Genomic DNA, 52,485 nt, shown 5'->3' on the forward strand with positions numbered 1-52,485 from the left:
TGCCTGCCGCACGGCTGATGACCCCCGCATCCCCCGCGCGACCTCCCGGCGGTGGGGCCCTGCCCGCACACCCACCGCCTCGCTCACCCTCCCGCCCGGCAGAGTGCGGCCCTCCACCACGCCTACTGGCCTGGGGTCAACGCGACGAAGGTGCCGCCATGGCCGGCCGCAAGGTGCAGCAGCCGATCCCACTCCAACTCGTCGACCACCAGGCCTCGACGGACAGGGGCGCCCCGGGCTCAGTCGGTGTCGATGCCACGTGGGGCGAAGATGTCCGCCGCGTCCGGCACGGCCAGGACGCCGTCCTCCACGAAGGTGACCTCCCGCAGGTTGGGCAGCAGGGCGAGGGCGTCGAGCGAGCGGACGTCGAACAGGTCGTCCTCGCCGTCCCAGGCGGGGGCGCCCCTTGCTCTGAGCGCAGGGCATGGCGCGCGGCTCGTCAGTGACGTAGCCGGGCGGCTGCGGCCAGAAACGGGGTGCTCACGACGGTGGCTGCGGCGCCGAGTGTGGTGTCGGTGGCCAGGATCCACCGAACGGTCTTCATTGCCAGGGTGAGGACTTCACTCCCGCGACGGCGCATGCCGGCCTCGAAATGGTGCACGGCATCGGTGAGGGTGGCGGTGCCGTCGGCGACGGCGCTGATGTGTGTGAGCAGGTCGGCGGCGTCGCGGATGGCCGCGCCCGCTCCCATGCCGGCGGTAGGGGGCGTGGCGTGGACAGCGTCGCCCAGCGCGGTGATACGGCCCGCAGGCCAGGGCGCGAGATCCTCCGCGCGGGTGGAAGCGGCGTTGAAGCGGAATCCGGCCACGCTGTGCGGGTCGGCTTGGGCGATGACCTCGAGTGTGTGCTCGGCCCAGCCCCGCTCGCGGAATCGGCCGAGCAGCGCGGCCTGCAGTTCGCCGCCGAGCAGGTCGCGCAGGGAATCGGTGCTGGTGGATTCGGGGAACATGGCGCCCCAGATGTAGGTGGGTCCGGTGGTGACCGACATCCGCAACTCGGGGGCGTCGAGCGCGGTGTTGCCGACCGGGTCGAGGAAGCCGACGTAGAGCGCTGCTCCGCGCGGGCCGATCGCCAGCCCGGATCGTGGCCCAAGCCGCTGCTGCTCGCCGGGGCTGAGGTCTCGCCGGAGGGTGCGGCCGGAGTACCCGATGATGCCCGCCGGGCTGTTGGTCGGACCTCCCGCCAGGTGGCGGGCGACCACCGAGTGGGTGCCGTCCGCGCCCACGACCAGATCCGCTGAGACCGGCGCCCTGTCGGTGAACAGCACTCGGGGCACGCCGTGGTCGTCGTGACCGACGCCGGACACGTCACATCCCAAGTGCAGGCTATCTCCGACGGCTTCGGCCAGCAGTATCCGCAGGGTGATCCGATCGACGTCGACACTTGCACTGCCGCTGAGGTCCGGCCCGTGGCCCAGCAGCCGGCCTCGACGATCCCAGAACGCGTCGCGCTCGCGCAGTCGCAGCGCCGATCCCGATGCCAACAGCCGCTGCATGATCTTCGGTTCCACCAGGTCATTTAGCGCCGACTGCGCCCGCTCATCCAGGGTGATGTGGTAGCCGCCCGTCGCCGCCACATCGATGTCCCGCTCGAATACCGCCACCTCAAAGCCCCGGCTACGCAGCCCCGCCGCCAATGCGAGCCCGCCGATTCCGCCACCAACCACTACTACCCGCATACCAGACACCGTCCTTTCCGTCGCTGCTCACTGAACAGAACTCACCCTGACATCGGTAGTGGACACGGAGTGGCCACTACCGATGTCAGGGTGGGACGATGGCGAACACTTCACACCGGGCGTTGCGGCTGTTGTCTCTCCTCGGATCAGGACGGCGGTGGTCGCTGCGCGAGCTCGCCACCCGGCTCGGGAGCAGCGAACGCACTGTCCGCCGCGACATCGAAACCTTGCGCGCGCTCGACTACCCGATCGCCACCATCCACGGCCCCGATGGCGGCTACCGGCTCGGAGCCGGGGGAACCCTGCCGCCGTTGCTGTTCGACCACGAGCAGGCTCTCGCGGTCGCGGTGGCCCTGCAGACCGCACCAAGCGCGATGTTCGGCCTGAGGGACGACGCGGCGCGGGCACTGGCGGCTCTGCACCAGGTCATGCCCCCTGCGCTGCGGACATCCATGGAATCCCTGCGCCTGACTCGGCTGCAGAACTATTGGGAGTTCTCCGCGCCCCCCATCGACGCGGCCGCCCTCACCGCCGTCGGAACCGCGGTACGCCAACGCCACCTACTCGTCACCGAGACGCTGCGTCCCGACGGCACACGCCCCGAACCCAGTGACCCCGACTACCTGCCCGCCCACCGCATTGAGCCACACCACCTGGTCTTCTGGGCCGCCCGGTGGTATCTGGTCGTCTACGACCTCACCGACAACGAATGGCGAGTGCGCCGCGTCGATCGACTGCACCCCCGCCACACCACACAGCGCTTCGCAGCCCGTACGCTCCCCCACCCCGACCTCGCCCACTTCGTGATGAGCACCCACGACCGCGGCGACACCCCCGCCGTCTGGCAATGCACCGGCACCGCCCGGCTCAACCTGCCCGCTCACATCGTGGCCCGCTGGGCACCAGGCGGCTCCGTCGTGGAACACCTCGACACCGATTACTGCCGGCTCACTCTCGGCGCCTGGTCCTGGGCCGGCATCGCCGGCATCCTCGCCACCTTCGACACCGAACTCACCGACCTCCACCCACCCGAACTCGTCGACGCATGCCGCCGTCTCGCACTCCGATGGGCCACGATTGCCGACACCGAGAACCTGGGACTGTAAAGAAACGGGTCTGTCCCAAAGTCGGTAGTGACGGTGGGTGCCTGTCAGTCGAGCAGGATGCGGTGACGAAGGAGGTCGAATTCTGCCGTCCGCGCATCTGTCTCATGATCCTTTTGTTACGGGTGGTGACGCCCTCAGTGCGTCCGTAGTGGTAGGGCTTCACGGCTGGCCGGTCGATTCGAGGCCGTTGGTGAGGCTGAGCAGGTGGGTCAGGGCAACCGCGCGGGCGGCTGTGATCAAGTCGGTGAGTTTCGTGTCATTGCCCTCGGCGGGTTTCAGCAGAGTGGGTTCCGTACGAGATCGGCGAATGCGGTCATCTCCGGGCAGGCTGCGGCGATCTTCTCCAAGGGCCGTTTCCTTCGGGCGCAGGTCGTCGGGTCGGTGAGCAAGCGGCGGCTGACGTGACGCACTGTGGTGACGGGGCGGTCGCCTTCGGCACGACCCTGGTCCGGTGCCACGGACGGATTCACCATCGACGAGGAGCCGGCTCAAGCAGGCAACCAGCTGCCGCCCCCCAAGTCGTGGGAAAGGCACCATGGCCTCCTGCCTCGCCCGGACCCAGTACCTTGGCAGCTTCGCCGTCCTGCCCCTGTGCCCCGACACCGGCAACCGGCGGGCCCCGTCAGTTCGCGCCTTCGAAGGCGCCGGCGCGGGCCGCCGCCGCGGAGGCCGCGGCGGCGCGGCGCGGCAGCGTCGGGTCCGGGGCGGTCCGGAGCAGCAGCAGTTCGTGGTAGAGCGGGGCGGTCGCGGCGACCAGCAGCGCCCGGCTGTCGGCCGGGCCGGGCAGCTCGCCCCGGTCGGCCGCGCGGGTGACGACCACCGCACAGCGCGCGTAGCGGTCCTCCCAGAACCGCGACAGTGCCGCTGCCGCTTCCGCCGACCGGAACCCGGCGGCGATCAGGGCCGTGGTCACGTTCGGCCCGCCACCCGCCAGCGCCTCGTACACCTCCTGGTTGAGGGCGGTCAGGTCGTTCTCCAGCGACCCGGTGTCCGGTGGGCTCCACGTGCCGTCGGATGCGGCGTCGAGTACGTCGGCAAGCAGGCGACCGACGTCGCCCCAGCGCCGGTAGACGGTCGTGCGGTGGACGCCGGCGCGTTCCGCGACCGCGTCGACCGTGAGCCCGTCGTATCCGGCCTCCAGGAGCAGCGCGCCCACCGCCTCCAGCACCTGGGCGCGGACGCGGGCGCTCCGGCCGCCGGTCCGGCGCCGTGTCGTGGCCGGTTTGGCCGGTTCCTGTTGGCCGGAACCTTCGCTTGCCTGCGCAGGGGAATCCATGTCAGCATTTTAACGCAACATCCGTCGCCTTAAAGGAGAACTCCCGTGCTCATCCACCACGCCACCACCCACCACACCGCCGCCTCGACGACCCCCGAACCCCTGGAGCCGCCCCATGACTGCACAGCTCACCGCATCTGACCTCACCAAGTCCTACAACGGCCGCCTGGTCCTCGACTCCGTCGACTGCTCCGTCCACGTCGGCGAACGCCTCGGCATCGTCGGCGAGAACGGCTCCGGCAAGTCCACCCTGCTCCGGCTGCTGTCCGGGTCCGAGCGCCCCGACCGCGGCGAGGTCGTCCTGCACGCCGAAGGCGGCGTCGGCTACCTCGCACAAGAAGAGGACCTCGCCCCGCACCTGACCGTCCAGCAGGTGGTCGACCGCGCCCTCGCCGAGCTGCGTGCCCTGGAGCGGGACCTGCGCCGGATGGAGGCCCGTATGGCCGACGGCGACGCCACCGCCAAGACCCTCAGCGCGTACGCCGACACCCTCACCGCCTTCGAACTGCGCGGCGGGTACGACGCCGACGCCCGCGTGGAGCGCTCCCTGCACGGCCTCGGCCTGCCGGCCCTGCCTCGCGAGTGCGCCGTCGGCAGCCTGTCCGGCGGCGAGGTCGTACGTCTGCGCCTCGCCGTGCTGCTGGCCGCCGCCCCGGAGGTGCTGCTCCTCGACGAGCCCACCAACCACCTCGACGGCGCCGCCCTGACCTGGCTGGAGGACCACCTGCGCGCCCGACGCGGCATAGCGGTCGCCGTCTCCCACGACCGGGCCTTCCTGGAACGCGTCGCCACCTCCCTCCTGGAGGTCGATGGCGACCTGCACAGGACCGTGCGGTACGGCAACGGCTACGTCGGCTACCTCGCCGAGCGCGCCGCCGACCGGCGGCGCCGCGCCGAGGCCCACACCGCCTGGCGGGCCGAGGCGGCCCGGCTGCGCGCGGCCGCCGCCGTCACCGCCCGCCGGGTGGCGCCCGGCCGTGCCATGAAAGACGGCAACAAGATGGCATACGACCGCGCCGCCGGCCGGGTCCAGCAGTCCCTCGCGAGCCGGGTCCGCAACGCCGAGGAACGCCTCGCCCGGCTGCTGGCCCGGCCGGTGCCGGCCCCCGCGGACCCGCTGCGGTTCACCGCGGTACCGCGCAACGCTGCCACGGCTGCCGCCGACCCCGGAACGCCCGCCGGTTCCGGGGACGCGCGAGGGGTGCTGCTGGCCGCGGCGGGCGTCGCGGTCGAGGGGCGGCTCGCGCTGGTGGACGTGAACGTGCCGGTCGGCGGCCGACTGCTGGTCACGGGCCCGAACGGGGCGGGCAAGAGCACCCTGCTGCACGTACTGGCCGGCACCCTGGCCCCCGACCGCGGGCAGGTCGTACGGCACGGCCGGATCGGACTGCTGGCCCAGCACACCGATGCCGGCACGGGCCGCGGAACGCTGCTCGCGGCCTACGCCGAGGGCCGCCCCGGGACCCCCGAGGAGCACGCCGAACAACTCCTCTCACTGGGCCTGTTCGCCCGCGACCGGCTGTCCGCTCCCGTCGGCTCCCTGTCCGTCGGACAGCGGCAGCGGCTGGCCCTGGCCCGCCTGGTCACCGAACCGGTCGACGTCCTGCTGCTGGACGAGCCCACGAACCACCTCTCTCCCGCGCTGGCGGAGGAGCTGGAGGAGGCCTTGGCCCGGTTCGCCGGCGCGGTGGTCGTGGTCAGCCACGACCGACGGCTGTGCGCCCGCTGGTCGGGCGACCGGCTTGCCCTGCACGCCCCGGCACCGGAACCAGCCGCAGCCGCCACCTGCCCGTGACAACGGGCCCGCCCCTCCCCGCCCTGCCGATAGGACGCCCCCACTTGACCACCTCCGTAAGCCCGCTGGGCACCCTCGACCTCCCCACCCCGGACTCCGGCCCGTACGCGCTCGCCGTCGGACCGGACGGCCGGCTGTGGTGCACCCTCGTCCGCACCGGGCGCATCGCCCGCCTCACCCCGTCGACCGGCCGCGTCGAGGAGTTCGTACTGGACTCCGCCGACTGCGGCCCCACCCTGATCACCGCCGGACCGGACGGCGCGCTGTGGTTCACCCGGTACCGCGACCACCGGATCGGCCGGATCGCGGTGGACGGCGAGAGCCGCTCGTACGAGCTGCCCGGCGGCGCGGGCGGCCCGTACGGGATCGCGGCCGGCCCCGACGGCGCCTTGTGGTTCACCTGCACGGACTCCGACCGCATCGGCCGGATCGGCATAGACGGCCGGATCGTGGAGTTCCCGCTGCCGTGCGAGGGGGGATTCCCGTCCTTCCTCACTGCGGGACGCGACGGGGCCCTGTGGTTCACCCTCAACCAGGCGAACGCCATCGGCCGGATCACCGTCTCCGGCGAGGTGCGGCTCCATCCCCTGCCCACGCCCGGCGCCGCCCCGGTCGGGCTCGCGGTCGGCCCGGACGGGAGCCTGTGGTTCGCCGAGATCGGCGCCGGCCGGATCGGGCGGCTCACGACCGGCGAGACGGCAGGCGTGGAGTTCGCCGAGTTCGCGCTGCCGGAGGCCGACTGCCGCCCCCACGCCGTCGCGGTCGCCCCGGACGGGACCTGCTGGTTCACCGAGTGGGGCACCGGCCGGATCGGCTCCGTCACCCCGGACGGCAAGCTCACCGAGCACCCGCTGGCGGCCTCCGACCGTGAACCCCACGGTCTGGCCTTCGCCCCGGACGGCACGCTGTACGTCGCCGAGGAGCACGGCGGCATCTCCCGCTGGGAGGTGCGCCGCCCTGGAAGCGTGCCAGAAGAACCCGGTTGAGCCGGCCGGTTCAGCCAGGCACACTCGCCCGATGAGCCACAGCACGCAGCCGGGCCGCTGGGACCGGCCCCGGTGATGCTTCGCTCGAGGGTGTTCGAGTGCACGGCGTCAATGCGAGCCCACCGGACGGCCGGGCTCCCGCGCTGACTGTCTCCACCCCTGCAGGCAGTCCGGCGAGGAGATGCTCATGTGACGCAACGGGCAGACACCGCGCCGGGTGCCTGCCTGCCGACCTGGTCCAGGGCCCGCTCGAAGACGGGCACCTTCTTCTGGCTCGGGTGGTTGATGAGCTCGTCGAGTAGGACGTCGATGCCGACCAACAGCTCGTTGCGGTCTGCGTAGGTGTTCGCCAGGAAGCCGGCGGCGAGGACCGCCTGGGTGTCGGTGGGCTTGATCCGGGTGGGCTTGTCCCTCGATGGGCCGCAGGATCGCGGGGTTGTGCGCGAGTGCCTTGATCAGCGTCTGCTGAGCTTTGGGCTGGTCCATGAAGTGCTGGTAGGCGGCGAGCTGTTCTTGGAGGAACCCACGCTCGGTCGGGTCCTTAGCTGCGGCGACGGCCGTACTCATGTGGGTGACAGCCTGGGCGTACTGGCCAAGCGAGGCTTGCCCGAAGGCTCGGCGGGCGGGAGCGGCAACCGCAGAGATGGTGCGCGTGGGGTAGGTGGCCTCGGCCAGGGCGCCGCGTGCGGCAGCGACCCATCCCGGATCCCGGCCCAGGACCTGCGCGATCACGCCCTCGATCTTCTCGAGCGGCTGGCCGGTCAGCGTCGCAGCGACTTTGCGGGAGAACTCGATCCGGGCGCGCGTGGCGGGGCTGAAGCGGGAGCGGTACTTGGGCGCCGTGATCAGCTGTGACAGGTGGGCCCCCATCAACAGGACCACGCAGTGGTCGTTGACCGACCGGACCACGCGCCTCTTGACACGGCGGACGAAGAAGACGAGACCGTCGACCAGAAGCCCGCGGATGAGGGGGCGAAGGTGATCTCCCTGAACACCCGGCGCCTGCCCTCCGATGCCCGCTCCGCGCTGCCGGACATGTCCAAGTACGACCGGCTGCTGATGCCGCTGCGAAACACCACCACGAGGAAGGGCACGAGCGCATGACCGCCACCCAGAGCGAAGAGGCGACCGATCAGGTTCCGGCCCGGCGGATGCCCCTGCCGGGCGATCCCGAGGACGCGCTGATCGACGAGGTATGCCGGGATCTGCGGCTTCCGGCCTTCCGGGAGCGGCTCGTGGAACTGTCCACCGCGGCCCGCCGCGAGCAGGCCACCTACAAGCAGTTCCTCCTGGACCTGCTCCAGGTCGAGATCGCCGACCGGGACGTGCGCCGCCGGCAGAGGCTCGTCCGCGCCGCCCGCTTCCCACGCCCGAAGCGGTTGGAGGACTTCGACTACGAGAAGAATCCCAACGTCAGCCCCGAGGTCGTCGCCGATCTCAAGTCGCCGTCCTGGGTCCAGCAGGGCCGCCGCTCGTCCTGATCGGGGACTCGGGCACCGGGAAGTCCCGCCTGCTGATCGGGGTCGGTACGGAAATCGCCGAGGCCGGTCTGTCCGTCCGCTACACCAGCACTTCCGCGCTGGTGAACGAGCTCGCTGAGGCGGAGGCAGGCCACCGCCTGTCGTCGGTGATCGCCCGCTACAGCACGGTCGACCTGCTCTGCCTGGACGAGTTCGGGTATCTCAACCTGGGCAAGAAGGGCGCCAAGCCCCTGTTCCAGATCTTCACCGAGCGTGAGGGATGCAAGGCGACCGCGGTAGCCACGAACTCCCCGTTCGCCGAATGGGACAAGACCTTCGGCGACCCCCGCCTCTGCGCGGCCATCGCCGACCGGATCACCTTCCGCTGCACCCTCATCCAGACCGGCACCGAGTCCTACCGCTTCCACGTCACCGAAGCCGAACGACGCGACTGAACGGGCCGTTCGCCCGATCAGTCCCGGCTGGAAAGAGGGGCCCGCAGTTCCGCGCGAAGCCGGATCGAAGCGTCGATGGGCAGCCCAAGGCCGGCGAGCCGCAGATCCTTCGAGTGGGTCTTGATGAGGTCGAGGTCCCGCAGCTGGCGCTGGAGCTCAGCGATGGTTGCCTCGTCGAGGTCGGGTAGGTCCTCTTCCTGCTCGGCGAGGTACTCAAGGTGCTCGTCCACTGCGTCCACGGCCCGTCGGCTGGTCCAGACCGCGAAGTCACGGCACTCGAACAGGTAGGCATGCGCGGCATAAAGCGTCGCGGCCGCCGCGTTGTCATCCGCATCCTCGGGCCCGTCCTGCCCATCGTTGTGGCAGTACTCGCTGAGCATGTACTCGGCCACACCCCGTTTCACGGCCGTGAAGGCGGTCGAGTCCCCGAGGGAGCCCGCCCACACGGAGTTCAGCAGGGGCCGCAGGCCCATCGTGAACGGTGCCCGATCCTCCTCGGGCAGTGCTTCATGCCAGCTCAGGAGCCGTTCAGCGGTGCCGGCTGCGAAGATTCCCCGCTCACTCGACGACATGGCCGTCAGGCGTTCCTCCACCGACGCCGACAACTCTTGCCACGTGTTCAAACCGAGCCACCCCCGAGTCGCGATACCGGCGAGCTCACGCTCGCCTCGGGGATCATCCTCCGCCAGATCCAATGCCGCATCGACCTCATCGACGGATGCCTCACCGGAACCGGAACCGGAACCGGACTCACACTCGCGACACCGCGACTACAAGGTCAGTAACTGCGTCGAGGTCGCCGGCAATCTCGTCGCTTCGTGCGGGGTGGTTCCCGTCCGTGATTCGAAGCGCCAGAGAGGCCCGGTGCCGGGGGGGGTACTTGGCTAGGGTGAACGCGCGTACGGGAGTTGACTGACCGACAGCTTCCCGGCATGTCATCGAAGGAGCGTCACCAACTATGAAGAAGATCAAGGCCGCCATCCTCGCGTTCGCCGCCGTGGCCGGACTCGCCGTCGCCGCCGCGCCGGCCCAGGCCGCCCCGTGCAGTACCGGGGGCGCCCAGTACATCTGCGAGTACGGCGTCACCAACCACGCGCTTCCGGGGGACCAGCGGGAACAGTTCCTGGTCGGCACCGATTACGCAGTGTGGACCCGCTGGACCACCAATGGGAAGTGGTCCGGCTGGTACTCCCTCGGGGGAACCGTCTGGAGCAAGATCAGCATCAGGGAGCAGACCGACATCGGCCCCCACGCCATCTGGATCTACGCAAAGGGCTCCAACACCCAGACCTGGGGTCTGCTCCGCACCGCTCCCGGCGCAAACTGGAGTGCATGGGACTGCCTCAGCTGCGCCGACCGCTGAGTCCTTTACCCGTCGCGGGGTCTCGACTGCGTTCGACCATTGCGAATGGCCCCGGGCGGGATGCGTTCCGCCCGGGGCCGTCCGTCGTGGCTGCCGGGCACAGCAGGGCCGGCCGGATGCGTTGTGTGACGTCCTGGGACTGTCCGCTGACGCTTCTCCGTCGGACCAGCCAGGCCGACATTGCCTTCGACGGCCCCGACGACCTCATCCGCCAGATCCAGTGGCGGCCCGGCCACCCAACCGCGCGCCGAGACCCCCGACTGGACCGATCCCCGGACGCCGCACACCCACGGCGCCGACATCGGCAGCGACGCCTACAAGACGGCCCTCGCCATCGGACGGATCGTCAGCCAGGATCCGTACGTCGTCCCCGGGGCAGCCGCTGGAGCCCGTGGCGGGCTGTCTGGACGACCGGCACGAGGCGACCGTGCGAAGGCTCTTCGCGGAGGCAGCAGGAGAGCGGGGCACGCGACCACCCGCGAGAAAGTGGTGCGACGCCCTGCACGGCGACACCGTGACTCCACCCGCCGCGAGGCAACCCGCGCCGCGCCCCGCGGATGACCGCCCGGTCCCGGACGGGTTCCGGGACCGGAAGCCGATCAACTTGCGGGTGTCGAGCCGGTAGCGCGTGAAGTTCTAGCTGGAGGCCCCGTCGGCCCGCAACGCCGCACCGGGGTGGCCCGCGGGTCGCCGCTACTCACTCTTCGCGACAGGCGCTCCGCCTTCGTGTCGGCTCCCGGCTTCGAGGAAGGCCAGCACCGCCTCGAAGCCGTCGCTCCGCAGCATGCTCTGGATCAGCTCCTTCTCCGTGCCGAGCACCGAGACTCCTTCAACGTCCATGTCGGTGAGTCGCAGGTACATGCCCTCGGCGTCCGACTTGAGCCGGTAGGTAACGGCCGGCGTGCGGGAGGGATTCCCGGGCGATCGGGCGGCCGTCGCGCTCACGCGGTGCGCCGTGGGCTTGTCCGCGGAGGCTGTTGTGGGGGCGACCGGTCCGATCTCGAGGAAGACCGCGGCGACCTTGGCCGTCCAGTACGGGGCGAAGGCGCAGAGGTAGCGCTCGCGGTCCGCCGCGCTGAGGGCGCGAGCCTCCCTGCGTCCCATCGCGAAGGCAGCGGCGTACTTGGCCCTCAGCGCGGGCGACAGCACCGCGGCGCGCGCGTTCGCATCCGCGTTCAGGACGTCGGCGACGAGAGCGGACACGAAAGCCACGGGATCGGTTGTCACCCTCTAGAACCTAGTGGTGCAACGGGTCTTTCGTTGACGGTTGGGCAGTTATGACGTTGTGGTGGACATGGGGTGGGAGTCAGTGCGGCGGATACCCGTGTGTGGTCGGTGGGACTGTCGGAGTATGCCGAGGGCGCGCGCCGCGGTGCCCCCGATGCTCTGCAGGTCGCCGACCGGTTCCATCTCTGTGGCAGGGCCTCGGCAGGGCCGTGGAGACTTGCGTCGCCGCCCCCCGCGACTGCTTGCGCAACCCGTCGCCCAGCGGCACGCTGCCAGGTGAAACCCGTCCACACCCCGGTCGGCCGCAGGACGACTCGGCGCCCGTAGGTCGGCGGGCCGACCGGAAGACAGCACACGTCCTGGTCCACGAGCTCCTTGCCCAAGGCCACGCCAGTTGCGGCGGCACTCGCGCCGTTGGAGCACATGATCATGAGTCCGCTCGGGACCGCGAGCAGGAGCATGCCCGCCTCTCCGTGCATGACGTACAGCACGCAGGAAAGGATGAGCGTTACGAGACCGGGCCCCAAAGCGATCAATTGCCGGGTGTGATGCTTTACCGTGTCGCCGATGCTGGGGGACGGACCCGGAGTGCGCGGCGAGCGGGTCGTCACGAGCGAGGCGCCGTCGAAGGACGGGTCCGGCTCCGGCAGCGCGGCCAGGGCCGTGCCCACCCGCATCGCGAACAGGCTGCCGCAGCCTCGCTGACGCCACGAATTCGGTGCGTGGCGGGCGTGCCGCCGGCCGGGACGCGCAGTTCGACAGTTACGGCCCGGCGGTCCGGTATGACGTCGTGCACGGCCTGCAAGAGGATGCGTACCTCTTCGTCCCCGCGGCGCAGCGTCAGTGCGTCGTCCTCGTAGCGGAGAACGGCGCCACCGCTGCCGCGCAGGACAGGGGTGGACGGTGTGGTCGACATGGACGTGATCGTAAGGGTGATCACTGACCGGAGACGGCCCTCGCACGATAGGCCAGTCAGTGAGCCTCCAACGGAGCCATTGGCCCCCGCATATGGGCAAGAGCCGATTCCCTCGGCTCCGACCTGGAGAAACGGTGCACGAACCGCTCATGCAAGGACTTCAGTTCACCAGCCCACGACCGGGCATCAGCAAGCTCCCACCCACGAACCGACCAATGAACCGAACTGCCCAACCGTCACGGCAAAGACCGTTGCGGTACTGACCTCGCGTACGGTCACGCCGTGGTCGCGGGCGAGGGCGGCGAGCGAGCGGCCCTCCAGGCAGGCTGTGCGGACGGCGTCGATCTTCGCGGCCACCGCGGCGGGGCGGCACCCACCTTTGAGGCCCTTGACCTCGACGGCGCACCCTCTCACCTCCCTGGTTTCTCACCCCAGTCCGCTGTCGGGTTCCGCCTCCCGCCGTGCTCCGGTACCTCACCGCGCCCGACCATGAACTGTGACAGCAAACCGGGCACCGCCTCGTCGGCGAAGCGCAGCCCCTCGGGCAGCAGCACGTCCTTCACGTGGTAGGCGCCACGTCCGCCCGCCGTCGTCGCCGTGACCCGGCACAGTCCCGACCGGCGGTGCCACGCCCACTGGCTGATCCGCCAGCCGATCACGCCGTCACGGCGCAGCGCAATGGTGCGGCGCTTGAGCGAACCGTGCCGGGTCACCAGGTGGCGTCCCGTGATGCCGTGCCCGAGGCTGTGGTGCGCATCCACGGCGAAGCAGCAGCCCACCGCGCACACCACCAGCGCCGTCACCCAGCCGACGTGGACCAGCACCGGCGTCAGCAGCACACCGAGCACGGCCAGTATTCCGCCCAGCAAGGTGCCCACGAGGAACGCCAGGCGCAGCCGGCGGTGCAGCGCGTGCCGCGTGTGTGGCACCAGGCGGACCGCCTCGGTCGGATCCCGCTCCTCGCGCAGCACCGCTGCCGCCACCCGGTGCGCCTCCTCCAGCGGGGCCGGAGGCAGGAGCACGCTGCTGTTGCCGGCGCTGATCTCCTCCTCGACCGTTCCCGAGCCGGTGGCGACCGCGTACGTGAGCGCACCGCCGCCCCAGCGCAGCGACAGCGGCTCCGCGATCTCCACGCCGCGCAGTCTGGCCTCCTCCAGCGTGACCGACCGAGTGACGATCAGGCCCCGGACGGTCCGCAGCGTGCCGCCGGGCTCCCGGCTCAGCCGGAAGCCCCACCACATCTCCACGAACATGCCGAGCGAGCCCACGGTTCCGGCCAGCGCCACCGCGACCACTGCCAGCACGGCGACGGGCCACAGGTCCTCCACCGTGCTCAGCCACGTGATCAGCTTCGGGATCACGACGTTGTCGGGGTCGGCTCCGAGGATGTCCAGCCCCTCGTACACGGCGCCCACGAAAGAGAGCCCCAGGAGCGGCACCGACACCGACAGCGGCGCGTACCGCAGCCAGCTCCAGTCGATCGCGGCCACCGTCTCCCGCTGGGCCGCCCCAGCCGCCACCGGGTGGCCGGGGCGGCGCAGCAGTTCCTCGCGCAGCGCCTCGGAACCCTCGGCCGTCAGCGCGTCCAAGGTGAGGACCGCGCTCGTGGAGGAGCTGATCCGGTGTCCCGTACCGACCTTGACGGCTGCTATCCCCAGGATCCGGTGCATCGGCTCCGCCGTCACATCGACGCTGCGTACCCTCTGCCGCGGGATCGAGCGGTGGCTGCGCACCACCACGCCCGTCCTCAGCTCGATGCGCTCCGGCGTCAGCCGGTAGAACGTCTTGATCCAGCGCAGCACCTCGTAGCCGAGCACCCCCAGCACGGGTGCGGGTACGGAAACGTGCAGCCACCAAGGGGCGTCGCGCCACCACATGACCACGGCCGCCGCCAGGATCACCAGCAGACACCAGATGCCGACCGCGGCGATGACACGCGGGTCGAGCCGCCGCCAGGCGACGTTGCCGTCCTCGCCCGCCCGGTCGGCCTCCGCCGTCTCCACCTCGGCCGTGTCCGAGGGCAGCCGGTCCGTGTCGATCCCGTCGGTGCTCATGTCGCGTCCCCCGGCGTGGCCTGAGTGACCCTGGTCAGCTCCTCGGCCAGGTCGCGGGCGAACTCGTGGTCCAGGCCGTCGATCTTGACGGGGCCGGCCGCCGAGGCGGTGGTGATGGTGACCGTCGCCAGCCTGAACATCTGCTGGAGCGGGCCGCGTACGGTATCGACGGTCTGGACACGGGACAGCGGGGCGATCCGCCACTCCTGCCGCACCCACCCCGCGCGCGTGAACACCGCGTCGTCGGTACGTTCCCACCGGTGCACCCGGTATCGCCAGTAGGGCATCACCAGGATCGTCAGCAGGCCCGGTGCCCCGACCGCGGCGGCGGACAGCAGCAGCCACGGACGGGCCGGTGCGATCAGCACGGCGAGGAGCACCAGCACGAAGACCGGCGGAAGCACCACGGCGACGGCCTGCGCCGCCCACCAGCCGATGGCACGGCGCTCCACACGACGACTCGGTGGTCTCAGCACGAGCTGGTCGTCGGTGGTTCCGCCGGGCGACAAGGACTGCTCATCGGTGGAGGGTGCGGCCATCTTCAGCTCCGAAGAAGTCGAGTGGTCAGTCGATAAGGTTCGGGAAGGCGGGGGGCGCCCTCGGCGGCAGACATCGACTCCACCCCATCCACCCCATCCAGCTCACCGCGCTCGCCGGCCGCCTTCGGCCGAGTAGAGCGCCCGCCTTCTGACAACAGCAGCACGAAGCCCCACCGCCCGGAATCCTATGGTCGGCGAGGCTTTGTGGTCTTCCAACGCCTGTTACCGGCCCAGGAAGGTTTTCCGCCACTCCAAGGGCGACATGGTCAGCGTTGCCTCCGCGAGAGCCTGCGCCGAGGCCGTCTTGAGGCTGTTCAACGATGTGTCGATCCAGTCCTGCACCAGGCTGTATCCCTGTGCTCGGTACTCCACCGCCTGCACCAGGCACGGCCTGCATCACCTCCACCCGGGCCTGATCGCGCCGCGGGCCACCCGCGCTCAACGTTCCGGCGGAACATCGTCGGGTCGGCGAGCGCGGACAGGGGCCGAGCCGCACCTGTGCACCTGGCGGCATCACGGCGGGCTCGCCGCCGCGCCCGGGGACCCCTTCGGGTGGCCGCAGGAAGAGTCCGGTCGAGTTGGGCCGCCCGAACCGGCCGCCGGGAGCCGGGCCCGCAGGTCGATCCCCGATCCCCTAGGGTGCTTCGAACAGGCAGAAGTACCCGCGGACCGCGGAGGACCGGCGGCTCACCGACCTGTCTGATGCCATTTCACAGCTGGTACGGGTCGGTAAGGCCCGTTACCGGGACGCTGGAACGCCGGGAGATGTGTCTGGTGAGCTCGCGTACGCCCACGTACGTGCTGTTGAACCTCCACACGGCTTCGCGGCCGGTCACCCGCGCGGTGAACGCCAACTCGTAGGCAACGGCGCTGCCCGCCGGAAGCGAGTTGATGGCGAACTGCGTCTTCTCGCCCTCCATCGACCGGATTTCCGACCACGCCACGCTGACCACGCGCCTGCCGGCGGTATCTACGAACCCCTCCGAGAACAGGTAGAGCCCACCACGCACACGCTGGAACCAGACGTAACCCCACGAGGTGACGATCAACAGGCCGACCGTCACAACGCCGCGGCCCCAGGCGTTCTCCGGCCCGTTGAACAGGAAGTTCACGACGACGACGAGGATCACCAGACACACGGCCGCCCCGCCGAGACCGGGGCGGCGGCGCACCCGCCGCTCGAACTCGCCGAGGTTCTCACGGGCAGCGTGGGCCAGCACGCGGGACGCCGGCGTTTCAGTTGGCTTGCCGGTCCCGACCATCGGGTCATGATAGCGAGCCAACCACTCTCGACCGCCGGGCCCGTGTCCAGCGCCGCGACGAACCGAAAACCTCCGAACGCGTACTGCTCGATGCCGGTCGTCAGCACTGGGGCAAGGGACGGCTCGTCTCCGTCGACGGCCTGCGCCTCGTTGTCCCGGTCCGCACCATTCAACGCCGGCCGCCCCCAGCCCCAAGTACTTCGCGAAGAAGAGGGGCATCTCCCGGCTGAACTCCATCAGCGACCAGGTCATCGAGATCGGGCAGATGGTCGTGCCCGGCACCCCGCGCGACTCCCTGCAATCGAACGAACCTGTCCCCCTCCGCGGCCGCTCCCCAAGGTCTGTGCCAGAACCACAGCCCGTGAACAAGGCCAAACCCCGGTCGTCCACCCAGCTGACGGGGGGTAACCCCACCTTCAAGCGGGTGGTTGGCGGTATCCCGGGTCGGGACCTTGAACGAAAACACTGGGTCCAGATCAGGTCGTCACCCACCAGCGACAGGAGTTTTTCGTGTACGAGCACGGGCACGGGCACGCAGCCAATGGGTCACGTACGTCCACGACGGGTAGCCGCAGCCGCGGGGAACGCAGGCTGCGGGTCGCTGTCGTCGGGGCGGTCGCCACGGTCGTGATGAGCGCCGGTCTCGCCCTGCCGGCGTCGGCTGCCGGCACCGCGGACCTCTCGGCGGCACGAGGCGGCCACGCGGCCACCCGGGCGGCCCTGGACTCGGTCGTCCGGGACGGGGCGCCCGGGGGCATCGTCCTCGCCGAGCAGGGGCACGACACCTGGGCGGGACATGCGGGCACTGCGGATCTCGCAACCGGCCGCAAGCCGCGGGCCGATGACCGCTTCCGGATCGGCTCGATCACCAAGACGTTCGTAGCCACGGTGATACTGCAGCTGGAGGAGGAAGGGAAGCTGAGCCTGGACGACACGGTGGACCACTGGCTGCCGGGCCTGGTGCAGGGTAATGGGCACGACGGCAGCAAGATCAGGCTACGGCAGATCCTCAACCACACCAGCGGCATCTACAGCTACACCGACGACCATGACTTCAAGCGCAAGGAGTTCGGCACCGACTTCCTCAAGCACCGCTACGACACGTGGACTCCCCGCCAGATCGTCCGGTTGGCCATGACACACCGGCCGACCTTTGCCCCCGGCGACGGCTGGAGCTACTCCGACACCAACTACGTCATCGCCTCCATGGTGATCCAAAAGGCAACCGGCCGCTCCTACGCCCACGAGATCGAGCAGCGCATCCTGAGCCCCCTGCACCTGGACTCCACGAGTCTGCCGGGCACCCGCGCCCGCGTACCCGGACCCAGCGGACGCGCCTACTCGAAGCTGACCGGGGAGCTCGCCGGGCCGGGAGAGCCGAACAGCACCACCTACGACGTCACCGAACTCAACCCCTCCTTCGCGGGCGCCGCCGGAGAAATGATTTCCAGCAACCAAGACCTCAACCGGTTCTACCGGGCCCTGTTCTCCGGTCGGCTCCTGAAGGAGCCTCAGCTGAAGGAGATGATGACGACCGTCTCGATCAAGAACATGCCGACCTTCTCCTACGGCCTGGGACTGATGAGGATGACGTTGTCGTGCGGTACCGAGGTATGGGGGCACAACGGCGGCATTCAGGGCTCCATCTCGCAGACCATGGCGACGGCAGACGGAGATCACGTGCTGTCGCTGAACTTCAACGGCGACTGGAACGTCCACGAACAGCGGGTCGTCGAAGCCGAATTCTGCGGCGCCTGAGCTTGACTCGGGGATCTCGGAGCGTCGAGGTCAGATGCCAAGGCGTCGGGACGCGCTCCGGCCATCACGCTCGCGGGCAGCCGCCGACACCTTTGGGCGATGGTTCTCGGATCATGTCGGAGCCAGATGATGAGGGCTGCGAGGGTGACGGTGCCGAGGTGGATGTGGGCGCGTTTCTCGTAGCGGGTGGCGACGGCGCGGAAGCCCTTGAGCCGGTTGATGGCGCGTTCGACGGTGTTGCGCTTCTTGTATCGCTCGCTGCCGAAGCTGGTGGGCCGGCCGCCGCGTGAACCGCGGTTCTTGCGGCACCCGCCTCCACCCGCGCTCATCCGGCGGACACACGACCAGGCGCGCCGGATTCGTCGTGCCCCCGGCGTCCGGGCGGGTACTCAGCAGCGCCGCGGATCCGGCTCCACCGGGCTTGGCGGGCGTACCGTGGAAGTGCGGGCGGCACGTCCCCCGATGCCGCGGTCGAGAGTGCCGCCCCGCCCGGACTCCCCGCGCCCGCCCGCACTGCCGGCCGGGACACGCGAGGGTGAACGTGAACCACTTCATCCAACCGCAGCCGAACGACAAGGCCCTGATACACCGTGGTGTACCAAGGCCGAAGTCGGACCGGTCGTACTGCCCAGAGCGCTCTGGGCACCGGACCTGACCCGCACACCCATGTCGGCACGGACTGCCCACGAGCCTATCCACGCCCGGGGCCGGGCCCGCGCCCGGCCCGGGTCAGTTCCGTCCCGGGAGCCGGCCCAGCCAGCCATCGGCACGCTTCTCGCGCGCCCAGGCCACTGCCGCTTCCTCGCGTTCGCGGGCCTCCCCGGCCTCGCGGTCGGCCACGGACGTAATACTCGACTGAGCCGAAGCTCAGTAGTTGTCACCGGGAGAGCCGGGTGACGTGGCGCGCGGGATCGAATGAAGCAGCGTGGTTGTCACCAACGAGGCGCGCGGCTTGTCACACATGCTCATTCAGCAGCCCTTCTGTCACGAGTACCGCGACTGGCTACGGTCATGAGAAGCACTGCCCGTCGGCTACGACGCCCGTGATCATTCCACTGTCAGTAAGAAGATAACTGTGCCCGGGCAGAGGAAGATCCCGCACAGGAAGACCGCCGTGAAGAGCGTGATGGCGACACGTGCGCTCAACACGCTCCAGAACTCCGCCCGCCGACCGTCGGGAGTGTCGATGCGCCAGTCCGACGGGATGTCCACGCTTCCTTCGGCGATGGCCGGCGCGGCCCTGTGCACGTCCCCTGGGTGGAAGTAATGGAAGGTCGGCTCCGCCCCCCACGTGCCCCGGCTTTCCCCGCCGACCCTGCGGACGCGGACATCCTCACGATAGGCGACACCCGGTAGCCAGTTCTTACGCACCGGCCACAGCTTCGCGACCTCGTCACTGCTAAGACGGGGCTCTTCCTCATGCGCTGACTTTGGTGTTCCCGGATCCGGCGTGTGCGGCATGCCTCCCCCTCGATGCAGCAGGCCTCCCGTACACATCCGCTGCCCCGCATGCCGATAGGGCGCCTGCGGCACAACGCGATACGGGATAGGTGCAGCCGACCCTTCCGGACCATCAGGCACGCGCGCGACCCCCGACACCCCGCCGGAAGGACGCGGACCTGCCGCCGGTCGCGAAGAGTCGACTGCGGTTGTTCTCAACAGCTTTGAGACTGTTCGCCTCTCAGGGACAACGGACTGTGTGCCACATGGAAAAGTCCCGACACCTGACGCTGACGCCACCACCGCGGCGGCACCCACCCCCGGCGCAGATCAGATGGGGGTGGAACGCGTCAGGTGTCAGGACCCGGGCCGCCCCGACAGCCCCGGGGAGGGAACACGAAGTCGCGGCCGAGACCAGCATCGACCAGATCGCCCGTGACCTCGCGATCTGGATGGCCGCCCGCGACTTCCCCGGACGACCCACCCAGCACTCCAGCCACTCCTAAAACACGGCCGTAGGCGCGCCGCACTGCCGCTGGAGCAGAGCGCTCGTCCCTCCAGGCCGCGGGCCTGACGTCTACCACCGAACTTCCCGGCCCTGCTTGCCATCGCCCGCGGCGCCAAGCTCCACGAGAACCTCAAGGTGATCGGGCGGCGTCCGCAGTCAACGCCCGGCATTACCTGGCAGGTAATCGTTTTCCCCGGCGCCCCCGACGAAGCTTGATCCATCGCAGCGATCAAACAATCAAACGATCAGGAACGAGGAACAGCATGAGCATACGGCGGCACACGCGCACCGGACTGCTCGCGGGGGCCACTCTCCTCGCCGGCCTCACCATCGGCGCGCCGACCATCGCCAATGCGACCGCCGAGGGCGGCGCGTGCGCTGAGGTCCGCGAAAAGGTTGACCGCCTCGAAGGACGGATCACCCCGAACGCCTGCGCCTTCATGAAGCGGCAGATCGCCTTCGGCGAGGCCCCTGGCCTCCAGACCTACCTGGACATCTTCGACGAGGAAGCCAGCCTCTGGGAGGCCGGCGCCAAGCCCCAGCGCGGCCACGAACTGATCGGCGCCTCGATCACCAACTCACTCCGCCTCGCCCCGGACTTGCGCTACCGCGGCACGGACGTGGTCGCCGACGGCTCGGTGATGATGTTCGGCCAGCAGAACACGATCACCCTGAAGGGCAAGAAGGTCAGCTACCCGCAGATCGCCCGCAACGTCCTCGGCGACGACGGCAAGACCATCCAGGCCCGCCGCTACTACGACCGCTACGAGCTGTTCGAAGTCCTACCCGAATCGCAGCGGCCTCGCCCCCTCTTCGCCGGCATCGCCGACCCCGCCGGCCCCGGCCCGCGCGGAGCGGCCCCCGACCGGTTCCACGTCCAGGAAATCCCCGCCCGCCTCGCCGCCTGGAACAGCGGGGACGCTGCCGCGCTGGCCGCCCGCACCGGCAACGCCAAGTTGGCCGGGCCCGGCCTTGACCGGTCGCTGACCACCCAGGAGGGCAAGACCGCCTACCTGCAGCGGCTGTTCGAGAACGCCGACGTCGAGTTCAAGGCCGGCCAGGTCGCATTCGGCCGCACCACCACATACGTCGAGTGGCACGGCACGATGACCGACCCCGGCGACCCCAGGGGCACCGGCATCCCTTTCGGGATCGTCGAGCGGATCGGCCCCAAGGGCGAATGGGAGCTCTACTTCGATACCCTGCCGGTGATCGCGGACCAGAACACGATCAGCGGCCTGTTCAAGGCACTCGCCAGCTGACTCGGTCCTCAACGACCGGCGTCGAATGGCGCGTCGACCTTGATCACTCGGCTCTGTGACATGTCCGGGAAGGCGCGTCGACCTACCCGTTTGCGGAGCCAACGGCCTCGACCGCACGGACCTTCGCCCCGGGGGCGGAGGGGCCGCTCCATTGGTCGATGGCTTTGTCGGCGAGTCACGGGTTCTGGCAAAGGCCTTCCGGCCGAATGACCGGCGCACCACCTGCTGGTTCGTCAGCCATTCGTACGGCGTACGACGGGCGAGGCCGCAGGAGCGTCCGGGTCCGTGAACACCCCGATGTAACTGTTCACGAGGCGAGGTACGGATTCCAGGGATTCGGGTCTGTCGGCACCTGTCCGGGCATCCAGGAGCACCGTCTCATCGTCGACCTTCGCGTAGACCAACCCGTGCCATACGGCCGTGACGTCGATGGATCGGCGGGTTTGCGTGGGAAGGGCCCAGAGTTGCCGACCGCTCTTGGCGTCCAGGCCAACGGTGACCCCGTGGTCGTCGCTGCACACGACGGTGGTCGTGACCGGGTCATTCACGCAACGGACCGGTACGTTCCGCATGCTGTGCTCGGTCGCTCGACTGCCAGTCGCCAGGTTCAACAGGGGCAAGTCCTCACCCGTACCGAGTCTCTTGGTCTGGACGGCAACGAAGTTAGGGCCGGCCGGGCCCACCGCGAAGAAGTCCTCGCTGTGCACTCCACTCCACGCGGGCTGCCCGTCCGCCGCGCGGACCCCGTAGAGCTTCGAGTCGCCCATCTCCCCCTCGCGCAGGGCGACGTTGCCATCCCCCACCGCGACGGCTGTGACGCGGGCCTTGGACCACAACAGGGATTTGGTGACGAGGTCGACGGCGGCGACGAAGCTGTTGTCCCCCGGTCCATGTCCGTAGCTGATCACGGCCGTAGTACCGGAAACGCCGACGATAGAGAGGATTGGGAGCCCACCGGGCCTGGTCAGGAACGTGACAGCCTCATTCGTGACCCTGAAACTCCATGCCGCCTCGGAGGTATTCGCATCGACGGCAAGGATTTCCAACTCGTGGTGACCACGTTCCGTCCCTTTGCCCTCGACGGCGATGGGGAACGCGGTGAGGACGACGGTGCGGTCGGCGACCTTTGTCACAGTGGGCGTTCAGGCGCTGTTCCCGTTGCCCACGGACCAGTTGGACCGATGCGAGCCGTACGCCGGGTCACCGCGTCGAATCCCACGAGACCCTCGCCGGTGCTCATCCATGTCGTCGTCCCTTCCAGAGTGAAGGGAAGCGGATCCTTCCGGTTCCTCGCGCCCGACCACGGCAGGTCGTGACCCTCCGTCGCGAATTTCAGCGGCGGATCGTACCCCTGCGGCGCGGCAGGCGCGGCAGGCGCGGCAGGCGCGGGCATGCTCTCCTCGCTGCCACCGGGAGGGCTGTCCCCCTTGGCACTGCACCCTGAGCCGACGCCAATGCCAGCACCAGACCGCATGCGCTCAGAGTCCATCTGACCTTGCGAGTTCTCGAACGCATGGCGCCCCCCGGAACCGGCCCGACCGAGTGGGCGGCACCACGCAGCCCACCTGCCTACCCACGACATTGTCATGCCCGATTGATCCGTGTGTACCCGGTCGACGCAATCATGGCTGGGACCATCCGCTCATCGTCGCTGTGGCGGCTTTGCACCGCCCTCACCGCGGACCCGGACCCATGGGCGCGCTCGCCCGTTCCGGTCACCCTCGACCGAGGGGATCAGGAGTAGGGGCTCCACCGGCCGAAGCGGGCCATTCATTGGATCGCGGCCTTCTCGTCCAGGCCGAGCGCGGCCGCGGCCTGGGCGGTGGTCAGGTCGGCGCGGGTGCCACGGGCAGCCCGATACCCGACCCGCTCGGCGACGACCTCCAACCGGCGGGCCGCACGCACCGCAGCAGCCGGGGACGTCCTCGTCAGCTTCTCGATCTCCTCCTCCGGCCGCTCCAGCAACAGGGTCACAGAGTCCGGCAGCGGGATGGCGCCGGACTCGACCCGGGCGGTGTGGCCGTCACAGTCCCGCTCACAGGCATCCGCCTGCTCATCGCCGGTCTCCTCCAGCCCTTCGCCCGCGATCGACGTCCGGTCGAGACGGTACTCCGGACCCGTCCAGCCACAGGAACAGACCGCGCGCAGTGCGGCCGCTCGGGGGCCACGACACCCTCCCCGTCATCCGACCGTCGGGCGAGGTCCGGTCGGACCCGACCCGTCTCCGACCATGCAGCAGCCCACTCCGGTGCTGGACCGAATCCGCGGACGGGCGACCGGGCCCGGGGCTCCGTCCTCCCCGCACACCAGCGGCCGTCCGCGGCTCGCTCGCGTGTACGAGTTCGACGCCTGGCGGGGTACGTGACGGCGCCGCCCGGACGGCGCCGCCCGGGCGTCTCTTCGAGCGTGCGGCCGATGACGTTCCCACCGGATGACCGCTTCCACACTGCGAACACCGCTCACTCTCCCTACTGTCGGTAGATGGAGCACGACAGGGCATGACCGTCCGAACCCGGAGGAGCCCCCATGCCGGAGCTGTTCATCGGTGGTACATGGACCGCCGCTGCCGACGGGCAGGTACGCGAGATCCGCTGCCCCGCCGACGGCACCCTCGTCGCGACCGTCGACGAGGCAGGGCCCAAGGACGCCGCGGCGGCGATCGCCGCGGCCCGGGACGCCTTCGACCGCGGGCCCTGGCCCGCCACCCCCGCGGCCGAGCGGGGCCGGCTGCTGCTACGCGTCGCCGACCTGCTGGAACGTGACAAGGACGCACTCGCCCGAGCCGAATCCCTGGACACCGGGAAACGGCTCGTCGAGAGCGAGTACGACATGGACGACATCGCCAACTGCTTCCGCTACTTCGGGAACCTGGCCGCCTCGGGCGGCAGCGACCGCATCGTCGACGCCGGCAACCCCGAGGCGGACAGCCGGGTGGTGCACGAGCCGGTCGGCGTGTGTGCGCTGATCACCCCATGGAACTACCCGCTGCTGCAGACCGCCTGGAAGGTCGCCCCGGCGCTTGCCGCGGGCAACACCTTCGTACTCAAGCCCAGCGAGCTGACCCCGCACACCGCCATCATTCTGATGCGGCTGCTGGCCGAGGCCGGGCTGCCCAACGGGGTCGCGAACCTCGTCCTGGGCGCGGGGCCCACGGCGGGCGCACCGCTGAGCGAGGACCCGAGAGTCGACCTGGTGTCGTTCACCGGCGGGCTCGTCACCGGCCGGCGCATCATGGCCGCCGCTGCCCCCACGGTGAAGAAGGTCGCCCTGGAGCTCGGCGGCAAGAATCCGAACGTCGTCTTCGCCGACGCCGACTTCGACGCCGCGGTCGACTACGCCCTGATGGCGGTCTTCCTGCACTCCGGCCAGGTCTGCTCGGCCGGAGCGCGGCTGCTGGTCCAGAACGAGCTGCACGACGCCTTCGTCGAGGAGGTGGTCAAGCGGGCCCGGGCGATCCCGCTCGGTGGCCCGTTCGACGAGAACGCCCGCACCGGACCGCTCATCTCCGCCGCGCACCGCGCCAAGATCGAGGCCTACGTGGCCGCGGGACTGTCCGAGGGCGCGGTGCTGCGCTGCGGCGGCAAGCGGCCCGACGACCCGTCCCTGCAGGACGGCTACTACTACCTGCCGACGGTGCTGGACGAGTGCACCCCGGGCATGTCGGTGGTACGCGACGAATCGTTCGGTCCGGTGCTCACCGTGGAGCGGTTCCGTGACGAGAGCGAGGCGGTCGCCCTCGCCAACGACACCGTCTACGGCCTGGCCGGAGCGGTCTGGACGCAGGATGTGGCCCGGGGGCACCGGGTGGCGTCGAAGCTGCGCGCCGGCACGGTATGGGTCAACGACTTCCACCCCTACGTGCCCCAGGCCGAGTGGGGCGGGATGAAGCAGTCCGGCTTCGGCCGCGAGCTGGGCCCGGCCGGACTGGCCGAGTACCAGGAGATCAAACACATCTGGCGCAATCTCTCGCCGAGTCCGCAGAGGTGGTTCGAATGAGTACGGAGGCCGGCCCGGGGCCGGAGCCCGCGGGCCCCGCCCGGACCCAGACCGAACACGACGACGACGCGCTGGGCGAGCTCGGCTACCGGCCGGAACTCAAGCGCACCCTGGGCAACTTCCACACCTTCGCCGCCGGGATCAGCTACATCTCGATCCTGACCGGAACCTTCCAGCTGTTCTACTTCGGTGTGGCTTTCGGCGGTCCCGCCTACTGGTGGTCCTGGCCGATGGTCTTCGTCGGCCAGCTGATGGTGGCCCTGTGCTTCTGCGAGCTGGCCGCCCGCTACCCGGTGGCCGGTTCGGTCTACAACTGGGCCAAGAGCATGGGCGGGCCGCACATCGGCTGGCTCGGCGGCTGGATGATGATGACGGCCACCATGGTGACGCTCTCGGCCGTGGCGCTGGCCTACCAGGTCACGCTGCCGCAGATCGACGAATCGTTCCAGTTCGTGGGTGACGGCAGCGGCACGAACGACGCGGCGGCCAACGCCGTACTCCTCGGCACGGTGCTCATCCTGTTCTCCACTGCGGTCAACGCCTTCGGCGTCCAGCTCATGGCGCGGATCAACTCCGCGGGTGTGTTCATCGAGCTGATCGCCGCCGTCGCCCTGATCATCTGCCTGGCGGCACACGTCACCCGCGGCCCCAGCACCGTCCTGACCGACACGTACGGACTCGGCAGCGGCCAGCCCCTCGGCTATTTCGGTGCCTTCCTCACCGCGTCACTGGCCTCCGCGTATGTGATGTACGGCTTCGACACGGCGTCGTCACTGGGCGAGGAGTCGCACAATCCGAGCCGCAACGCGCCCCGCGCCATCCTGCGGGCGCTCATCGCGTCCTTCATCATCGGCGGCCTGATCCTGCTCTTCGCCCTGATGGCCGTGCCGGATCTGCACGCGAAGGAGCTCAGTACGAGCGGTCTGCAGTACGTGGTGCTGGTGACGCTCGGCGCGACCGTCGGCGAGATCTTCCTGTGGTGCGTCGTCGTCGCGATCACCGTCTGCGTCCTCGCCGTTCATGCCGCCGGCATCCGGCTGATGTTCGCCATGGCACGGGACAACAACCTGCCGGCAGGCTCGGTGCTCGCCCGGGTCAGCCCGCGCTTCCAGACGCCCGTGGTGCCCGCCGTCGTGATCGGTGCGATCGGCGTCATCATCCTGGTGATCAACATCAACCAGCCGCAGATCTTCTCGGTGATCACCAGCATCGCGATCATCATGATCTACCTGGCGTATCTGCTGGTCACCGCGCCCATGCTGATCCGACGGCTGCGCGGCACCTGGAAGCCTGCCGAAGGCGGCTTCTCGCTCGGCAAACTCGGGCTGCCGATCAATATCGTCGCCGTACTGTGGGGCGCCGCCATGTCCCTCAACCTCGCCTGGCCGCGCGCCGAGGTCTACAACGCGACGGAACCGCAGCACTGGTATCTGCGCTGGGGCGCGTTCCTCTTCATCGGCGTCGTCGCGTTCGGCGGCTTCGCCTACTACTGGTTCGTGCAGCGGCACAAGACCGGCGTGCTCGCCGAGCACCGGTTCCAGGCCGCGGACTCGCCGCCGCAGCCCCCGGCCGCCGCCCCCTGATCCTCTGATCCTCTGATCCTGGAGAACCGATGCCCGCTCAGAGCCCTGTGGCCGAGTTCGACTACGTCGTGGTCGGCGGCGGTACGGCTGGCGCCGTCGTCGCCGCGCGGCTGTCCGAGGACCGGGACGTCAGCGTCTGCGTACTGGAGGCGGGCCCCTCCGACGTCGGAGACGACAGCATCCTCCGGCTCGACCGCTGGATGGCTCTGCTGGAGTCCGGCTACGACTGGGACTATCCGGTGGAACCGCAGGAGAACGGCAACAGCTTCATGCGGCACGCCCGCGCCAAGGTGCTCGGCGGCTGCTCCTCGCACAACTCCTGCATCGCGTTCTGGGCACCGGCGGAGGACCTCGACGAGTGGGGGGCGGCGGGCTGTTCCGGCTGGAGCGCCGCGGACTGCTTTCCCCTCTACCAGCGGCTGGAGACCAACGACGCGCCCGGCGACCACCACGGCCGCTCGGGCCCGGTCACCCTCCGCACCATCCCGCCGCACGACCCGTGCGGTGTTGCTCTGCTCGAGGCCTGCGCGGCGACGGGCATCCCCACCACGCCGTTCAACACCGGCACCACGGTGATGCGCGGCGCGCACTGGTTCCAGATCAACGCCCTTGAGGACGGCACCCGTTCGTCCGCGTCGGTCTCCTATCTGCACCCGATCCTCGGCAAGCGGCCAAATCTGGAAGTACGTACCGGACTGCAGGCCAAGCGGCTGCTGTTCGACGACGGCGGCCGGCGCTGCACGGGCGTCGAGTATCTGGAGCCCGACACCATTCACACCGGGGCGGTACGCGCGCGGCGCGAGGTGATCGTGGCCTGCGGGGCCATCGACTCGCCGAAACTGCTGATGCTGTCGGGCATCGGACCGGCCGGGCATCTGCGCGAGTGCGGGGTGGAGGTCCGGGTGGACTCCCCCGGTGTCGGATCCCATCTCCAGGACCATCCCGAGGGCGTGATCATGTGGGAGGCGAAGCAGCCCATGGTCACCTCCTCCACCCAGTGGTGGGAGATCGGCATCTTCGCGGACACCGAACCGGGCCTGGACCGGCCGGACCTGATGTTCCACTACGGCTCGGTGCCGTTCGACATGAACACCTACCGGCGCGGCTACCCCACCACGGACAATGCCTTCTGTCTCACGCCGAACGTCACCCGGGCCCGCTCGATGGGTACGGTCCGGCTGCGCACCCGCGACTTCCGCGACAAGCCGAAGGTCGACCCGCGCTACTTCACGCACGAGCACGACATCCGGGTGATGACGTACGGGCTCCGGCTCGCGCGCGAGATCGCCGCCCAGGCTCCGCTGGCCGACTGGGCCGGTGCGGAGCTGGCGCCCGGCCCGGATGCCAGGAGCGACGAAGAGCTGTTCGCGTACATCCGCGAGACGCACAACACCGTCTACCACCCGGCGGGCACGGTGCGGATGGGCGCGGCGGACGACGCGGACTCGCCGCTCGATCCGCAACTGCGGGTCAAGGGTGTGAGCGGGCTGCGGGTGGCCGACGCGTCCATCATGCCGTTCCTGCCCGCGGTCAATCCGTGCATCACCACGATGATGATCGGCGAGAAGTGCTCCGACATGATCAAGGAATCCTGAACGGCCCTACACCGCAACGCGGTTGCAACGTCCCGGCACCTGGCCTCGCGGCGAGCGCCGCCCCAGGGGCGGGGCGGGGCCCTCACCGGGAGGCCATGGAGATGACCCGATACGCAGCGCCGGGCAGCGCCGGGCAGCGCCGGGCAGCGCCGGGCAGCGCCGGGCAGCGCCGGGCAGCGCCGGCGCGAACGTCTCGTACGAGTCCCGTTACGACCACTGGATCGGGCGGCGCGTATGTCCCGCCGGCCCGCGGCCAGTGCTTCGAGAACCCGAGCCCGGTCAACGGCCGCCCCTTCACCGAGATCGCCCGCGGCACCACCGAGGACGTCGAGCGGGCCCAGGACGCGGCACACGCCGCGCCACCAGCTGGGGCCGCACCGCGGCCGGCGACCGCGCGAACATCCTGCTCAAGATCGCTGACCGGATGGAGGCGAACCTCGAACCGCTCGCGGTCGCGGAGAGCTGGGAGACGGCAAGCCGGTACGCGGTAATGTTCGCCAGCACCAGGGCGTCGCCCGGGTCAGACTTCTTGCGGCTGACTCCGTGCCGGTCGCGGTAGCGGGAGGCAGCCATCGGGTTGACCGCGTAGATCTTCCGGGGACCCTGCCGCAGCGTCGCGACCAGCAGGCCGCGACTGGTCTCGATCTCCACCGGGATCGGCGTCTCCGCGGCATCGCCGTGCTCAGCCAGAAGATCCACCAGCAGCCGGTAGCCGTCCAGATCCTCGTTGATCCGGCACTTGGCCAGCACCTTGCCGGTGTCATCGACGATCGCGACGTCGTGATGTCCCTCCGCCCAGTCGATCCCGCAGAACACGTCCATGGATCCCGCCCCTTCGCCGGTGCCGTTCTCGAAGACGAGCACGCGGGACCGCACGGCGCACTAATTCCAGGGCTCCAAAGCCCGCCACCTCATCAGCCGTGCGCGGCACCGCCGGACCGCACGGGCGCACGCCGTGTCCAGAGCTCGAAGCTCGTGAGGATAAACGCGTCACCGTACGGCAGCTCATCCAACGAGGATCCCGAACCCGACGGGCCCGCGAGGACAGAACGTGCGAGGACCGGCCGGCGCCCAGCGCCACCAGTCTTTACAAAGACCTCGCACGGTCGGAGGTGTCGTAGGGGTCACCACGGCACCGACCGGACCGCACACGTCCTGCCCTCGGCCGGGCAACGCCGCCCCGGGCCCATCAGAGATCCAAAACCTCTAATTACTAACGAATTAGAGGTGTCAGGCTCCGATTTTCTGCTGGTCAAGCGGTCTGAGCTGCGGAAATGATCCGGCCAAGAAGGGGCATCACCACAGGGGAACCCATGGGGGTGAACACAGGCACCGGCGCAGGGCCGATGCGGGCTTGCCCAGCCGGTCGGCGAACCGTCCGACGAACCCCGGTGGTTGTCGCCCGACAACAGAGCGGAGTACCTCACAGCCGCGCGTTCGCCAGGGAGTCGGCCTGAGTGCCACAGAGCTCACCGGCTCGGACGCGGTCCTGACGCCTGACACTGACACCGCCGCGCGCGATGCGCCCGCCCCGGGCCGCAAGCCGGCGGGGACAAGCGCGTCAGGCGTCAGGACCCGGGGCCGCCTCGGAAGCACGGGGGTGAACCCCGGGGCGGTGTGCGTCCCAGCCCATCACGAGTACCTCACAGCCCGCCAACGACTGGACACGTCACCGGTTCCGCGCCGGCGAGCGGGTAGTTCACCGCCTCACACACGCACGCCGCGCGGGGCGACAAGGGCTACAGCTCGAAGGCGATCCGGACCTGGCTGCGACGCCGGGGCATCGCCCGCACCATACGAGGTACCCGTATCGCGTCCATCACGGCGGTGAACTGGGTGCAGTCGTTGGTGTTCCCGCCGGTCAGGACGAAGGCCAGGGGAAGGCCCGAGCCGTCGCAGGCCAGGTGCATCTTGCAGGTCAGTCCGCCGCGGGAGCGGCCGAGGGCCGGGCTGTGGAGCCCCCTTTTCGGGCTCCGGCCGCGTGCTGGTGGGCACGGACGATGCTGGAATCCACCGACACCAGCCACTCGATATCGCCTGCGGCATCCGCTTGCGCCTGGGCTGCCCGGAGCATCCGCTCAAAGGTCCCGTCTGCTGCCCACCTGCGGAAACGGGTGTGGAGGCCGGCCCCCGACCCGTACCTCTCAGGCACGTCCCGCCATGCGACCCCGGTCCGGAACTTCCACACGATCCCGTTGAGAACCGTCCGGTCATCCAGCCGCGGCCGCCCGAAACCAGGCCGGGGCAGCAGCGGTTGCACGAGTTCCCACTCGGACAAGTGCCGGCTCCCGCGTCTGCGGGGAGCCCTACCTCGTGAGCATCGCTCCGGCGGAAACAGCGGAACCCGCGTGGGGTGAGCGGCACGCTGCCATCGGCAGGTCCTACTCATCGCGTAGGGACGTCAGGTGGTTCTGCCGAAGTATTGTGTATTTCGAAGTACAGAACGTGGTAGCGTCCACGCATGGCCAGACCACGAACCTTTGACGAGACGACGGTTCTCGAAGCGGCGGCGGCTCAGTTCCGTGTCCACGGCTACGCCGATACGTCGACCGAGCAGCTCTGTGAGGCCGCTGATGTGCGGCGCAGCAGCCTGTACAACGCGTTCACGTCCAAGGATGAACTTTTCGTGCGGGCGCTGGAGCACTATGCGACCACCATGCGAGGGCTTCAGGCGGCGATCCTGACCGACACTTCCCTCAGTGGTGGCGACCGGCTCCGGAAGCTGGTCGATGCGATCGTCGACGAAGAGCGCGTCGCTCGCGACGAGGGCCATGCCGCCGGCTGCATGGGCGTGCACACCCTGATGAATCCCGACTTGCGGGCGCGCGACGAACGCATCGCACGGATCCTCGAGCGAGACCTGCGTGAGCGACTCGGCCTACTCGAAGACGCCATCCGGGCCGGCCGCATGGACGGAAGCATTCCTGACGGCCCTGGCGCCGGCGAAGGCGCGCTCCTGGTGAACACTCTCATCGCCGGGCTCCGCGTGACCGCGCAGACCGGAGTCACTCCCGAGATGCTGCGCCGGATCGCACTTGACGGGCTTCGTTCCCTGCTGGTCTGAGCGAAGAGGGCGGCAAGCCCCGGTCTCGGCATGCCCAAATTTTGGATTTCAGAATACAGAAAGAGTTCCTGCTGTGAACAAACGACCTCTCTACTGGCTCATGCTCACCCTGCTTCTCGTAGCCATGAGCGAGTTGCAGACGATGGGCATGCTGCCCGATATGGCCCGTAGCCTCGGTGCCTCGACCGCCGCGATCGGCGCCTTCATCTCGATCTACTCCTTCGGCATGGCCATCGGCGGCCCGCTCATCGCCTGGGCCCTGCGCGAGGTACCGCCCAAGACCGCGCTGTTGGGCGTCGTCACCGCCTACGCGGTAATGGAAGCCGCCGTCCCCCTGGTACACAACTACTGGTGGGTCGCCGCGCTTCGACTGCTGACCGGAACTCTCGGCGGCGCCGTGTTCGGTCTCACCCTGACCATGGCCGCCAGGCTCGCCCCCAGCCCCGACCGCATCGCGTCCTCGATCACCATCGTGCTCAATGGGCTCATGCTCGGTGCGGTCCTCGGCCTGCCCATCAGCCACGCCATCGCCACTGCGTGGAACTGGCAGACGAGCTTCGTCGCCCTCGGCAGCGCCGGCCTGCTCATTGCCATGCTCGACCTGCGCACCCTGCCCGTCCTGCCCGCGGCCTCCGCGCAGACCACCGCCGACGAGCTCCAGCAGTTCCGCTCGCCCCGCCTGTGGAGCCGCTACCTCATCAGCCTGCTCACCATCGGCGCGACCTACGGAGCGTTCTCCTACTTCACCCCCCTGCTGGAGCAGGACGCGGGCTTCTCCTCCAATGCGACGACCGCGATCCTCTTCGGCTACGGCCTGTGCACCGTCATCGGCAACAACCTGGTGGGCCGCCACGCGGACCGCCACGCGGTCACCCTGCTGCGCATCGGCCATCTCGTCCTGGCCGGCTCGCTGGTGCTCCTCGCGCTCTTCGCCCACCTGCCCTGGGCTGCTCTGCCCGGTGTACTCCTGGTCGGCCTGGTCGGCGTCACGATGAACCCCGCACTCGTTGTCCGGGTCGTCGAAGTCGCCGGAGCCGGAAACCTGGTCAACACCGTGCACACATCCGTCATCACCCTCGGCGTCGTTGCCGGCAGCGCCATCGGCGGCGTCGCCATCAGCGGCGCCGGCGACAGCGGTTCAGCCGCCGCCATGTGGACCGGCGCCATCCTCGCCATCCTCGCCACCTGCGTCCTGACCGCACAAACCGTCGAATACGAACGGCGCGTCCGCCCGCAGCCGGTACGAGACTGACTCAGCGTCCCGCCCCGTCCGCGCCCGGCCCCAGGGCGTAGGCGGGCACCACCTGGGGCCGGGCAATCAACACCATGGTCGGGGCGACCTGGAAGCGCAGCACCAGCTCGACCACCCGATGTACGTGCACCCACCCGCACTGATGGGCCCCATGGGGTCCCTGTGGCCGCCGCCCGGCCGGCCCGGCCAACTACGACGCTCACGGTCCGAGACGAATGGTGCGGGGCGCGGCCTGGTTCTCGGACGTCGATGCGGCCGACGATGCCCAGCAGGTCAGGGCGCCGTGAGGAGTACCCGGGCGCGGTTTCGGAGGGCTTCGTCCTGGCGGATGACGCGATCTTCGACTCCGGGGCGGGCCACCCGGGCGTCGCAGTGGGCGAGAGCGGCAAGTAGCGCTCGTGGTCGCCGGTCAATGCGTCGGGGCCGAGTAGGAGTGCAGCCGGTCGATCTCCCTGAATCCGGCCGATCGGTAGAGGGCGGTGGCTGCCGTCCGGTCGCCTTCGCCGCCGGGCGTGGCGTTCGCCTCCACGTACAGGAACACCGAAGCCGCCTGGTGGGCCCGTAGCGTCTCCAGCGCCGACCCCAGCAGCTTCCTGCCGATCCCCTGCCCTCGGACGTCCGGGAGTACGCCGATCCACCACAGGGCGCCTACCCCTTCGACCGGCAGGCCGACCACCGACTCCGCCACTACCCGACCCTGCTCACGCACTTCGAGGCGCATGGCGCGATCGTCGCCGGGTTCCGGACGCATGCGCATCCCGTCGGCCTGGGGCAGGTTCGGCGCGGGCAGGTCGATCAGGAAGTACAGCCACAGGAACTCGCCCGCGAATCCGGCTCGGCACAGGGCGGCGTGCGTGACGGGCCTGTGGTCGACGGGCAGGGCCTCAACCCCTCGGGTCAGGGCTGTCGCGAAGTGGAAGGCTTCGACGGGGCGCGGGCCCAGGGCGGTGAGCGCGTGGCTGATCAGAGCGTCTGCGGTAGCGGTGTCTTCTCGGCAGTGCAGCCACAGGATCAGGCCTGTGTCGTCCTTGGGGCGCTGGGCCCAGGAGATCACTCCGACGACACGGCCCCGGGGGTCCAGGGCCACGTGGGTCGTGGGCGGGGTGAGTTCGGCCCACCAGCCGGCGTCGATGGGCGATCGGCCCGCCAGGGCCTCGGTCAGCATCTCCGGGGTCGTCGTGGGCTGTCCCGGGAGCCGGTCGGCGTTGACCAGGTCGAGGACGGCTTCGGCGTCGGCGGTGGTGTAGGGGCGCAGTGCAGCGCGAAGTGCGGGAGCCACAGAGAAGACCATGGCAAATGCCTCCGTTCGTGTCCATGATCCCTCCGGGGGCGGGTGCCCCGCCCCCGGGAGATGAGTGGTGGTGAGTTGATGGGCAGGCCCCGTTCCTGGGCGCCTCGTAGCCACTGCTCGATCGCCGAAACGGCCAGTAGCACGGCCGGGTCGCGCTCTCGTGCCAGGTGTGCACCGTCAACCAAGCCGGTTACGACCACGAACAGTCGCCCGCGCGCGTCGGCCAGCGTGTTCGTCTGACGGGCCAGGGCCCGGGTGAAGTACTGCTTTTGACGGGGCAGGATCGCCCGGTGCTCGGGCATGAGCGACAGGACCAGCGCCTTGCACCGCCCGTGGCCGGCGGGCAGATGGGGCCCGTACCGGTCGGCCAACGGAACGGCGTGGGCTGCCGCGAGGAACCGGTCGGTCAGGAAGGGGGATGCCTCCGGGACCTCTCCTGCCGGTACGAGCAGCTCGTGAAGGAAGAAGGCGTCGTGCGCGTCTGCTGCGGCTCAGTTGCGACCGCCGGCGGTGTGGTCGGCGACGCGCTCCGCCGCCCAGGCGCGCGCCCACTCGGTGGCGGGGGTGCGGTAGGGCTCGGCCAGGAAAGCGAGCCAGAACCGGAACTCGCGAACAAAACCAGTTGGCCCTGCCGCGTGCGCGAAACCGGTCGGCCACCCCACTGGTTCGCCGATCATGAACGACGAGAGCGTGATCACGATCGAGATCCGGGGCCACGAGAAGGCCGGGCTCGAAACGGCCCACCGGATCTCCACCCTGTTCCTGTCCAACGGGCCTTGCCGGCTGCGACGTACGCCCTGCAGGGACGAAGTAGAGGTGCTCGTCCAGCGGATGTCGCCAGGGGGCCGGTGAGGACGGCTACCTCGACCGTGACGAGGCGGAGGGCGCAGGCGCGTTTCCAGTTCGTTCCTAGCAGCTCCGGTCCGCCTCACCCGGCTGGAGCTACTCCAGCGCCGAGGGCAAGGTTCCGTCGGCGTCTGGCGTGGTGGCCGCCGGCTGGATTCGGCGGAGGTCTTGCGCGTTTCGGGCCCTTGAGGCCTTACCGCGGAGCGGGTCCCGTCGATCTGGCCGGTGGTCATCACCCAGCCTGTGTTCACTCGTTGGTGTTTGTGTTGCGAGCCCGTCGCACGGTGACCTCTCGATCCGTCCGAGCCTGTCGAGCTCCCACGGTGGACCGAGGCCCGCGCGGTGCGCTGGTGTCACGAACAGCTAGTGAGGTGGCGGTCCGGCCCTGGTGGCCGAGGCCTGGAACTAAAACGCCGCGTGGCCCGCATGCGCCCGTGACCAGCGCAAACATCGAGCCTCCGGGAGGGACCACTTGATCTACCGCGGAATCGACTGGGCCGAGAAACACCACGACGTCGTTCTGGTCGGCGAGGCCGGCCAGCTGCTGGCCAAGCGCCGCATCACCGACGATGCGGCGAGCTACCAGATCCTGCCGGACCTGCTCGCCGAGTACGACGACAGCCAGGACGAGCCCATTCCGATCGCCATCGAGACCAACCGCGGGCTTCTCGTGAGCCTTCTCGGCCCTGCGCGCCTCTCCCGGGGCAATGGCCCGCTACCGCCACCGCCGCAACGAACGCGGAGACTGGCACGCCTCCGCCCTGCGCAACGTCCACAACAGCCTGATCGGCCAGCTCCACCACTGCCTCCGGCAGCGCGAACACTTCGACGAAGAGACGGCCTTCTCAACCCCGTGGAACAGGCGCAGCAGGCAGCGTGAGGCGGTGGATCAGATGACCAGCGCTGTCTCCTCGGCAAGGTCAAGGTATGTACGCCGGGCCGCGGGACGCCAAACGAACGCGTCTGCGATCTCGGAACGGAGAGGGTGGGCCTGCTGGAGGCCCTCCGCTGGGGGTGCGGGCGTCCGGTGCGGGCAGGTTACCGACGACCATCAACGGAGGAGCAGATCACTACGCTGCGTATCGATCGCTTTCCTCGTTCCGTCAGATGGGGACCCCATGCGATACCTGCGACCCGCCCGTTCATCTGTTGTCCTCGGCGCCATGTTCCTGGCCCGGGCGGCTTTGGCCGGTCCCGGCGCTCACGCGCAGCAGGCCCTGGCACCCGAACCGGCTCCGGGTCTGTATACCCTCAACCCCCTCAACAGCGGCAAGTGCCTGTGCGTCGCCGCACCTCGGATGGGCGATCGCACCGCGACCACGCCGTGGTCCTGCATCGCCGGGGCCAAGCCGCAGAAGTGGGAGGAGCGATGGCGCCGCAGGCCATGACCATGCTGTCGGCAGGCGGGCAAGAGTGGGACAAGTGTCTCACCCTGGGCACCAACTGCTGCCTGGCCCCACGGGCACAATGCGCTGGACGATCCCACCCTGCGCGCCCACGACCGACCACTCAAGGTGATCAAACTGGAAACTGCCGGAGGATTGGCGACACCTCAACATGCGGGCCTACCAGTCCCAAGGCTGGTGTAGCCATTGAGTCCGAGCGCGCCGAACTCGTCATCCCTACCGGACAACAAGGCAGCCATCAGCAGCACGCCGAGGGCGGACGTCACCACCTTCTCCGGACCGCGTCAGTGCCCGACGGCGGCCTTCGCCGCCACGATCAGCAACACGAAGAACACGTTGACCAGGCCCTCGATGACCGCCTGGGTGCGGGACGCGCCGGCGTTCAGGGCTCCGAACAGGGCCCAGAAGAACTGCTGCGCCCCCGCGACCGACAGTGCGAACCACACCGCGCCGCTCGGCCCGAGCCCCAGGAGTGGGCTCACGGCCAAGGCCGCGGCCGGCAGCACGGCCGCCTCGATGATGGGCAGCTCGCGCCGTCCGGTTCGTCGGACCTCGGCCCAGCCGACGGGCCTGCCCACCAGTCGTTCGCCGGCGAGGTTCGCATAGACGTGGGCCACCCAGAAGACCGTGCCCGTCACCAGAAGCATCACCATGAGCTGGACACGCGGGAAGCCACCGACCGCGCTGGCCGTGGCGATCACCGAAGCCGCCAGGAGCGACCCGTAGACGGCTCCCGCCTGGTCGGTTCGAGATGCCGACTGAGTGTGGTCGGACCGGCGGGGCCATCGGAGGAGGCGATGCACCCGCCCAACATATAGACCGCGGCCCGTCCTGGGCCGCACCACACGCGGATATGTGCGCCGGCCTCTTCGTAGGCCCATGTCCAGGGCCTGATCCGGATCGTGGAGGATCAGGCCTGGGCGGCCCGCCGGCTGATCGCACTCGTGAAAGCCCGCCGATCAGCGGACCTGCGGCCGCCCCGTTCCCGCCCATCGCCATGATCTCGCCGAACGCACACGCCTTCGACGCCGTGTCCGTGAACAGCAGCGTGGTCAGGATGTGGACCGGCTGGCGGCCTACATGTGAACGTGGCTCTGGCAAGATTTTCGTAGCCGAAGATCGTCGTGATTGGGCAGTCTCAACATGGCTCTGTAGAGCCCCAGCACTGAGAGAGACTGTGCCGACACCAGCCTCACCAGGGACGTGCGCCAGCCGTGGCAGAACTCAGGGTCACTTACGACAAGACTGCGAACGCAGCGTACGTCCACCTCACCGATCCGCAGGTTCGCACAAGATCCTCGCGCATGTACCCCTGCGATCCGGTGCAGGTCGGCGGCATGATCAACCTTGACTTCGACCGAAAAGGGCGCCTCATTGGCATCGAGGTACTGGCGGCCAACTCCAAGCTGCCCGAGTATCTGCTCGAGTCATCTGAGCGCCTGGACGACGACGGTGTATGAAGCGGTTGAGTAGTCCCTTGCCTCGCGCCGTACCTGGTTGAAGTCGTCTCAGTGTGCATTGCGGCGGCGTAGGTGAGCGATCAGCACGACCCGGTGGCGTGCTCCGGCGCGTCCTGCCATGACGCGTTTTCCGCGGCTTGGGCACCGCCGACGCCAGAGCATCGCGAACCAGCCGACGGTGAACGCCGTACTTGCGGGCCAACGCCCGCATCGACAGTCCCTCCTGCCACGAGTCACGGCGGATCCGCAGGAACAGCTCTTCCCTCGACAACTCCATCAGGCATCGCCCCCACACGGTCCACCACGACCGTCCCACCGCACGTCACCCGGTGGGGCCAAATGAGACCGGAACAACCCCCGAACGCTCCCGTACGCCCCCATTCCTGGGGCCAACTCAAGCTGAAACGTGTAGCCGAATCAGACCATCAAAGCCGGCTCTACGAAGTCGCACCGCCACCGGCCCCGCTGCACTGACCTGGCCCGGAGCCATGGTGGTGTCTTCAAGGCACCAAGAACGAAAGGCGTAGGCGGGCATCTCGTGGGCGCTCAGGCCGACGGCGGGGAAGGGGTCATGTCGTACTCATCGACGTCCAGAAACGCGCCAGTAGCGGCAAGAAAGGCGATTGCTTCGCGGTCGAGCGCCCAGCCGAAGAGGTTGTGCTTGTCCCTTTCCTGCGGCTGCCCGACCTCGTCCTGCTGCTCGGCGTCATTGAAGTAGCGCACCACCTCCAGCCGGGCTTCGAGGTACGGCTCGTCTTCGTCGTTTGCACTGTTGTACTGCTTCATGAGCTCGGCAATGCGGTCGGTCTGTGGCCGGAGACGGCCCAGGACGTGCGCGATCTGTTCGTCCACGCACAGGCCCGGTTCCCTGCATACGACCTTCCAGATCTGACAGAACGGATTCGCCGGGTCAACAGGGAGGCGGCGCGGGTCGACCACTTTCGTCTCATCAGGCTCGATACCCAGCGCATCAGTTAGGGGTTGTTGTCTTTCCGGGCTTGAGGACTGCGTTCTCGCTGGTCAGGCATAGGGTTGGCGGTCTCGTGGCAGTGGTGACGTGTCGTTGCTTTGGTGGAGGTCGAGGATGCCGTCGGTCGTGGGACTGCTGGAACAGCGTGAGCTCACCGCTCGCCGTCGTGTCGACGATCTGCGGGAGGAGGCCGACCGCCTCCAGGCGGAGCTGGCCGTGGCTGAGCAGGAGTGGAACGAGTGGGTCATCGCCCGCTCACGCGTTGGCGAGGTACTGGCCCCGGGCAACGACGCCGTCGTCGGCCCCGCCGCCTCCGAGGGTCTGCCGGTACCCGGTGTGGAGCCGGCGCGGCCCGAACCGGCGGAGGCGGCGAAGCCGAAAACAGTGGTGCCGGTGTGGCGCGCGGGGCTGGCCTGGTCGGCGCTGTCGGTGGACTACCAGCGCATCCTGCAGGCCCTCAGCGACCGTAACCGACTCGGTCAAGGAGCTTTGACGTGCCAGGAGATGGCCGCCCGCTTCGGCCTGGACCCCGTACCAGGAAAGGTGGAGGCACTGCGATCGAAGGCCAAGCGGCTGACGGCGCGCGGCTGGCTGATTGAGCCGGTACCTGGCCGATGCATGCTCGCGAAGGACGTGGCCGGGCAACGCGGCGGGTCATGAGCATCGTCATCGACCAGTGGACCATCGCCTCCGCGCTGGCGATGGAACGCTCGAAGTCGCGCACGAGACGGCGACTTCGCATCAGGTGGGCGAAGAACCGCTCGACGATCCACCGCTTGGGCAGCACGACGAAGCCGCGCATGTCGTCGCTGCGTTTGACGATGGCGAGGACCAGGGCGAGGGCCGCGAGGCAGTACTCGACGAGGCTGCCGGTGTATCCGCCGTCGGCCCGGACCAGGGCCAGCAGGTGGTGCGCGGCAGTGACCTGGGTGAGCAGGACCTGGGCCGCGGCGCGGTCGCCCACATCCGCTGCGGTGACCATCACCGCGAGCAGCAGGCCAAGGGTGTCGACCACGACGTGCCGCTCGCGCCCGTTGATCAGCTTGCCGCCGTCGAAGCCGCGGCTGTCAGAGCCGACGACCGCGTCCGCTTTGACCGACTGCGAGTCGATCACGCCCGCGCCCGGCTCCGAGTCCCGCCCGGCCCGCTCGCGGACCAGGCGGCGGAGCCGGTCGTGGAACCCGCGGACCAGATCGTGGTTGCGCCAGCGCCGGAAGAACGCGTAGACCCGGTCCCACGGTGGGAAGTCGGCAGGCATGGCCCGTCACTTCGTGCCGTTGTCGACCAGGTAGCGGATCTCGTCCAGCATCGCGCGGTGGCATTAAGCCTCCGGTTGCCCACCCCGGCCCCGCAGCCGGCCCGGCACCGGCAGCAGTGGCCGGACCACCGCCCACTCGGCGTCCGACATGTCGGTGGGATACCGACGCTCGCGCGCCCCGTGGTCTCTGGCGTTCCCGAACCTGTGAGCCAGACAGTCACACGCGAGAGTGGCTGAAGTGGACCCCACTCCCGCGTTGCCGTAGCAATGCGACAACAGGGCCTCCTGGAAAGCACGTTGGCTTCGACACCCTTCGAGCTTCCAAGAGACCCTGCTCTCATGCACGGCAGCCGCCGCAGTCACCCGATCGACTGACTTCTCGACGAGATCAGGACGACGCAGTCGCGTCGCTTCTCGTGATCGCTGGGACGGACGAATTCGCACTGCCATCCAGGTGGACGGTCGGCTTGGTGACGCCCCGAGGCCGCCTCGCGGGTTTGAGTCCGGTGCCGCGACTGACGAACCTGGCGAAGAGTCGTGTCCTACCGGCTCGAGGCGCGGCCAACCGCTTCCCCCTACGTCCTACTTCTCCTCCGGCTCCCAGGCTCGGAGCAGGTCGAGCAGCCCTGCGTCTCCGTCAACGTGCAAGGAGTCGGCCTGGATCCGGTCGTACAGGTAGAGGACCAGCTCACTGGCCGTGCCGTGGACGGAGGCGCCGGCTGCGTCCACGTCCTCGCCGGTCGCGGCGGTGGGCGCGGGGATGCAGGTGGTGCGTGCGCCGTCGCCGTCGACGGTGAGGCGCCAGGAGCGGCCCTCGGCGGCGTGGAAGTCGAAGGCCGTGGGCTTGTGCGGCCAGGCACTCGGCGTTGCGCAGACGGTGAACAGGAACTCCTCCACACCGTCGAGTGCCGGCTCGACCGGCAGCGGCTGCGGGGCGCCCCCGGCGAGCTGGGCGTCGTAGGTGTGCACCGCGGTCTCCTGGACCCGGTGCCGGGCGGTGCCGCCGGCGGTCTGCGGTGACTGCGACGCGGGCCACCACGTCCAGCAACCGCCCTCCGGTCCCGCCGCGCGCAGGGCGCCCAGCAGAAGCTGCGTCGACGCGTCCAGCCACGCCAGCAGGGCCTCACGCTCCCGCGGCACTTCCAGCGCGGCGCGCGCGGCGACGGCCTCGGCCGGGGGAGCGTCGGCAGGCCCCGCGCCGACGATGGCGGCCCAGAAACGGTCTCCCCCACCCAGGTGCTTCACCAGATCGAACAGCGTCCACCCGGGGCAGGTCGGCACCTGCACATCGAGACTGGGCGCGGCGGCGACCACGGCGCGGAAGGCGGCCGACCGTTCATCGATCAGTCGCAGCAGGACAGGGAACTCAAGATTCTTTTCCACTCCGGATGTCTATCACCATGATCCAACAACCGAACAGCGATTTTCATCGCCGACAAGGCACTGCACCCGATGCGGTTCGCGAACATACATGGGTGTGAGTTGTGTACGGGGCGGGCTGCCTGCACGCAGGGCACCGCTCACTGCTGTCCTGCGGCCTCCCACTCCTGATGCGCGGTGCGGACACGGTGCCACAGCTCCGCCCGAGCGGCAGCGTCGACATCGGTCAGCTTCAGGTGGAACACGTCGGCCAGGACCTCATACCAGTCGTCGGCCGAGTCAATGGTCCGCAGGTCTGTGCCTGCGGCGTCGATCCGATGCAGCACACAGCCCCGCAGCATGTCCACGCCCTTGGCGTCGCGCAGCTGGGCCTGGAGGACCCGCACGAAGCCGGACTCGGGGGAGGCGGACAGGTGGACGTGCTTCGCGGCGAAGGAGGACAGCTCCACGGGCTCCGGCGTGAAGACCATCGCCGTGAACGCGCCGCGGGGATCGTGGGTGAACCGCCAGCCGCCCGGCACCACCGCCGACGGAGTCATCGCGTAGGTGAACGGCCCCTGGGTATAGCTGCCTTCACGCAGGGGCAACGGCTCGTACATGCCGCCGGCGAGCCCGGTATCGACGAGCCACCGCTCGCCGTCCAGCAGCACAGTGAGCGCGAGATGGTCACCACCGGGGCCCTCGGGGTCCTCGACCTCATCCTGTATCCCGGCCCGGTGCAGGGCCACGTCGTAGCCGAGCGCCGTCAGCAGTGCGGCGAAGGCCCCGTTGAGGTGGAAACAGTAGCCGCCGCGCCCGCGCAAGATCCGGGCCACGGACTCCGCGGCGCTGATGCCCGTCAGTCGGCCCAGTTGGTTGTCGAGGGTCTCGTAGGCGACCCGTTCCACCTGCGCCCGGTGCAGTTCCCACAACGTATCGGCGGTCGGGGCGGCCGGCCGCTCCACCCCTAGCACGGCCAGATACCCATCGATGTCAATCATGACCCCCCTCACCGTCCGAACGGTTGATCAGAATAGTCGCAGGACGACGACGCTCCCCGCTGACATTTTTCCCGTGACAGAAGCGACTGACAATCTTGTGGCAGACGGCAGCGAGTAGGCCACAACATGCCTCACTTGCCTACATCTACACGCTTGCTCTCACCTGCTGCTTTGACTTGACACCCTGGATAACGATCGCGGCCGATCCGGCCGGGGCGAGACGCGTTCACGCGGCTAGCCGGTGTGGGCCGGAGCCGGGGTAGCGATGTAGCTGGCGGGCCGAGTCGGCGCCGGGGCAGTTCACGCTCACGCCGGGCGCGGCCGGCCCAGGCGGCGGGTCATAAGCTCATCGCGGCGGCGATGGTGTCATCGCCGAAGACCTCTCCCCAACGACCGAAGGGCTTGTTGCTGGTGACGATCACGGAGGCGTGTTCGTATCGGCCCGAGATGAACTTCCCGACACCGCGCCTTACCTCCCCGGGGTCTCCGACTACTACGGAATCGACAACGTCCGCCGCTACCTGTCCATCGCCAACAGCGGAGCCTGAACAGCCGCGCCCGCCTCTCGGCCCCGCGACGACGCAGAGCGCTGCGGCCGGCCGGGGGCGGGCTCATGCCCGGACCGCGCCTTGTCACTGGTGCCGTCACCCGCTTGACTTCATCTCGAGCCAGTCCGCTGAGCGGCGCCAGAGTGGGGAGGAATACCGACTGATGATGATCGACAGCGCGATCATGGCGCCCGCGGAGCGGGCCGAGGCGATCCGTGAGGCCATCTGGAACAGCGTGGTACGGGTGGAGATCACTCACCAGCCGGACCCCCGGCTGATCCGCACAGTGGGTGCGATCAGCGCTGTCGGACCGCTGAAGGTCTGCTCGGTGCGTGCCAACGCCACGACCATCCGTCGCACTCCCTCCCTCGCCCGCGACGACCTGGAGCCGAGCGTGTTCGTCGGGCTGCAGGTCACCGGTAGCAGCATGGTCGTCCAAGACGGCCGGGAGGCCGTCCTGGAGCCCGGAGACCTGGCGCTCTACGACACCACGCGCCCCTACACCCTGCTCAACAGGGACGGTATCCACCAGCACTTCTTCCGCATTCCACATGCTGAACTCGCTCTTCCTCCAGCCATGTTGGCCCGTGCTACCGCAGTCCGTCTCAGTCGTCGGGACCCGCTGGCCGACCTCACCGCCACCTGTCTGCGGCGCATCGCCCGTCACCAGGCCCGCCCCGCGTCCTCCTCCGAGTACAGCCTGGACGGGGCGGGTCGGCCTGGCATCGAGCTGTTGCGCGCCCTCGTCACGACCCGGCTCGGCGAGCAACGCAGTGCCTCCGAACCTCTGCACGACACCCTGCACCTGCGCGTTCTGGACTACGTCCGCGCCCACTTGGGCGACCACGACCTGACGGCGGCGCGCATCGCCGCCCATCACCACATCTCGCCTCGCTGTCTGTACAACACCCTCTCGCGCAATGGCGTCCGCCTGGGCGACTGGATCCGGACGCAGCGCCTGGAACGCTGCCGCGACGAACTCGCGGCGCCCACCGCGCGCCACCGACCGATCTCGGCCATCGCCTGGCGCTGGGGCTTCCCGAACGCCGCCCACTTCAGCCGTACTTTCAAGCAGGCCTACGGCCTCACGCCGAGCGATTGGCGGGCCCTGCACGTCGCAGCTCGGTGACCCGGCCCCATACCCTCAGGTGCCCTCGCGGCCGATCAGGACGGTGGGACGGAGCCGGTGTCGCCGCCACTCGCTCGGGGTGACCCCGTACGCCGCACGGAAGCGCCGGGTGAAATGACTGGGGCTCGTAAAGCCGCAACGGCTCGCCACGGCGGATACGGGCAGTGCGGCGTGGCGGGGCGAAGCCAGGAGGCGACACGCCGCCTCCAGCCGCTCGCCGATGAGCCACTGCTCGAGGCGGATGCCGGCGCGACCGAGCACCACGTACAACTGCCTCTTGGATATCGCGTGTTCCACGGCGATGCGCTCCGGGCCGAGGTCGGGATCGGTGAGGTGGCGGCGCGCGTAGGCCATGATCCGGGCCACCAGGGAACTGTCCATGACAGCTCTGACCTGCTGGTCACGCTCGTCGTGCGCCGCCGAGGTCAGGAGGGCTCGAAGGAGCTCGGTGGTGGCGTTCGCGAGGGCGGCGGCGCCCGGGTCCCCTTCCAGCCGGCCCGGATCCCGCCAGAACGCTCGCAGATGCCCCAGGAGCAGGTCGTGCAGGGGGCTGGCCCGCAGCCGTGCGGAGGCCCGTACCACGGTGTCGACGGTTACCCCGAGGTGGTCCATGTCCACGGTGATGGCCTGTGAGGCCCCGTATCCGGACCAGCCGTAGGTGCGCGGCGCGAGCTCGTGGAAGACACAGATGTCCTCCGGTCCCAGGGTGAACCGCCCGCCCGCCTGCTCGGCTCGGTGGACACCCCTGGTCTGGAGCGAGACCGATACCACCGGACGGTCCCGGTGCCCGCGCACGTGCCTGGCCGTCCGCCGGACCTCGAACCCCGAGCACCGAATGTCGAAGAGGTCCAGCCCGCCCACCCGCCATCCCTCGATCCGGGCACGCATCCCCGTCTCGGGCTCCTCGTGAACGATGTGGTTCGGCACGGAGGTGTCCGTCATCGCGTGGTGGAACGCGTCCACCCTCTCGCGCGGCGCGAAGTCCTCCAGGTCCAGCAGCAGCACGAACTACCCCTCCATCACAGTCTCGGAATCCGGCGGTGTCCATCCTCCTGGGGGCGCCCCCCGCCGGCTTGCCCGTACGTGCTCGTCCCTGTTCTCTGGCGCCCCTGTCGGAGCCCTGCACCGAAGGGCAACTCTCCTGCGTGGACAGGCGACTGCGCGCTCTCCCACCCGTCTAGCTTCGGACTGCGCCGCAGCTCGATACGGCGTGGGGCGTACCCCCTTGCTCCGATGAGAGGTCCGATCCATGACCGACCACACCCCTGTCACGCCGGTGCTGGAGCCGGCCGCCGCCGACTTCGCGAAGGCGACCGGAAAACCACCGTTCCTATTCCAGATCCCCCCGGCCGAGGGCCGCAAAGCCGTCAACGATGTGCAGTCGGGCGGGATCGCCAAGCCCGACGTGGACGAGGAGTGGGTGTCCGTCCCGGGTGGCCCCACCGGCGAGGTCAAGGCCCGGATCGTCCGACCGGCCGGGGTGAGCCACGACCTGCCGGTCGTGCTCTACATCCACGGCGCTGGATGGGTGTTCGGCAACGCACACACCCACGACCGCCTCGTCCGGGAACTGGCCGTCGGCGCCCGGGCCGCCGTCGTCTTCCCCGAGTACGAGCTGTCGCCCGAGCACCGCTACCCCGTCGCCATCGAGCAGAACTGGACGGTGGCCCGCTGGGTCGTCACGGACGGCGCAGGCCACGGTCTGGACGGCGCCCGCATCGCGGTGGCCGGTGACTCGGTCGGCGGGAACATGGCCGCGGCGCTGACGCTGATGGCCAAGGAACGCGGCGGGCTCGCCCTGCGCCGACAGGTCCTCTTCTACCCCGTCACCGACGCCGCCTTCGACACCGGCTCCTACCACCAGTTCTCGGAGGGGTACTTCCTGCGCCGCGACGGGATGCGGTGGTTCTGGGACCAGTACACGACGGACGAGGCCCAGAGGGCGGAGATCACCGCCTCCCCGCTGCGCGCCACCACCGAGCAGCTGACCGGTCTGCCGCCGGCCCTGGTGATCACCGCGGAGGCGGACGTCCTGCGGGACGAGGGCGAGGCGTACGCGAACAAGCTGCGGGCCGCGGGCGTGCCCGTCACCGCCGTGCGCTACCAAGGCATCATCCACGACTTCGTCATGCTCGACGCGCTGCGCGGGACGAACGCTGCGGCGTCCGCGATCGAACTCGCCGTCCGCGTCCTGGCGCGGGCGCTGGCCGATGACTGAACCCGAACCGGCGCCGGAGGTGCCCCCCGGGCGCGGCCCGACGGGCGGGGGCCGATACATGGAGCCCGACCTGCGCGGGATGACGCGCATCAACCTGCGGCCCATCGCCTCGCCCATGCCGCTCGGCTTCTATTCCGTGGCCATCGCCTCGGTGATCGTCGGCTGCTTCCAGATCGGGCTCTTCGAGGAAACCTCGCACCGCGCCGTCGGCCTCGCCATCCTGCCGGCCTTCGTCCTGCAACTGCTGGTGAGCTACCTTGCGTTCGGCGCCCGCGATGTGCTGGCGGCGACGCTCATGGCCTGCTTCTCCGGCCTGTGGCTGGTGAGCTCCCTGACCCTGTTCGTGGACGCGCCGGGCGGCACCCGGGTGCTGGGCGTCCTCAACGCCGTCTTCGCCCTCTTCGCCGTGCTGATGGCATCCGTCGCGACCCCCAAACGGGCCCTGTGGCTGGTGCTGTGCACGGCGGTCCCCCGATTCGCCGTGGCAGCGCTCGCCAACCTCACCGGCGTGGACTGGCTGGGCACCGTCTCCGGGACCCTCGGGCTCGTGCTGGCGGCCGTCGCCCTGTACACGGCCTTCGCCCTGATGCTGGAGGACATGCGCGGCGAACCCGTCCTGCCCATCGGCCGCAGTGGCCCCGCGCACCACGCCGTCGAGGGTGACCTGACGGTCCAGTTGCGCAACCTGGAGCGGCAGGCCGGCGTACGCCGCACCCTCTGACCCTGGCCCTGCCCCACTTCCACCTCCCCTTCGAAAGCGAGCACCGTGAGCAGCAGCATGCCCGTCGGTGGCATCACCGCCGTGCCCGGACCGGCCGGGCGTCCGGGTGACGGCCGAGCCGCCGACCTCGTTCTGCGCAATGCGCGCATCCACACGCAGGATTCCTCCCGACCCACCGCGACGGCACTCGCCGTACACGACGGCCGGATCACGGCCCTGGGCGACGACGGTGACGTCGCCGGCCTGGTGGGACCGGCCACCCGGGTGGTGGACGCCCTCGGCCGACGGGTGGTCCCGGGGCTCAACGACTCCCACCTGCACGTCATCCGGGGCGGCCTGAACTACGTCCTGGAGCTGCGCTGGGACGGCGTACGCAGCCTGCGCCAAGCCCTGGCCATGCTGCGCGAGCAGGCCGGCCGCACCCCCAAGGGCCAGTGGATCCGGGTGGTCGGCGGCTGGACCGCCGAACAGTTCGCCGAACGCCGGATGCCGACCGCGGCCGAACTCACCGCCGCCGCGCCCGACACCCCGGTGTTCGTCCTGCACCTGTACCAGTCCGCGATCCTCAACCGGGCCGCCGTACAGGCCGCCGGATTCACCCGCGACACCCCCGATCCGAGGGGCGGACAGATCGTCCGGGACCGGAACGGCGACCCCAACGGCCTGCTGCTGGCCGCCCCCAGCGCACTGATCCTCTACTCCACCCTCGCGCGGGCCCCCACGCTGAACGAAGCCGACAAGATGGTCTCCACCCGGCACTTCCTGCGCGAGCTGAACCGGTTCGGCCTGACCTCGGCCGTGGACGCGGCCGGCGGATTCCAGAGCTTCCCCGAGAACTACGCCACCGTCACCGAACTGGCCCGCGCCGGCGAGCTCAGCGTCCGCATCGGCTACCACCTGTTCCCCCAGAGCGCGGGCCAGGAACTGGCGGATCTCGAACGCTGGACCACGACCGTCCGGCCGGGGGACGGCGACGCCTGGCTACGGCTGAACGGTGCCGGCGAGAACCTCACCTGGGCGGCCGCCGACTTCGAGAACTTCTCCGAGCCTCGCCCGGAACTCGGCTCCTACGAGGCCGAATTCGAGAAGGCGGTCCGGCTGTTGATGGAGAACGGCTGGGGTTTTCGGCTCCACGCGACGTACGACGAAACCATCGGCCGAGACCTCGGCGTCTTCGAGAAACTGGCTGCTGATGGACTCTTCCCGGCGGGCAACAACTGGCTGTTCGACCACGCCGAGACAGTATCCGCCCGGAACCTGGAGCGGATCGCGGCGCTGGGCGGCGGGATCAGCGTGCAGAACCGGATGTCCTTCCAGGGCACCGCCTTCGCCCAACGCTACGGGGCCGAAGCCGCCGCGCTCGCCCCGCCCGTCACCGCCATGCTGCGCCAGGGTCTGCCCGTCGCAGCGGGCACCGACGCAACACGCGTCTCCTCGTACAACCCGTGGGTGGCCCTCCACTGGCTGGTCACCGGGCGCACCATCGGCGGGGCGGCCCTCCGCCCGGCCGACCAACTGATCTCCCGTGAGCATGCCCTGGAGCTGTACACCCTCGGCGGGGCACGGCTCACCGGGGAGGACGAGGACAAGGGCATCCTCGGCGAAGGGCGGTTCGCGGATTTCGCCGTCCTGTCGCACGACTACTTCGCCGTGGCGGCCGATGACATCCCGCACATCGAGTCCCTGCTGACCGTGGCCGGCGGCCGGATCGTGTACGCCGCCGGCGAGTACGAGGGCCTCGACGAGGCCGTCCCACCGGTCAGCCCGACGTGGAGTCCCGTCGCGCACTTCGGCGGCTACCAGGCCACGCCGCCGCCCTCGGTGACCGGCGCCCGCCAGGCCGATCTGCTGGCCGAGGCGGTCGCCTCCTCCGAGCAGCACCTCCGGTGGAGGGTGGCGCGCGGCTTCGCCCCACAGGAGACGCCCGCCGTCTTCGAACCATGCTTCGGCCTCTGACCCGCCGGAAGGCCCGGCCCCGTTGCTTCCCCTTCCCACTCACACAACCGCTGATCTACGAGAGGAACTCCTCATGTCCGACTTCAACTTCGACCTCGACGCCGTCACCGCCGCGCCCAGCCGGGATCTACTCACCCCTGACAACGCGATGATGCTGTTCGTCGACCACCAGCCGCAGATGTTCTTCGGCGCCGCCAGCACCGACCGCGTCGCCGTCATCAACGCCACCGTTGGCCTGGCCAAGGCCGCCCGGGCCTTCGATGTCCCCGTCGTCCTGTCCACCGTGGCCGCCGAGTCCTTCTCCGGACCGATCCTGCCGCAGCTGCGCGAGGTCTTCCCCAAGCACGACATCGTCGACCGGACCTCCATGAACGCGTGGGAGGACGAGGCCCTGGTCGAGGCGGTCAAGGCCACCGGCCGCCACAAGATGGTGCTCTGCGGTCTGTGGACCGAGGTCTGCCTCGTCCTGCCCGCCCTCTCCGCCCTCAACCAGGGGTACGAGGTGTACGTCGTCGCCGACGCCTCCGCCGGCGTCACTCCGGCCGCCCACGAGCACGCCATGCAGCGGATGACCGCCGCCGGCGCCGTGCCCGTCACTTGGCTGCAGGTGCTCCTGGAGCTCCAGCGCGACTGGGCGCGCACCGAGACGTACGTCGCCACCACCGATGTGGTCAAGGAGCACGGCGGCGCGTACGGCCTGGGTGTCGTCTACGCCCACTCCATGATCGACCCGCACGCCGCCGGCTGACCGGACCTCTTGACCATGGAAACCGACACCGGACTGCTCCTCCTGCGCCTCCTCGCGGGCCTGCTGATCGCCGCGCACGGAGTGCAGAAGGTCAGCTTCCTGCTGGGCGGCAGCGGACTGGCGGGCGGCACCGAGGAGTTCCGGCACGACGGCTTCCGCGGCGGGGCGCTCACCGCCCTCGCCGCGGGGGCCGGCCAGATCGGCTCCGGCCTGCTGCTGACCGCCGGAGCCCTCACTCCGGTCGGCGCCGCCGGGGCGATCGGCGTGATGACCGTCGCGCTCACCGTCAAGTGGCCCCACGGCTTGTGGGTACAGCACGACGGCTACGAGTACCCCCTCGTCCTCATCGGCATCGCCACCGCCCTCGCCCTTACCGGCCCGGGCCGCTTCTCCGTCGACCACGCACTCGCCCTACCGCACTGGCCCGGCTGGTCGGCCGCGGCCGCGCTGGCGGTCGGGGTGGCCGGCGGCCTTGCCGTACGCGCCCTTCTGCACGAACCGGCCGTACCCGCACTCCCGGCTCCGGCGAGTTCCCCGTGACCGCAGCAACCCGATACATCTCGCCTTCGCCCCGCACCCGGAAGGACCCCCAAGGATGACCGGCCGCCCCATGAGCCGACGCCACACCCTGAAGACCGCCGCCGGCGCCGCGGCAACGCTGACCATCGCCGCGGCGCCTCCGGCCGCGGCCTCCGCCGCTGGACCCGGCGCCGGGCGGGGACCGGCCGGGAGGCCGACCGTGGTCCTGGTCCACGGCGCATTCGCCGACGCCTCCAGCTGGAACCCCGTCACCGAACGGCTCCAGCAGTACGGCCACCCGGTGATCGCCGTGGCCAATCCGCTGCGCGGCCTCACCCACGACGCCGCCCAGGTGGCCGCCCGGCTCGCGGCCGTCCCCGGCCCCGTCGTCCTGGTCGGCCACTCCTACGGCGGGGCGGTCATCACCCAGGCCGCCGCAACCGCTCCCACCGTCAAGGCTCTGGTCTACATCTCGGCGTTCATCCCCGACGCCGGCGAGGTCCTCGGCGAGCTCGCCGCACGGTTCCCCGGCTCCCGGCTCGAAGCCTCCCTCGACCCCGTACCCGTACCGGGACCCGACGGCACCACCGGCGTCGACCTCTACATCCGGCCCGATCGGTACCTCGACGTCTTCGCCCAGGACGTTCCACGTCACACCACTGAGGTCCTGGCCGCGGGCCAACGCCCTCTTAGCGGATCCGCGTTCACCGATCGGGTGAGCAGCGCGGCGTGGCACACCCTGCCGTCGTGGACCCTGATCTCCAGCCGGGACCGCGGCATCGTCCCTCAGCTCCAGCGGTTCCAGGCCTCCCGGGCCCGGTCCCGGACGGTCGAGGTGCCGTCCTCCCACCTGCCGATGTACAGCAGGCCCGACGCCGTCGTCGCGCTGATCCGGTCCGCCGCCCGGACCATCGCCGCCTGATGCCCCGCCACCTCTGAGGAGCCACCCATGTCATCGCCCGGAACCACCCCGTCCTACGCACGTGACCTCGCCCGGGTGGAGGCGGCCAACGCCAGCGGCCGCATCCCCGTCGTCTTCATCCACGGCCTGTGGCTGCTGCCCACCAGCTGGGACCGCTGGGCCGCGGTCTTCGAGGAAGCCGGCTTCGCGCCCGTCACTCCCGGCTGGCCCGACGACCCGGAGACCGTCGAGGAGGCGAACGCCCACCCCGAGGTCTTCGCCGGCAAGAGCGTCGGCCAGGTCGCCGACCACTTCTGCGACCTCATCGGCAAACTCGACCGCAAGCCCGTGGTCATCGGTCATTCCTTCGGCGGCCTGATCACCCAGATCACCGCCGGGCGCGGCCTCTCCCGAGCCTCCGTCGCCATCGATCCGGCGCCGTTCCGCGGTGTGCTGCCGCTGCCCCTGTCCTCGCTGCGGGCCGCGAGCGCGGTCCTCGGCAACCCGGCCAACTACCACCGGGCGGTACCCCTGACGTACGAGCAGTTCCGCTACTCCTTCGCCAACGCGGTCGGCGAGGAAGAAGCCCGCGCGCTGTACGACACCTTCGCCGTCCCCGCCCCGGGAGAACCCCTCTTCCAGGCGGCCGCGGCGAACGTCAACCCGTGGACCGAGGCCAAGGTCGACACCACCTCCGCCGGCCGCGGACCGCTGCTCATCGTCTCCGGGGAGAAGGACCACACCGTCCCGTGGGCCATCGCCAACGCCTCCTACAAGAAGCAGGCCCACAACGCGCACGCGCTCACGGAGATCACCGAGCTTCCCGGCCGCGGCCACTCCCTGACCATCGACCACGGCTGGCGCGAGGTCGCCGACACCGCCCTCACCTTCGTCCGCCGGTTCGCCGACCCGGCTTCATAGCGCAGCGCGGAAGGGGACCGACCACGTCCAGCCGCCCCGGAGCCGCGCCGGGGCGGTTCGCCTTGCGTCGGCGCGAGGCCCCTCCGCCAACAACCATCGGTTCGGGCCCGGTCACGGACCGACGAGGCAACCTCGCCCCGCCAACCAAGATCCGGACCATTTCCGGACCAGCCTGCTCCATGGAGCCCTAACAGCTGCCCTTTGCCCTGGTCTGCGTAGGTGCAACTGCTGTACCACCAGGAGACGAAGAACCCGCTCGGTGGTGACGTAGAGGATCGCGTTCACGATCTCTCTCAGATCATGCACGCAGGGTCCAGCGCAGGGGCGCAGCGCAGGTCCGCCGACGATGGCGGCCTCAAGCCGTGGCCCGCCCCGCGGACGCCTCGGCGGCGGCGCGCCGGTATGCGGCGTTCATGCGCTGCGCTTCCTCGAGCTGGTCCTCCAGGACCACGATCCGGCAGGCCGCCTCGACGGGCGTGCCCTGGTCGACGAGCTCGCGGGCTCGGGCGGCGATGCGCAGTTGGTAGCGGGAGTAGCGGCGGTGTCCGCCCGCGGAGCGCAGCGGGGTGATGAGGCGCGCTTCGCCGATGGCGCGGAGGAAGCCCTGGGTGGTGCCGAGCATTTCGGCGGCCCGGCCCATGGTGTAGGCGGGGTAGTC

General features: G+C 69.7%; 50 protein-coding genes and 9 pseudogenes. 32 read left to right on the plus strand and 27 right to left on the minus strand.

Features of this window, described 5'->3' with window-relative positions; translation table 11 throughout:
• Positions 1 to 439: 439 nt before the first annotated feature.
• The gene (locus NOD94_RS03195; protein ID WP_281204151.1) at positions 440 to 1,678 is read right to left on the minus strand and encodes an FAD-dependent monooxygenase; all 1,239 of its coding nucleotides are present in this window, start codon (positions 1,676 to 1,678) and stop codon (positions 440 to 442) included.
• 98 nt (positions 1,679 to 1,776) lie between these two features.
• Between NOD94_RS03195 and NOD94_RS03200 the strand changes: the two genes are divergently transcribed.
• Together NOD94_RS03200 and NOD94_RS03205 are read left to right on the plus strand one after the other, a co-directional pair.
• Positions 1,777 to 2,784 carry a WYL domain-containing protein gene (locus NOD94_RS03200; RefSeq protein WP_281204152.1) on the plus strand — a complete coding sequence of 336 codons (1,008 nt, stop codon included), beginning with the start codon at positions 1,777 to 1,779 and terminating at the stop codon, positions 2,782 to 2,784.
• A 204-nt stretch (positions 2,785 to 2,988) separates the two neighbouring features.
• Complete coding sequence (locus NOD94_RS03205) at positions 2,989 to 3,189, plus strand: hypothetical protein (protein WP_281204153.1); 201 nt, start codon at positions 2,989 to 2,991, stop codon at positions 3,187 to 3,189.
• Between the two features lie 217 nt (positions 3,190 to 3,406).
• Here NOD94_RS03205 and NOD94_RS03210 read toward each other — a convergent pair whose 3' ends face one another.
• Positions 3,407 to 4,060 carry a TetR/AcrR family transcriptional regulator gene (locus NOD94_RS03210; protein ID WP_281204154.1) on the minus strand — a complete coding sequence of 218 codons (654 nt, stop codon included), beginning with the start codon at positions 4,058 to 4,060 and terminating at the stop codon, positions 3,407 to 3,409.
• 115 nt (positions 4,061 to 4,175) lie between these two features.
• Here NOD94_RS03210 and NOD94_RS03215 point away from each other — a divergent pair, with 115 nt between their 5' ends.
• A complete protein-coding gene (locus tag NOD94_RS03215) occupies positions 4,176 to 5,855 on the plus strand; it encodes an ABC-F family ATP-binding cassette domain-containing protein (RefSeq protein ID WP_281204155.1) in 1,680 nt (559 codons plus the stop codon).
• A 44-nt stretch (positions 5,856 to 5,899) separates the two neighbouring features.
• A complete protein-coding gene (locus NOD94_RS03220) occupies positions 5,900 to 6,841 on the plus strand; it encodes a virginiamycin B lyase (protein WP_281204156.1) in 942 nt (313 codons plus the stop codon).
• 185 nt (positions 6,842 to 7,026) lie between these two features.
• On the opposite strand, the gene NOD94_RS03225 is transcribed toward NOD94_RS03220, so the two are convergent.
• Entirely contained in the window at positions 7,027 to 7,161 is a 135-nt protein-coding gene (locus tag NOD94_RS03225) for a hypothetical protein (RefSeq protein WP_281204157.1), read from the minus strand.
• Between the two features lie 22 nt (positions 7,162 to 7,183).
• On the opposite strand from NOD94_RS03225, the gene NOD94_RS03230 reads away from it, so the two are divergent.
• From NOD94_RS03230 to NOD94_RS41375, 4 genes are read left to right on the plus strand one after another with little or no spacing between them, the layout of a single operon-like run.
• Complete coding sequence (locus NOD94_RS03230) at positions 7,184 to 7,696, plus strand: hypothetical protein (protein WP_281204158.1); 513 nt, start codon at positions 7,184 to 7,186, stop codon at positions 7,694 to 7,696.
• A gap of 30 nt (positions 7,697 to 7,726) precedes the next feature.
• Positions 7,727 to 7,945 (plus strand): hypothetical protein, encoded by a 219-nt coding sequence (locus NOD94_RS03235; protein WP_281204159.1) that lies wholly within the window; start codon positions 7,727 to 7,729, stop codon positions 7,943 to 7,945.
• Complete coding sequence (locus NOD94_RS41370) at positions 7,942 to 8,322, plus strand: ATP-binding protein (protein WP_348652306.1); 381 nt, start codon at positions 7,942 to 7,944, stop codon at positions 8,320 to 8,322. Before NOD94_RS03235 ends, NOD94_RS41370 begins: the two co-directional genes overlap by 4 nt.
• A gap of 35 nt (positions 8,323 to 8,357) precedes the next feature.
• Positions 8,358 to 8,756 (plus strand): ATP-binding protein, encoded by a 399-nt coding sequence (locus tag NOD94_RS41375; protein WP_348652309.1) that lies wholly within the window; start codon positions 8,358 to 8,360, stop codon positions 8,754 to 8,756.
• A 17-nt stretch (positions 8,757 to 8,773) separates the two neighbouring features.
• On the opposite strand, the gene NOD94_RS03245 is transcribed toward NOD94_RS41375, so the two are convergent.
• Positions 8,774 to 9,451 carry a hypothetical protein gene (locus tag NOD94_RS03245; protein ID WP_281204200.1) on the minus strand — a complete coding sequence of 226 codons (678 nt, stop codon included), beginning with the start codon at positions 9,449 to 9,451 and terminating at the stop codon, positions 8,774 to 8,776.
• A gap of 88 nt (positions 9,452 to 9,539) precedes the next feature.
• Between NOD94_RS03245 and NOD94_RS03250 the strand changes: the two are divergent.
• Both NOD94_RS03250 and NOD94_RS03255 read left to right on the plus strand, forming a co-directional pair.
• Positions 9,540 to 9,623, plus strand: a pseudogene (locus NOD94_RS03250) (DUF397 domain-containing protein); the annotation flags it as partial.
• Positions 9,624 to 9,714: 91 nt separating this feature from the next.
• The gene (locus NOD94_RS03255) at positions 9,715 to 10,119 is read left to right on the plus strand and encodes a hypothetical protein (RefSeq protein WP_281204160.1); all 405 of its coding nucleotides are present in this window, start codon (positions 9,715 to 9,717) and stop codon (positions 10,117 to 10,119) included.
• A gap of 693 nt (positions 10,120 to 10,812) precedes the next feature.
• On the opposite strand, the gene NOD94_RS03260 is transcribed toward NOD94_RS03255, so the two are convergent.
• Positions 10,813 to 11,346, minus strand: coding sequence for an ABC transporter substrate-binding protein (locus NOD94_RS03260; RefSeq protein WP_281204161.1), 534 nt, complete (start codon positions 11,344 to 11,346; stop codon positions 10,813 to 10,815).
• 567 nt (positions 11,347 to 11,913) lie between these two features.
• Here NOD94_RS03260 and NOD94_RS03265 point away from each other — a divergent pair.
• On the plus strand, positions 11,914 to 12,051 hold the full coding sequence (locus NOD94_RS03265) for a hypothetical protein (protein WP_281204162.1): 138 nt from the start codon (positions 11,914 to 11,916) through the stop codon (positions 12,049 to 12,051).
• A 276-nt stretch (positions 12,052 to 12,327) separates the two neighbouring features.
• Here the strand turns inward: NOD94_RS03265 and NOD94_RS03270 are convergent.
• The 5 genes and pseudogenes from NOD94_RS03270 to NOD94_RS03290 form a co-directional block, all read right to left on the minus strand.
• Positions 12,328 to 12,495: pseudogene (locus tag NOD94_RS03270) on the minus strand (IS701 family transposase); the annotation flags it as partial.
• 177 nt (positions 12,496 to 12,672) lie between these two features.
• Entirely contained in the window at positions 12,673 to 14,316 is a 1,644-nt protein-coding gene (locus NOD94_RS03275) for a PH domain-containing protein (RefSeq protein ID WP_281204163.1), read from the minus strand.
• Positions 14,313 to 14,855, minus strand: a complete 543-nt coding sequence (locus tag NOD94_RS03280; protein ID WP_281204164.1) for a PH domain-containing protein — start codon at positions 14,853 to 14,855, stop codon at positions 14,313 to 14,315. The genes NOD94_RS03275 and NOD94_RS03280 overlap by 4 nt, the downstream gene beginning before the upstream one ends.
• 222 nt (positions 14,856 to 15,077) lie before the next feature.
• Positions 15,078 to 15,242, minus strand: a pseudogene (locus NOD94_RS03285) (HAD family hydrolase); the annotation flags it as partial.
• Between the two features lie 323 nt (positions 15,243 to 15,565).
• Complete coding sequence (locus tag NOD94_RS03290; protein ID WP_281204165.1) at positions 15,566 to 16,117, minus strand: DUF6585 family protein; 552 nt, start codon at positions 16,115 to 16,117, stop codon at positions 15,566 to 15,568.
• Positions 16,118 to 16,627: 510 nt separating this feature from the next.
• On the opposite strand from NOD94_RS03290, the gene NOD94_RS03295 reads away from it, so the two are divergent.
• A complete protein-coding gene (locus NOD94_RS03295) occupies positions 16,628 to 17,875 on the plus strand; it encodes a serine hydrolase domain-containing protein (protein ID WP_348652307.1) in 1,248 nt (415 codons plus the stop codon).
• A 113-nt stretch (positions 17,876 to 17,988) separates the two neighbouring features.
• On the opposite strand, the pseudogene NOD94_RS03300 reads toward NOD94_RS03295, so the two are convergent.
• Positions 17,989 to 18,180: pseudogene (locus NOD94_RS03300) on the minus strand (transposase); the annotation flags it as partial.
• Between the two features lie 742 nt (positions 18,181 to 18,922).
• Positions 18,923 to 19,336: a hypothetical protein gene (locus tag NOD94_RS03305; protein WP_281204166.1), complete on the minus strand. Its 414-nt coding sequence runs from the start codon at positions 19,334 to 19,336 to the stop codon at positions 18,923 to 18,925.
• A gap of 750 nt (positions 19,337 to 20,086) precedes the next feature.
• Between NOD94_RS03305 and NOD94_RS03310 the strand changes: the two genes are divergently transcribed.
• Positions 20,087 to 21,085: a hypothetical protein gene (locus NOD94_RS03310; protein ID WP_281204167.1), complete on the plus strand. Its 999-nt coding sequence runs from the start codon at positions 20,087 to 20,089 to the stop codon at positions 21,083 to 21,085.
• Between the two features lie 233 nt (positions 21,086 to 21,318).
• Here the strand turns inward: NOD94_RS03310 and NOD94_RS03315 are convergent, their stop codons facing one another.
• Together NOD94_RS03315 and NOD94_RS03320 are read right to left on the minus strand one after the other, a co-directional pair.
• The gene (locus NOD94_RS03315) at positions 21,319 to 22,218 is read right to left on the minus strand and encodes a PQQ-binding-like beta-propeller repeat protein (protein WP_281204168.1); all 900 of its coding nucleotides are present in this window, start codon (positions 22,216 to 22,218) and stop codon (positions 21,319 to 21,321) included.
• Between the two features lie 637 nt (positions 22,219 to 22,855).
• Positions 22,856 to 23,059, minus strand: a complete 204-nt coding sequence (locus NOD94_RS03320; RefSeq protein WP_281204169.1) for a hypothetical protein — start codon at positions 23,057 to 23,059, stop codon at positions 22,856 to 22,858.
• Positions 23,060 to 23,611: 552 nt separating this feature from the next.
• Between NOD94_RS03320 and NOD94_RS03325 the strand changes: the two genes are divergently transcribed.
• The 4 genes and pseudogenes from NOD94_RS03325 to NOD94_RS03340 all read left to right on the plus strand — a co-directional run.
• Positions 23,612 to 25,081, plus strand: a complete 1,470-nt coding sequence (locus NOD94_RS03325; protein WP_281204170.1) for an aldehyde dehydrogenase family protein — start codon at positions 23,612 to 23,614, stop codon at positions 25,079 to 25,081.
• The gene (locus NOD94_RS03330; protein ID WP_281204171.1) at positions 25,078 to 26,664 is read left to right on the plus strand and encodes an APC family permease; all 1,587 of its coding nucleotides are present in this window, start codon (positions 25,078 to 25,080) and stop codon (positions 26,662 to 26,664) included. The genes NOD94_RS03325 and NOD94_RS03330 overlap by 4 nt, the downstream gene beginning before the upstream one ends.
• A gap of 29 nt (positions 26,665 to 26,693) precedes the next feature.
• Complete coding sequence (locus NOD94_RS03335; protein WP_281204172.1) at positions 26,694 to 28,259, plus strand: GMC family oxidoreductase N-terminal domain-containing protein; 1,566 nt, start codon at positions 26,694 to 26,696, stop codon at positions 28,257 to 28,259.
• 109 nt (positions 28,260 to 28,368) lie between these two features.
• Positions 28,369 to 28,745 (plus strand): annotated as a pseudogene (locus NOD94_RS03340) (aldehyde dehydrogenase family protein); the annotation flags it as partial.
• Between the two features lie 3 nt (positions 28,746 to 28,748).
• Here the strand turns inward: NOD94_RS03340 and NOD94_RS03345 are convergent.
• Positions 28,749 to 29,081, minus strand: a pseudogene (locus NOD94_RS03345) (transposase); the annotation flags it as partial.
• A 974-nt stretch (positions 29,082 to 30,055) separates the two neighbouring features.
• Positions 30,056 to 30,537, minus strand: a pseudogene (locus NOD94_RS03350) (IS5 family transposase); the annotation flags it as partial.
• Between the two features lie 183 nt (positions 30,538 to 30,720).
• On the opposite strand from NOD94_RS03350, the gene NOD94_RS03355 reads away from it, so the two are divergent.
• Positions 30,721 to 31,323 (plus strand): TetR/AcrR family transcriptional regulator, encoded by a 603-nt coding sequence (locus NOD94_RS03355; RefSeq protein ID WP_281204173.1) that lies wholly within the window; start codon positions 30,721 to 30,723, stop codon positions 31,321 to 31,323.
• Between the two features lie 73 nt (positions 31,324 to 31,396).
• Entirely contained in the window at positions 31,397 to 32,575 is a 1,179-nt protein-coding gene (locus NOD94_RS03360) for an MFS transporter (protein WP_281204174.1), read from the plus strand.
• Between the two features lies 1 nt (position 32,576).
• Here the strand turns inward: NOD94_RS03360 and NOD94_RS03365 are convergent, their stop codons facing one another.
• On the minus strand, positions 32,577 to 32,705 hold the full coding sequence (locus NOD94_RS03365; protein ID WP_281204175.1) for a hypothetical protein: 129 nt from the start codon (positions 32,703 to 32,705) through the stop codon (positions 32,577 to 32,579).
• Positions 32,706 to 32,836: 131 nt separating this feature from the next.
• Between NOD94_RS03365 and NOD94_RS03370 the strand changes: the two genes are divergently transcribed.
• Complete coding sequence (locus NOD94_RS03370) at positions 32,837 to 32,968, plus strand: hypothetical protein (protein ID WP_281204176.1); 132 nt, start codon at positions 32,837 to 32,839, stop codon at positions 32,966 to 32,968.
• Positions 32,969 to 32,984: 16 nt separating this feature from the next.
• Here the strand turns inward: NOD94_RS03370 and NOD94_RS03375 are convergent, their stop codons facing one another.
• A complete protein-coding gene (locus NOD94_RS03375; RefSeq protein ID WP_281204177.1) occupies positions 32,985 to 33,866 on the minus strand; it encodes an N-acetyltransferase in 882 nt (293 codons plus the stop codon).
• A gap of 491 nt (positions 33,867 to 34,357) precedes the next feature.
• Positions 34,358 to 34,543: a hypothetical protein gene (locus NOD94_RS03380; protein ID WP_281204178.1), complete on the minus strand. Its 186-nt coding sequence runs from the start codon at positions 34,541 to 34,543 to the stop codon at positions 34,358 to 34,360.
• Here NOD94_RS03380 and NOD94_RS03385 point away from each other — a divergent pair.
• Both NOD94_RS03385 and NOD94_RS03390 read left to right on the plus strand, forming a co-directional pair.
• A complete protein-coding gene (locus tag NOD94_RS03385; RefSeq protein ID WP_281204179.1) occupies positions 34,542 to 34,718 on the plus strand; it encodes a hypothetical protein in 177 nt (58 codons plus the stop codon). The two genes, NOD94_RS03380 and NOD94_RS03385, sit on opposite strands and share 2 nt — an antisense overlap.
• Before the next feature lie 466 nt (positions 34,719 to 35,184).
• Positions 35,185 to 35,394: pseudogene (locus NOD94_RS03390) on the plus strand (transposase); the annotation flags it as partial.
• A gap of 1,008 nt (positions 35,395 to 36,402) precedes the next feature.
• On the opposite strand, the gene NOD94_RS03395 reads toward NOD94_RS03390, so the two are convergent.
• On the minus strand, positions 36,403 to 36,819 hold the full coding sequence (locus NOD94_RS03395) for a hypothetical protein (protein WP_281204180.1): 417 nt from the start codon (positions 36,817 to 36,819) through the stop codon (positions 36,403 to 36,405).
• A gap of 513 nt (positions 36,820 to 37,332) precedes the next feature.
• On the opposite strand from NOD94_RS03395, the gene NOD94_RS03405 reads away from it, so the two are divergent.
• Positions 37,333 to 37,578, plus strand: coding sequence for a DUF2283 domain-containing protein (locus tag NOD94_RS03405; RefSeq protein ID WP_281204181.1), 246 nt, complete (start codon positions 37,333 to 37,335; stop codon positions 37,576 to 37,578).
• A 546-nt stretch (positions 37,579 to 38,124) separates the two neighbouring features.
• On the opposite strand, the gene NOD94_RS03410 is transcribed toward NOD94_RS03405, so the two are convergent.
• Positions 38,125 to 38,544 carry a DUF4279 domain-containing protein gene (locus tag NOD94_RS03410; protein ID WP_281204197.1) on the minus strand — a complete coding sequence of 140 codons (420 nt, stop codon included), beginning with the start codon at positions 38,542 to 38,544 and terminating at the stop codon, positions 38,125 to 38,127.
• A 118-nt stretch (positions 38,545 to 38,662) separates the two neighbouring features.
• On the opposite strand from NOD94_RS03410, the gene NOD94_RS03415 reads away from it, so the two are divergent.
• On the plus strand, positions 38,663 to 39,208 hold the full coding sequence (locus NOD94_RS03415) for a hypothetical protein (RefSeq protein ID WP_281204182.1): 546 nt from the start codon (positions 38,663 to 38,665) through the stop codon (positions 39,206 to 39,208).
• 55 nt (positions 39,209 to 39,263) lie between these two features.
• Here NOD94_RS03415 and NOD94_RS03420 read toward each other — a convergent pair.
• The 4 genes and pseudogenes from NOD94_RS03420 to NOD94_RS03435 form a co-directional block, all read right to left on the minus strand.
• Positions 39,264 to 39,806, minus strand: a pseudogene (locus tag NOD94_RS03420) (IS5 family transposase); the annotation flags it as partial.
• A gap of 582 nt (positions 39,807 to 40,388) precedes the next feature.
• On the minus strand, positions 40,389 to 41,189 hold the full coding sequence (locus NOD94_RS03425; RefSeq protein ID WP_281204183.1) for a maleylpyruvate isomerase family mycothiol-dependent enzyme: 801 nt from the start codon (positions 41,187 to 41,189) through the stop codon (positions 40,389 to 40,391).
• Between the two features lie 137 nt (positions 41,190 to 41,326).
• Complete coding sequence (locus NOD94_RS03430; protein WP_281204184.1) at positions 41,327 to 42,166, minus strand: arylamine N-acetyltransferase; 840 nt, start codon at positions 42,164 to 42,166, stop codon at positions 41,327 to 41,329.
• A gap of 338 nt (positions 42,167 to 42,504) precedes the next feature.
• Positions 42,505 to 42,588: an ATP-binding protein gene (locus tag NOD94_RS03435; RefSeq protein WP_281204198.1), complete on the minus strand. Its 84-nt coding sequence runs from the start codon at positions 42,586 to 42,588 to the stop codon at positions 42,505 to 42,507.
• Positions 42,589 to 42,877: 289 nt separating this feature from the next.
• On the opposite strand from NOD94_RS03435, the gene NOD94_RS03440 reads away from it, so the two are divergent.
• Entirely contained in the window at positions 42,878 to 43,843 is a 966-nt protein-coding gene (locus tag NOD94_RS03440; RefSeq protein WP_281204185.1) for a helix-turn-helix domain-containing protein, read from the plus strand.
• A 15-nt stretch (positions 43,844 to 43,858) separates the two neighbouring features.
• On the opposite strand, the gene NOD94_RS03445 is transcribed toward NOD94_RS03440, so the two are convergent.
• Positions 43,859 to 44,848 (minus strand): helix-turn-helix domain-containing protein, encoded by a 990-nt coding sequence (locus tag NOD94_RS03445; protein WP_281204186.1) that lies wholly within the window; start codon positions 44,846 to 44,848, stop codon positions 43,859 to 43,861.
• 244 nt (positions 44,849 to 45,092) lie between these two features.
• Here NOD94_RS03445 and NOD94_RS03450 point away from each other — a divergent pair, with 244 nt between their 5' ends.
• From NOD94_RS03450 to NOD94_RS03480, 7 genes are all read left to right on the plus strand, one after another.
• Positions 45,093 to 46,061 (plus strand): alpha/beta hydrolase, encoded by a 969-nt coding sequence (locus NOD94_RS03450; RefSeq protein ID WP_281204187.1) that lies wholly within the window; start codon positions 45,093 to 45,095, stop codon positions 46,059 to 46,061.
• Positions 46,062 to 46,119: 58 nt separating this feature from the next.
• Complete coding sequence (locus NOD94_RS03455) at positions 46,120 to 46,782, plus strand: GPR1/FUN34/YaaH family transporter (protein WP_281204188.1); 663 nt, start codon at positions 46,120 to 46,122, stop codon at positions 46,780 to 46,782.
• A gap of 57 nt (positions 46,783 to 46,839) precedes the next feature.
• Entirely contained in the window at positions 46,840 to 48,738 is a 1,899-nt protein-coding gene (locus tag NOD94_RS03460) for an amidohydrolase (RefSeq protein WP_281204199.1), read from the plus strand.
• Positions 48,739 to 48,811: 73 nt separating this feature from the next.
• Positions 48,812 to 49,486, plus strand: a complete 675-nt coding sequence (locus NOD94_RS03465) for a hydrolase (protein ID WP_281204189.1) — start codon at positions 48,812 to 48,814, stop codon at positions 49,484 to 49,486.
• A gap of 15 nt (positions 49,487 to 49,501) precedes the next feature.
• The gene (locus tag NOD94_RS03470) at positions 49,502 to 50,026 is read left to right on the plus strand and encodes a DoxX family protein (protein ID WP_281204190.1); all 525 of its coding nucleotides are present in this window, start codon (positions 49,502 to 49,504) and stop codon (positions 50,024 to 50,026) included.
• A 70-nt stretch (positions 50,027 to 50,096) separates the two neighbouring features.
• Complete coding sequence (locus NOD94_RS03475; RefSeq protein ID WP_281204191.1) at positions 50,097 to 50,927, plus strand: alpha/beta hydrolase; 831 nt, start codon at positions 50,097 to 50,099, stop codon at positions 50,925 to 50,927.
• A 27-nt stretch (positions 50,928 to 50,954) separates the two neighbouring features.
• The gene (locus NOD94_RS03480) at positions 50,955 to 51,827 is read left to right on the plus strand and encodes an alpha/beta hydrolase (protein WP_281204192.1); all 873 of its coding nucleotides are present in this window, start codon (positions 50,955 to 50,957) and stop codon (positions 51,825 to 51,827) included.
• A gap of 355 nt (positions 51,828 to 52,182) precedes the next feature.
• Here the strand turns inward: NOD94_RS03480 and NOD94_RS03485 are convergent.
• The coding region (locus NOD94_RS03485; RefSeq protein WP_281204193.1) for a MerR family transcriptional regulator at positions 52,183 to 52,485 on the minus strand (303 nt) is incomplete at its 5' end.

The organism is Streptomyces sp. Isolate_45 (assembly GCF_024721315.2).
GTDB lineage: Bacteria > Actinomycetota > Actinomycetes > Streptomycetales > Streptomycetaceae > Streptomyces.

Excerpts from the sequence above, each read along its gene's own strand:
- NOD94_RS03195 (WP_281204151.1), bottom strand. The coding sequence starts at position 1,678 with ATGCGGGTAGTAGTGGTTGGTGGCGGAATCGGCGGGCTCGCATTGGCG.
- NOD94_RS03200 (WP_281204152.1), top strand. The coding sequence starts at position 1,777 with ATGGCGAACACTTCACACCGGGCGTTGCGGCTGTTGTCTCTCCTCGGA.
- NOD94_RS03210 (WP_281204154.1), bottom strand. The coding sequence starts at position 4,060 with ATGGATTCCCCTGCGCAGGCAAGCGAAGGTTCCGGCCAACAGGAACCG.
- NOD94_RS03215 (WP_281204155.1), top strand. The coding sequence starts at position 4,176 with ATGACTGCACAGCTCACCGCATCTGACCTCACCAAGTCCTACAACGGC.
- NOD94_RS41370 (WP_348652306.1), top strand. The coding sequence starts at position 7,942 with ATGACCGCCACCCAGAGCGAAGAGGCGACCGATCAGGTTCCGGCCCGG.
- NOD94_RS03255 (WP_281204160.1), top strand. The coding sequence starts at position 9,715 with ATGAAGAAGATCAAGGCCGCCATCCTCGCGTTCGCCGCCGTGGCCGGA.
- NOD94_RS03265 (WP_281204162.1), top strand. The coding sequence starts at position 11,914 with ATGCTGGGGGACGGACCCGGAGTGCGCGGCGAGCGGGTCGTCACGAGC.
- NOD94_RS03275 (WP_281204163.1), bottom strand. The coding sequence starts at position 14,316 with ATGAGCACCGACGGGATCGACACGGACCGGCTGCCCTCGGACACGGCC.
- NOD94_RS03280 (WP_281204164.1), bottom strand. The coding sequence starts at position 14,855 with ATGGCCGCACCCTCCACCGATGAGCAGTCCTTGTCGCCCGGCGGAACC.
- NOD94_RS03290 (WP_281204165.1), bottom strand. The coding sequence starts at position 16,117 with ATGGTCGGGACCGGCAAGCCAACTGAAACGCCGGCGTCCCGCGTGCTG.
- NOD94_RS03305 (WP_281204166.1), bottom strand. The coding sequence starts at position 19,336 with ATGCCGCACACGCCGGATCCGGGAACACCAAAGTCAGCGCATGAGGAA.
- NOD94_RS03310 (WP_281204167.1), top strand. The coding sequence starts at position 20,087 with ATGAGCATACGGCGGCACACGCGCACCGGACTGCTCGCGGGGGCCACT.
- NOD94_RS03325 (WP_281204170.1), top strand. The coding sequence starts at position 23,612 with ATGCCGGAGCTGTTCATCGGTGGTACATGGACCGCCGCTGCCGACGGG.
- NOD94_RS03330 (WP_281204171.1), top strand. The coding sequence starts at position 25,078 with ATGAGTACGGAGGCCGGCCCGGGGCCGGAGCCCGCGGGCCCCGCCCGG.
- NOD94_RS03335 (WP_281204172.1), top strand. The coding sequence starts at position 26,694 with ATGCCCGCTCAGAGCCCTGTGGCCGAGTTCGACTACGTCGTGGTCGGC.
- NOD94_RS03355 (WP_281204173.1), top strand. The coding sequence starts at position 30,721 with ATGGCCAGACCACGAACCTTTGACGAGACGACGGTTCTCGAAGCGGCG.
- NOD94_RS03370 (WP_281204176.1), top strand. The coding sequence starts at position 32,837 with ATGCCCAGCAGGTCAGGGCGCCGTGAGGAGTACCCGGGCGCGGTTTCG.
- NOD94_RS03375 (WP_281204177.1), bottom strand. The coding sequence starts at position 33,866 with ATGGTCTTCTCTGTGGCTCCCGCACTTCGCGCTGCACTGCGCCCCTAC.
- NOD94_RS03385 (WP_281204179.1), top strand. The coding sequence starts at position 34,542 with ATGAACGACGAGAGCGTGATCACGATCGAGATCCGGGGCCACGAGAAG.
- NOD94_RS03380 (WP_281204178.1), bottom strand. The coding sequence starts at position 34,543 with ATGATCGGCGAACCAGTGGGGTGGCCGACCGGTTTCGCGCACGCGGCA.
- NOD94_RS03415 (WP_281204182.1), top strand. The coding sequence starts at position 38,663 with ATGCCGTCGGTCGTGGGACTGCTGGAACAGCGTGAGCTCACCGCTCGC.
- NOD94_RS03430 (WP_281204184.1), bottom strand. The coding sequence starts at position 42,166 with ATGATTGACATCGATGGGTATCTGGCCGTGCTAGGGGTGGAGCGGCCG.
- NOD94_RS03440 (WP_281204185.1), top strand. The coding sequence starts at position 42,878 with ATGATGATCGACAGCGCGATCATGGCGCCCGCGGAGCGGGCCGAGGCG.
- NOD94_RS03450 (WP_281204187.1), top strand. The coding sequence starts at position 45,093 with ATGACCGACCACACCCCTGTCACGCCGGTGCTGGAGCCGGCCGCCGCC.
- NOD94_RS03455 (WP_281204188.1), top strand. The coding sequence starts at position 46,120 with ATGGAGCCCGACCTGCGCGGGATGACGCGCATCAACCTGCGGCCCATC.
- NOD94_RS03460 (WP_281204199.1), top strand. The coding sequence starts at position 46,840 with ATGCCCGTCGGTGGCATCACCGCCGTGCCCGGACCGGCCGGGCGTCCG.
- NOD94_RS03465 (WP_281204189.1), top strand. The coding sequence starts at position 48,812 with ATGTCCGACTTCAACTTCGACCTCGACGCCGTCACCGCCGCGCCCAGC.
- NOD94_RS03470 (WP_281204190.1), top strand. The coding sequence starts at position 49,502 with ATGGAAACCGACACCGGACTGCTCCTCCTGCGCCTCCTCGCGGGCCTG.
- NOD94_RS03475 (WP_281204191.1), top strand. The coding sequence starts at position 50,097 with ATGAGCCGACGCCACACCCTGAAGACCGCCGCCGGCGCCGCGGCAACG.
- NOD94_RS03480 (WP_281204192.1), top strand. The coding sequence starts at position 50,955 with ATGTCATCGCCCGGAACCACCCCGTCCTACGCACGTGACCTCGCCCGG.